The following is a 56970-nucleotide window of genomic DNA, read 5'->3' as shown; positions in this document are numbered from 1 at the left end:
GGCGCCTCGGGGCGGCCCTGGATGTAGTCGAAGGTCTTCTGGTCCGGCGCGATCATGCCGGCCTTGGCGCCCCACTCGATGCTCATGTTGCAGACCGTCATCCGGCCCTCGATCGAGAGCTCCTCGATGGCCTGGCCGCGGTACTCCACGATGTAGCCCTGGCCGCCACCGGTGCCGGTGTGCGCGATCAGGTTGAGGACGAGGTCCTTGGCGGTGACGCCGTCGGGCAGGCTGCCGTTGACGGTGACGGCCATGGTCTTGGGCTTGGCCTGCATCAGCGTCTGGGTCGCGAGCACGTGCTCGACCTCGGAGGTGCCGATGCCGAAGGCGATCGCGCCGAAGGCGCCGTGCGTGCTGGTGTGGCTGTCGCCGCACACGATGGTCATGCCCGGCTGGGTCAGGCCCAGCTGCGGGCCGACGACGTGGACGATGCCCTGGTCGAGGTCGCCGAGCGGGTGCAGGCGGACGCCGAACTCCTCGGCGTTGCGCCGCAGCGTCTCGACCTGGGTGCGCGAGACCGGGTCGGCGATCGGCTTGTCCCAGTCCAGCGTCGGGACGTTGTGGTCCTCGGTGGCGAGGGTCAGGTCGGGGCGGCGGACCTGGCGGTCGGCGAGCCGGAGGCCGTCGAAGGCCTGCGGCGAGGTCACCTCGTGGATGAGGTGGAGGTCGATGTAGAGCAGGTCCGGCTCTCCCGGCGTCGAGCGGACGACGTGCTCGTCCCAGACCTTCTCGGACAGCGTCCGACCCATGGTTGTCTCCCTCATGAACGTGCTCGTGACGTACTTCTCGGTGCGTGTCCCACTGTAGACCCTTGCATCCCATGATGCGAGACGGCAGTATTGCCATATGGACACCACCAGCGGCGTCGGCGTGCTCGACAAGGCCGCTCTCGTGCTCACCGCCCTTGAGTCGGGCCCCGCCACCCTGGCCGGCCTGGTCGCCGGCACCGGCCTGGCCCGACCGACGGCGCACCGCCTCGCCGTCGCCCTCGAGCACCACCGCCTGGTGGCCCGCGACATGCAGGGCCGCTTCGTGCTCGGACCGCGGCTGGCCGAGCTCTCCGCCGCCGCCGGCGAGGACCGGCTGCTCGCCACCGCCGGCCCCGTCCTGGCCCGGCTGCGTGACATCACCGGCGAGTCCGCCCAGCTGTGGCGCCGCCAGGGCGAGCACCGCGTCTGCGTCGCCGCCGCCGAGCGCCCCTCGGGCCTGCGCGACACCATCCCGGTCGGCTCGCAGCTCACCATGCGCGCCGGCTCCGCCGCCCAGGTGCTGCTCGCGTGGGAGGACCCCGAGCGCATGCACCGCGGCCTCCAGAACTCCGCCTTCTCCGCCGCCGCGCTCTCCGGCATCCGCCGCCGCGGCTGGGCCCAGTCGGTGGGCGAGCGCGAGCAGGGCGTCGCGTCCGTCTCCGCCCCGGTCCGCTCCCCCGGCGGCAAGGTCATCGCCGCCGTCTCGGTCTCCGGCCCGCTGGAGCGGCTCTCCCGCCAGCCCGGCCGGATGCACGCGCCCGCGGTCCTCGCCGCCGCCGAGCGGCTCTCGGAGTCGCTGCGCCGCGCCGCCGCGGAGTGACCCGCCGCCCCTCGTGCTGCCCAGCGTGCGCCAGGACGCACACCCCGCAGCACGAGGCGGTCAGAACAGCCCGTCGGACTCCAGCGCGAGGAGCAGCTGCTTGCGCGGGAGGCCGCCGGCGTACCCCGTGAGCGTGCCGTTCGCCCCGATCACCCGGTGGCACGGCACGACGATCGGCACCGGGTTGCGCCCGTTGGCCAGCCCGACCGCGCGCGAGGCCGCGGCGGTCATGCCGAGGCGCGCGGCGACCTGGCCGTACGACGCGGTCTCGCCGTAGCCGATCCGGCGCAGCTCGGCCCAGACCCGCTGCTGGAAGTCGCTGCCGACCGGCGCGAGCGGGAGGTCGAACTCCTTCAGGTCACGCGCGAAGTACGCCGCCAGCTGCCGCGCCGCCTCGACCAGCAGCGGGTGCGCGTCGTCGCGCTCGCCCCGCACGTGCTTCTCGCCGAACGGCGCGAACTCGATCGCGGTGATCGCGCCGTCGTCCTCGACGAGGCGCAGGTCCCCGACGGGACTCTCGATGACGGTCCACATGGTCAGCTCTCCTCGGGTCGGTCCGCCGGGACGGGTGGCATGAGCGTGCTCCACAGGTACATGAGGGCGTAGGACCGCCAGGGCCGCCACGCGTCGGCCCCGGCGATCGTGCGGGCGACCGCGGCGTCGTGGTCCGGTCCGTGCGCCAGGCCGCGCAACGCGTTGCGCACGCCGATGTCGGTGGGCAGGAACACATCGGGGTGGGCCAGGGCGCGCATCGCGACGTAGTCGGCCGTCCACGGGCCGATCCCCGGCAGCGCGAGCAGCCGGCGGCGTACGTCGTCGCGGTCGGCGCCGCGGTCGAGCACGACGTCGCCCGCGGCCAGCGCCGCGGCGAGCCCGACCAGCGCGCGACCGCGGGCGCGGGGCATCGGCAGCGTGGCCGGGTCGGCCTCGGCGAGCGTGGCCGCGTCGGGGAAGAGGTGGGTGAGCCCGGGGACGTCGGTGACGACGGGCCGCCCGTGCTCGGCGACGATCCGGCCGGTCACGGTCCGCGCGCCGACGACGCTGACCTGCTGCCCGACCACCGTGCGGAGGGCGGTCTCGTCGCCGTCGACCTGGCCGGGCACCCGGAGCCCCGGACGCAGCCGGACGAGCGGCCCGATCACCGGGTCGCCGGCGAGGTGGGCCGCGACGGCGGCCGGGTCGCAGTCTGCGTCCAGCAGCCGGCGGGCCCGCTCGACGGCGGCGGTGGTGTCGCGCAGGTCGTGCAGGGTGAAGGTCGCCGGGACGAAGGCCGTGCGCCCGGCGTCGTGCTGGTCGGCGAGGTCGAGGCGGACCGTGCCGGGCCCGTGCGGCAGGTCGAGGGTGCGGGCGTACCAGCCGTCGCCGGCCACCTCGACGCCCGGCACCAGGTGGAAGGCAAGGAACTCCAGCAGCGCCCGACCCGCGAGCGGCGTGCGCACCGCGAGCCGCATCGTCACGGTCCCGCCGCCCGTGCGGCCGCCGCGACGGCCGCGCAGCTGCGTCGGGGACGCGGCGTACACCTCGCGCACGGTGTCGTTGAACTGCCGCACGCTGGCGAAGCCGGCGGCGAACGCGACGTCGGCGTACCCCAGGTCGGTGGTCTCGATGAGCACGCGGGCGGTCTGCGCGCGGCGGGCGCGGGCCAGCGCGAGCGGGCCGGCGCCGAGCTCGGCGAGCAGCAGGCGGGACAGGTGCCGCGGGGTGTAGCCGAGGCGGCGCGCCAGCCCCTCGACGCCCTCGCGGTCGACCACGCCGTCGGCGATGAGCCGCATCGCGCGGCCGGCGACGGTGGCGGCGACGTCCCAGTCCGGGCTGCCGGGCGTGGCGTCGGGCAGGCAGCGCTTGCAGGCGCGGTAGCCGGCGGCCTGGGCGGCGGCCGCGCTCGGGTGGAAGGTGACGTTGCCGTACGCCGGGGTGCGGGCCGGGCAGGAGGGCCGGCAGTAGATGCCGGTCGTCCGCACGGCGGTCCAGAACACCCCGTCGAAGCGCCGGTCCCGGGACGCCACGGCGCGGTAGCAGGACTCGGGGTCGAGCCTCTCGCGCGTCGTGGTCACGAACCCCATACTCGCCCATGGCACCGAGCGGGGCTGGCGGGATTCGGACACCGCCGTCCTGCCTGGACGACGCGCGAACCGGCCCGCGGGCCGGCCCGCTCTGCGACGATGACGGACGTGGCCGACCGCACGCACCGCCGGACCGTCTGGCGGGTCGTCCTCGTCACCCAGCTCTGCCTGGCCCTCGTGACCGGGATCGCCGTCGTGCTCGTCTACCGCCACGTCGACCGGCGCATCGACGAGGGCGGGCCGATCGACCACGCCGGCGGGGTGGAGCGGCCGGGGCCGGACCTGCCCACCGGGGCCCTGAACATCCTCGTGCTCGGCACCGACGAGCGGGACTGCGAGGGCTGCGCCATCGACGGCGAGGACGGCGGGGGCGGGTCGGACGTCACCATGCTGCTGCACGTCGCGGACGGTCGCCGGTCGGCGTACGGCATCTCCGTGCCGCGCGACACGCTCGTCGACCGGCCCGAGTGCACGGCGGACGGAGAGGTCGTGCCCGGAGCGTCCGAGGCAACCTGGAACGAGGCGCTCGCCGTCGGCGGCGCGCCGTGCGCGGTGGCCCAGCTCGAGGCCGTGACGGGGATCTACGTCGACCACTACGTGGTCGTGGACTTCGGCGGCTTCAAGGAGATCGTCGACGCCGTCGGCGGCGTGGAGGTCTGCCTGCCGGAGGAGGTCGACGACCGCGAGCACGGCATCCACCTCGACGCCGGCACGCAGGTCGTCGGTGGCGAGGACGCGCTGGCCTACATGCGGCAGCGCGCGTCGACGCCCAACGCCGACCTGGGGCGCGTACGCCGCCAGCAGGCGTTCATCGCCTCGATGATCGCCAAGGTGCTCTCCGCCCGGACGCTGACCCGCCCCGACCGACTGGTGTCCTTCGCGAGCGCCCTGGCGGGGTCGATCCAGACCGACCCCGAGCTGGCCGGCGTCTCGGAGATCGTCGACCTCGCCGCCTCGCTGCGCCACGCGAGGCTCGGCAAGATCCGCTTCGTCACCGCACCGGTCGTCGAGCTGCCCCGCGACGACCCGAACTGGGGCCGCGTGGAGCTGACCCCCGAGGCCGACGAGCTGTGGCGCCGGGTCGTCGCCGACCAGCCCCTCGGCGAGCTCGGCCGCGGCGCCATCAGCGGTCGCCGTCCCGGCGGCCCCACGGCCGAGGCCGCCGCCAACGGGCTCTGCGGCTGACCTGCTCCCGGAAAGGCGAAAGGCCCAGGAGAGTGATCTCCTGGGCCTTCCTCATGTACCCCGTACGGGATTCGAACCCGTGCTTCCGGCGTGAGAGGCCAGCGTCCTGGGCCGCTAGACGAACGGGGCATGCGTTGTGCAGTTATCTTCGGCCGCTCTCCCGAGCGGCCTGCGGAACTCTAGCCGGGGCTGTCGTTCGCACAAAATCGCGGGCTCTTCACCGGGAAGGACCCGCGACTCGCTGGGATACTAGGACTCGAACCTAGACTAACTGGACCAGAACCAGTCGTGCTGCCAATTACACCATATCCCACTGACCAACAAGACTTATGTCGGCAGTTCTGTGCCCTCCGCCGTGGCGGTGGGCACGGTCGAGAACCTTACACGCGAGTGTTTCGGCGCTCCAAAACGGCCCCGTCGACCGTGCGCCGCACGCCCATCGCGCGGGCCGCGAGCAGCGTCAGGCCGAGGAACGCGAGCGACTGGGTGAGCGTCACCGGCAGGCTCCACCACGTGCCGCCGGACGGGTTGAGCGCCGAGGTCATGTCGCCGAACGCGAGCGCGATCCCGAAGGCCAGCCAGTTGTTCAGCACGTGCATCGCGATGCCCGCCTCGAGGCCCCCGGTGAGGATCACCAGGGTGCCTGCGACCAGGCCGAAGGCGAAGCGGTCGAAGAAGATCGGCAGGTCCTGTCCCGCGCCGTGGGCCAGCGCGAAGAGGAACGCCGGCACGACCACGGCCACCCAGCGCCACCGCACCAGGCCGCCGAACGCCTGGGTGAGGTAGCCGCGGAAGGCGTACTCCTCCCCCGCCGCCTGCAGCGGCGTGAGCAGCAGCACGACGAGAGCGAAGTCACGCGTCGTGCGGGTGAACTCGTTGAGGTCGGTCGACACCTCGGTGCCAGCCCCCTGCGACGGGAGCACCGCCGAGACGACCAGGGTGAGCAGCAGTGCGACGAACGCCACCCCGAAGCAGGCCGCGAACCAGCGCCACCGCAGCCGCAGCCCCACCGACGAGACCCACCCGGGGCGCAGCCGGTGCAGGGCGAACCCCACCAACCACACGGCCGGGATCGCGAGCGCCCAGCCGAGGTTGACCAGCGCCAGGAACGACGGCGTGACCGGGTCGCCCGAGAGCCGGTCCAGCGCCTCGTCGACGCCGACGCCCGTCCCGACGAGGTAGATCGCCAGGACCGCGGTGACGACCGTCTGGAGGACGAGCACGAGCACCACGAGGAGCAGCAGCCCCACGAGCGGTCGCCACCACCCGGTGCGGCCGAGCCGGTGCAGCCGCTCGTAGGTCAGATCCACCGGTCAGTCCAGCGCGGAGCGGAGCCGGGACAGGCTCCGGTCGCGGCCGAGGAGCTCCATCGACTCGAACAGCGGCGGGGAGACCCGGCGTCCGGTGATCGCCACGCGCACCGGCCCGAAGGCGTTGCGCGGCTTGAGGCCGAGCTCGTCGACGAGCTTCGCCTGGAGGGCGTCCTGGATCGACTGGGTCGTCCAGTCCGCGAGCGGCTCCACGGCGTCGTACGCCGCCTGGACGACCTCGACGCCCTTCTCGTCCAGCAGCTTCGCGGCGTCCGCCTCGTCGCGGGTGAAGTCAGCCTCGTCGACGAAGAGGAAGCCGAGCATGTCGACGGCCTCGGTGAGCTTGTTGATCCGCTCGGCGACCAGCGGCATCGCCTTCTCGAGCAGCGCGCGGTCGGCCTCGTCGTCCGCGTCGACCACGCCGGCGTCGACCAGGAACGGCAGCACCCGCTCGGTGACCTGCTCGATGCTGAGCAGCCGCATCTGCGCGGTGTTGATCGCCTCGGCCTTCTTCAGGTCGAAGCGCGCGGGGTTGGGGTTGACGTCCTTGATGTCGAACGCCTCGACCATCTCCTCGAGCGTGAACACGTCACGGTCGGCGGCGATCGCCCAGCCCAGCAGCGCGAGGTAGTTGAGCAAGCCCTCGGGCAGGAAGCCCTGCTCGCGGTAGAGCGCCATGTGCGCCTGCGGGTCGCGCTTGGAGAGCTTCTTGTTGCCCTCCCCCATGACGTAGGGCAGGTGGCCGAACGCCGGGGTCTCCGTCGCGACACCGATCGCCTTGAGCCCCTCGAACAGCGCGATCTGGCGGGGCGTGCTCGAGAGCAGGTCCTCGCCGCGCAGCACGTGGGTGATCTTCATCGTCGCGTCGTCGACCGGCGCGGTGAGCGTGTAGAGCGGGTCGCCGTTGGCGCGGGCCAGCGCGAAGTCCGGCACGTGCTCGGTCTGGAAGGTGATCTCGCCGCGCACGAGGTCGTCGAAGGTGATCTCGCCGTCGGGCATCCGGAACCGGACGACCGGCGTGCGCCCCTCGGCCTCGAAGGCCGTCCGCTGCTCCGCGGACAGGTCGCGGCAGAAGCCGTCGTACCCCATCACCTTGGAGCCGCTGACCTTGCGACGCTGCTCGACCTCCTCGGTGGTGCAGAAGCAGTCGTAGGTGTAGGACGACTCGCGCAGCCGGGCCAGCACGTCGGTGTAGATGTCGGTGCGCTCGGACTGGCGGTAGGGGCCGTAGGGGCCGCCGACGACGACGCCCTCGTCCCACCCCAGGCCCAGCCACTGCATCAGGTCCAGGAGCGAGTCGTAGGACTCCTGGGTGTTGCGCTCCTTGTCGGTGTCCTCGATGCGGAAGACGAAGGTGCCGCCGTGCTTGCGCGCGAACGCCCAGTTGTAGAGGGCCGTGCGGGCCAGGCCGACGTGCGGACTGCCGGTCGGGGACGGGGCCATCCGGACGCGGACGGGGGTGTTGCTCAACGCTGGGCCACCTTGTTCGTGAGAGTGCCGAGGCCGGCGATCGAGATCTCGACCTCGTCGCCCACCTCCATCGGACCGACACCCTCCGGGGTGCCGGTGAGGATGACGTCGCCGGGGAGCAGCGTCATCACGCTCGAGACGTAGGACACGAGCGTCGGGACGTCGAAGATCAGGTCGGCGGTGCTGCCGTCCTGCTTGAGGTCGCCGTTGAGGAAGGTCTGCACGCGGACGCCGTCCGCGAAGTGCTGCGGGTCCAGGTCGGTCTCGATCCAGGGCCCGAGCGGGCAGAAGGAGTCGAAGCCCTTCGCCCGGGTGAACTGCACGTCGCCCTTCTGCAGGTCGCGCGCGGTCACGTCGTTGGCGATCGTGTAGCCGTGGATGACGTCGGTCGCCTGCTCCGGCGGCACGTCACGGCAGATCCGGCCGATGACCACCGCGAGCTCGCCCTCGAAGTGCAGGTTGCTCGTCTGCGGGGGGTAGAAGATCGGGTCGCCGGGCCCCACCACGCTGGTGTTCGGCTTGAGGAACATCAGCGGCTCGGCGGGCACGTCGTTGCCCATCTCGGCGGCGTGGGCGGCGTAGTTGCGGCCGATGCCCACGACCTTGCTGCGCGGCAGGACCGGCGCGAGCAGCCGGACGTCGGAGAGCTGGTGCTCCTGGTCGAGCAGCTTCATGCCGACGTACAACGGGTCGCCGGCGAGCGCCACGACCACGGCGTCCTCGTCGGGCTGCCCGAACTCGTCCAGCTCGCCGGTCACGACGCCGTACTGGGGGTCCTCGCCGGTGGTGAATCTCGCGATGCGCACGACTCGACACTATCGACCTAGCATCGGGCGCCGTGGAGGTGCTGGAACCCGCCGAGTGGCAGGCGAGAGCCGCGGCACACGCGGCTCGCGTCGACGCCTTCGTCGCGCCGCACCTCGCCCGCCGGGAGTCGCGGGTCAAGCACCCGGTGCACGACTTCCTCTTCACCTACTACTCCCAGCGGCCCGCGCAGCTGCGGCGGTGGCACCCGGGGTTCGGCGTGGGCCTCGTCGACGCGGCTGACCACGCCTCGCTCAAGGGGTACGCCGCCGTGCCAGGTGTGGACGGCGTCGTCGCCGTCGACCCGGCGTACGTCGTCTCCCAGCGGCCGCTGCTGGCGTCGTTGCGGGCGCTGCTCACCGCCACCTCGGAGCGGTCGGCGAACTTCGGGTGCTTCGGGATGCACGAGTGGGCGATGGTCTACCGCCTCGCCGAGGACGAGACGCGGCACGCCGACTGGCCGCTGCGCCTGGGCGCGGAGGGCACCGACACGGTCGTCGAGTCCCACCGGATCGCCTGCTCGCACTTCGACGCCTACCGCTTCTTCACCGAGCCGGCCCGGCCGCTCAACACCCTGCGGCCCACCAGCGCCGACCGGCCGGCGTTCGAGCAGCCCGCCTGCCTGCACGCCGGCATGGACCTCTACAAGCACGCCTTCCGGCTCACGCCGATGATCTGCTCCGACCTGGTCGCCGACTGCTTCGAGCTGGCCCGCGACATCCGCGAGCTCGACATGCGGGCCGCGCCCTATGACCTGAGCGACCTGGGCTTCGAGCCGGTGCGCGTCGAGACGCCCGAGGGCAAGCAGGAGTACGTCGCCGCCCAGCGCGCCTTCGCCGAGCGCGGCGCTCCCCTGCGCCGCCGGCTCGTCGAGGAGTGCGAGCGGCTGCTCGCCGTCGCCGCCGCTGCTGCTGGTTGAGCAGGAGGCGCCTCCGCGCCGGCCGCTGACGAGACCCAGCGGGCCGGGCGGGCGGCGGCGATGGAGACAAGCGCGCCGGGCTTCACTAAGGTCCGGGGCATGGACATCCTCGCGCGCAACAACGTGACGGTCCAGGGTCCGGAGGGTGCGCAGCCGATGGTCTTCGCCCACGGGTTCGGGTGCGACCAGAGCATGTGGCGGCACGTGGCTCCGGACTTCGCGGACCGGTACCGGGTGGTGACCTTCGACTTCGTGGGCGGCGGCGGGAGCGACCCGGCGGCGTACGACGCCGACAAGTACGCCTCGCTCGACGGCTATCGGCAGGACGTGCTCGACGTCGTGCGCGCGCTGGACCTGCGCGACGTGGTGCTCGTCGGCCACTCGGTCGCGGCGATGGTCGGGGCGATGGCGACCATCGCGGAGCCGGAGCGCTTCGCGTCGCTGGTGATGGTGGGGCCGTCCGCGCGCTACATCGACGACGAGGGGTACGTCGGCGGGTTCGCCCGCGAGGACATCGACGAGCTGCTCGAGTCGCTGGCGAGCAACTACCTGGGCTGGTCGGCGGCGATGGCGCCGGCGATCGTCGGCAACCCGGACCGGCCCGAGCTGGGGCACGAGCTGACCGAGGCGTTCTGCCGGATGGACCCCGACGTGGCGCGCCGCTTCGCGGAGGCGACGTTCCTCTCCGACAACCGGGACGACCTGCCGCGGGTGCCGGTGCCGAGCCTGGTGCTGCAGTGCCGCGAGGACGTGATCGCGCCGATGGAGGTCGGGGAGTACGTCGCCGAGCAGGTGCCCGACAGCACGTTCGTCGTCCTGGAGGCGACCGGGCACTGCCCGCAGCTCAGCGCCCCGGAGCTCACCTCGGACGCCATCGGCGCCTGGCTCGAGGGACGGGTCGCGGCCTGACCACCAGCCCGAACGCCCGCGACGACGCCGAACGGCTGCTCGACCAGGCACCGTGCGGCTTCCTGACGACCGCTCCCGACGGGACGGTGCTGCGGGTCAACGCGACCTTCCTGACCTGGACCGGCCGGCCCCTCGAGGCGGTGGTGGGTCGCCGGCTGGTCGACCTGCTGACGCCGGGCGGCCGGATCTTCCACGAGACCCACTACGCCCCGATGCTGCGGATGCAGGGGGCGGTGCACGAGATCGCGGTCGACCTGCGCTGCGGTGACGGGTCCCGGCTCTCGGTGCTGCTCAACGCGACACTGACCCGCGACGAGCACGGCGCGGAGCGTGAGGTGCTGGTCGCTGTCTTCGACGCGACCGAGCGGCGCCGCTACGAGCAGCAGCTGCTGCGCGCCCACGACGAGGCGCGCGCGGCCGAGGCGCGGGCGATGAGACTGGCGCGGACGCTGCAGCAGACTCTGGTGCCGCCGGTGCCGCCGCGCGTGCGCGGGCTGACGCTCGCGGCGACGTACCGCCCGGCCGGCGACGGCTCGCAGGTCGGCGGCGACTTCTACGACGTCTTCCCGACCGGGCCCGACGAGCAGGTCGTGGTCCTCGGCGACGTCTCCGGCAAGGGCGTCGACGCGGCCGTGGTGACCTCGCTGGTCCGCAACACCGTCCGCGCGCTCGCCGTGCTGCACCACCGGCCGTCGTCGCTGCTGGCCGAGCTCAACGACATCGTCGGCTTCCACGAGACCGACCGCTTCTGCACGGTGGTCGTCCTGCGGATGCGCCGCGAGCCGGACGGTGCGTGGCGGGTCGTCGTCGCGGCCGGCGGCCACCCGCCGCCGCTGCTGCTGCGCCCGGGGTCCGAACCGGTCGAGGTCGACGTCAACGGCCCGCTGGTGGGCATCCTGACCGACCAGGAGTACACCGAGACCGAGCTCCGCCTCGCGCCGGGCGAGGTGCTCGTGCTCTACACCGACGGGGTGACCGAGGCCCGGCGGGAGGGCGAGCTGTTCGGCGAGGACCGCCTGTGCGCGACGGTCGGGCGGCTCGGCGCCGCGGACGTCCCGGGCCTGGTGGCGGGCCTGCGCGACGAGGTCGTGACCTACCAGGGCGGTGTCACGCACGACGACATCGCGATCGTCGCGGTGTCGCCCACGCCGGATGTCGAGCCGGCGTCGGATCGCGAGGCGGGGCCGGATCGCCAGGCGGGGCCGGATCCCGAGACGGGGTAGTTGCGCGCCGCGCGCACGTTACTAAGGTGAGCCTTACCTAACTCGGAAGGAAGGCTCGTGCTCCCTGCCCCAGCCGCCGGCGACACCCGGCACCTGTTCCACCCCGACCACCTCGACGACTTCCTCGCCACGATGCGGCTCGGGCTCGACCACCTCGCCGGCGCGCTGCGCACCCAGCGGACGCAGCCCGGCCCCGCCACCGGCGTGCTGCCCGAGCAGGCCGCGAAGGTCGTCGCCGACGTCGACCTCGACCGTCCGCTCGGGGACACCGGCGCCGCGCTGGCGGAGATGAGCCGGGTCTGGCTCGACGACGCGGTGTGGTTCCACGACCCGTCGTACGTCGCCCACCTCAACTGCCCGGTCGTCGTGCCCGCCCTGCTGGCGGAGCTGTTCGTCTCCGCGGTGAACTCCTCCCTCGACACCTTCGACCAGAGCGTCGGCGGCACGTTCGTCGAGCGGCACCTCATCGACTGGACGACCGGCCGGATCGGCTTCGGCCCCACCGCCGACGGCGTCTTCACCAGCGGCGGGACCCAGTCGAACCTCCAGGGGCTCCACCTCGCCCGCGACGCCGCGCTCGCGGCCGGTCACACGCTGACCGACCTGCGGGTGCTCGCCTCGGCGGATGGCCACTTCAGCGTCCAGAAGGCCGCGAAGCTGCTCGGCCTCGCCCCCGACGCCGTCGTCACCGTCGCCGTCGACGAGGACCACCGGGTGGACCCGGCGGCGCTGGGCCGCGCGCTCGCCGGCGTGCGCGCGGACGGCCTGGTCCCTATGGCGGTCGTCGCGACCGCCGGCACGACCGACTTCGGCGCGGTCGACCCGCTCCCGGCGGTCGCCGCGCTGGCGGAGACGCACGGCGCGTGGTTGCACGTCGACGCGGCTTACGGCGGCGGCCTGCTCGCCTCGGCCCGGCTGCGGCCCCGGCTGGCCGGCATCGAGCGGGCCGACTCGGTGACGGTGGACTACCACAAGACGTGGTTCCAGCCGGTCTCCTCCAGCGCGCTGCTCGTCCGGGACAGCCGGCACCTGGGGCACGTCACGTGGCACGCGGACTACCTCAACCCGAAGGACCCCGAGGGCACGGGGCACCCCAACCAGGTCGACAAGAGCCTGCAGACCACCCGCCGGTTCGACGCGCTCAAGCTGTGGCTGACCCTGCGGGTGATGGGCCCGGACGCGATCGGCGGCTACGTCGAGGACGTCGTCGACCTCGCGACCGCGGTCGGTGAGCGGCTCGCCGAGCACCCCGAGCTCGAGCTGGCCGCGGCGCCGCAGCTCTCGACGGTGGTCTTCCGCTACCGGCCCGCCGGCCTGGCCGAGGACACCGCCGACCTGCTCGCCGGGCGGATCCGCTCGACGCTCTACGAGCGCGGCACCGCGATGGTCGCCGCCACGAAGGTCGCCGGACGCTGCTGGCTGAAGCTCACCCTGCTCAACCCGATGGCCACCCTCGACGACGTCCTCGCCGTCACCGACGCCGTCGCCGCGCTCGGCCGCGAGCTCACCGCGGAGGTGGCGGCATGAGCGCACCGCGAGAGCACGTCCACAACAGCCACGTCCACGACGTCGTCGGCATCGGCCTCGGCCCGTTCAACCTCGGCCTCGCCTGCCTCGCGGAGCCGGTCGAGGACCTCGACTGCGTCTTCCTCGAGGCCCGCGAGACGCTCGCCTGGCACCCCGGGATGATGCTCGACGACGCGACGCTGCAGGTGCCGTTCCTCGCCGACCTGGTGACGATGGCCGACCCGACCTCGCGTTGGTCGTTCCTGAACTACCTCAAGGAGACCGGCAACCTCTACCCGTTCTACATCCGCGAGTCCTTCTACCCGCTGCGCCGGGAGTACGACGACTACTGCCGGTGGGCCGCTGAGCGGCTCGGCTCGGTGCGGTTCGGCCAGGCGGTCACGGCCGTCGAGCACGACGGGTTCGCGTACGTGGTGACCACCGCGCGCGGCGAGGTCTTCCGCGGCCGCAAGGTGGTGCTCGGCACCGGCACGCAGCCGCGCGTGCTCCCCTGCGTCCGCGACGCGGGCGGGCCGGCGGTCCACACGGCCGACTACCTCGCGCACAAGGCCGAGCTCCAGCGGCTGCCGCGGATCACGATCGTCGGCAGCGGCCAGAGCGCCGCGGAGGTCTACCACGACCTGCTGTCGGAGAGCCCGGACCACGACTACGAGCTGGTGTGGCTGACGCGCAGCCCGCGGTTCTTCCCGATGGAGTACACCAAGCTCACCCTCGAGCTGACCTCGCCGGAGTACACGTCGTACTTCCAGGGCCTGCCCGGTGCGACCCGCGAGCGGTTGCTGCGCGAGCAGCGCTCGCTCTACAAGGGGATCAGCGGCGACCTGGTCGACGCGATCTTCGACCTGCACTACCGGCTGCGGGTCCAGGGCGCCGGCCCCCGCACGACCCTGCTGACCAACACGAGCGCGGTCGACGCGACCTGGGACGGCACGGCGTACGACCTCGGCCTGCACCACGACGAGACCGGCGAGGACTTCTCGGTGCGCACCGAGGGCCTGGTGCTGGCGACGGGGTACGCCGCTCAGGTGCCGCCGTTCCTCGACCCCGTCCGCGACCGGCTGCGCCTCGACGGCCGCGGTCGGTTCCTCGCGTCGGCGACGTACGCCGTCGACAAGGCGGGCACGGAGGTCTACGTCCAGAACGCGGAGGAGCACACGCACGGCTTCGTGGCGCCCGACCTGGGGATGGGCGCCTACCGCAGCTCGGTGATCATCGCGGCGCTGACCGGCCGCGAGGTCTACCCGGTCGAGAAGCGGATCGCCGTGCAGTCCTTCGGCGTGCCCGACCACCTGCGGAGGGTGCCGTCGTGACCGTCTCCCACCTGCTTCGCGTGACCCTCGAGCCGCTCGACCTCGACCGCGACCTCGGCCTGCTGCACGCCTGGGTCACCCACCCCCGCTCGGCGTTCTGGCTGATGCAGGGGGCGAGCGTGGCCGACGTCGCGAGCGAGTACGCCGCCATCGCCGAGGACCCCCACCACCACGCCTGGCTGGGGCGGGTCGACGGCGAGCCCGCGTTCCTCGTCGAGACCTACGACCCGACGCTGTCCGCGCACTCGCCGATCCGCGACCTGCCCGACCTGCGGCCCGGTGACCTCGGGATGCACGTGCTCGTCGCGCCGCCGGCCGGCGACCCGGTTCCCGGCTTCACCCGCCGGGTCTTCGGCGCGGTGCTCGACCACTGCTTCGCCGACCCAGCCGTGCGACGGGTCGTCGTCGAGCCCGACGCCCGCAACGGCGCGATCCGCGCGATGAACACCGCCTTCGGGTTCCGCGAGGTCCGCACCGTCTCACTGACCACCCCCGTCGAGAAGGAGGCCGTCCTGTCCGTGCTCGACCGCCCTGCTGACCTGACTGTTGACCTGCCCGCTGACATCCCGGCCGCGGAGCATCTGAGGCCGGACCACCTCGCTCGCGCGCAGCGCCACCTGGTGACCAAGGCGCTGTCCGAGCTCTCGCACGAGCGGCTGCTCGCGCCGACCTCTGTCGGGTCCGGGGGCGACCGCTGGGAGCTGGTCTCCCCCGACGCGCGGACGCGCTACACGTTCCGCGCGCAGCGGCTCGCCCTCGAGCACTGGGCCGTCGATCCGACCAGCGTGGAGCGGACCCTCGACGGCGAGCCCGCACCGCTCGACGTGCAGGAGCTGGTCGTCGAGCTCGCCCCGCTGCTGGGCATCCCCGACGAGTTGCTGCCGACGTACCTCGAGGAGCTCGCGGCCACGCTCGCCTCGGCCGCGTGGAAGCTCGAGCACTCAACGCTCGGCGTGGACGACCTGCTGGCCGCGCTCGAGGGGCCACCCGCGGCGGGCTACCAGGTGCTCGAGTCCGCGATGACCGAGGGCCACCCGGGGTTCCTGGCCAACAACGGGCGGATCGGCTTCGGTGTCGACGACCACGCGGCATACTCCCCCGAGGCCGGCGCGCCCGTCCGCCTCGTCTGGGTGGCCGCCCGGCGCGATCACACCCGGCTCTCGCTGGCCGCGGACCTCACCGAGCAGCAGCTGTGGAAGACCGAGCTCGACGAGGAGACGCGGGTCGGCTTCGAGAAGCGGCTGCGCGACCTCGGGCTCGACCCGGGCGACTATCTCTACCTGCCGGTGCACCCGTGGCAGTGGCGGCGGAAGGTCGCGGTGACGTTCGCGCCGGACGTCGCGCGGCGCGACCTGGTGCTGCTCGACCAGGGGCCGGACGACCACCAGGCGCAGCAGTCGATCCGGACGTTCTTCAACACCAGCCGGCCCGAGCGGCACTACGTGAAGACGGCGCTGGCGGTGCAGAACATGGGGTTCCTGCGCGGGCTGTCGCCGGCGTACATGGGTCCGACGCCGGCGATCAACGACTGGGTCGCCGGGCTCGTCGAGGCCGACCCCGAGCTGCGCGCATCCGGCTTCTCGGTGCTCCGCGAGCGCGCCGCGATCGGCTACACCGGCGACGCCTACCACCGGCTCGCCCAGCGGGCCGGCGTGCGGTCGCCGTACCAGAAGATGCTCGCCGCGCTGTGGCGCGAGAGCCCGCTGCCGCGGCTCGCCGAGGGCGAGCGGCTGGTCACGATGGCCGCGCTGCTGCACCGCGACGGCGACGGCCGGTCGTTCGTCTCCTCGCTCGTCGAGCGGTCCGGGCTGCCCGCCCGGGAGTGGGTGCGCCGCTGGCTCGACGCCTACGTCCGGCCTGTCGCGCACTGCCTGGTCGCGCACGAGCTGGCGTTCATGCCGCACGGGGAGAACCTCGTGCTCGTGCTGCGCGACGCCGCCGTCGACCGCGTGCTGATGAAGGACGTCGGCGAGGAGGTCGCGGTCATGGACGACCAGCCGCTGCCGCCCGACGTCGAACGGATCCGCGCCGACGTGCCGCCGGACGTGCGGGCGCTGGCGCTGCACACCGACGTGTTCGACGGGGTGCTGCGGCACGTCGCGGCGATCCTGCACCTCGACGGGGTGCTCGACGAGTCGGCGTTCTGGGCGGAGGTGCGCGACTGCCTCGTGCGCCACCGCGACGACCACCCCGAGCTGGCCGAGCGGCACGCGGCGTACGACCTGCTGCGCGCCGAGTTCCGCCACAGCTGCCTCAACCGGCTCCAGCTGCGCAACACCCTGCAGATGGTCGACATCACCGACCAGGCGGAGTCGCTGATGTACGCCGGCACGTTGGCCAACCCCGTCGCGCCGGCCGGTCCCGCGGGGGTGGTTGACTCCCCGGCGTGACGTGGCCGGGGCACAGCGTGCTGCAGGTGCCGGTCCCGCCGCTCGAGCCGTTCGTGCGGGTCCGGCACGCGCACTACGACCCGGCCTGGGTCTCGGCCGACCCGGCGTTCGTGCACGCGCACGTGACCGCGCTTGGCCCGTGGCTCGCCGAGCCGTCGCCGGCTGACCTGGCCGTGGTCGCAGAGGTCGCGGCGTCCGTCGAGCCGTTCGACTTCGTGCTCGAGCGGGTGGCGACGTTCGCGAGCGGGATCGTGCACCTGGTGCCCGAGCCGGACGCGGCGTTCCAGGCGCTGACCGAGCGGCTGACGGCGGCGTTCCCGCAGTGCCCGCCGTACGCCGGGGAGTTCGCGCCGGTCCCCCACCTCACCCTCGACCTGCGCTCACCTGAGGTCTCGGAGGAGTCGACACGGGCGCTGCTCGGCGACGTGGTGCCGGCTCGGTGCCGGGCGGACTCGCTGGACCTGGCGTGGTACGAGGCGGACGGCTGCCGGCTCGTCCACCGGTGGCCGCTCGGCCGTCGGCGCCCTGTGCTTGGCTCGGCCCCATGAGCAGCCCCGAGGAAGTGGAGGACCAGCACCTGCGCGAGCTCGACCTGTACGGCGAGGACCTCGGCGCCGTGCGGTACGTCGACTGCACCTTCACCGACGTCGACCTCACCGACGCTCGGACGGCCGGGGCGGTCTTCGAGCGGTGCACCTTCCACGGCGGCCGGTTCAACGCCTCCACGCACGTCTCGACCGCCTTCGTGGCGTGCGACTTCCGGCGGGTGTCGTTCTTCGACGCGACCCTCGAGGGTTGCAAGCTGACCGCGTCGGTGTTCAGCGAGTGCACGCTGCGGCCGCTGCGCGTGGTCGGCGGGGTGTGGCGCGGCGTGACCCTCCGGGGCACCCGCCTGGCCGGGCTCGACCTCACCGGCCTCGACCTGCGGGAGGCCGACCTGTCGCTGTCGGACCTGACCGGCACGGTGCTCCGCGACTGCCGGCTCGACGACGCGCTCCTGCGCGAGACGGTGCTCGACGGCGCGGACCTGCGGGGGGCGACCCTCGACGGGGTCGACCTCACGACGGCGCGCCTGCGGCGTACGAAGCTGGACCTGGCGGGCGCCGTCCACCTCGCCGAGCTGCACGGGGCGCTCGTCGACTAGTGCTGCGCCGCGGTCCGGGCCTTGATCCCGTCGACGACCAGGCCGACGCCGACCTCGAGGTCGGAGCGCTCGCGCGGCTCGTCGTCGATGGCGCCCGCGCTGCCGGCCTGGAGGTGGGTCTGCTCGTCGGTCGTGTGGCCGAAGACGAGGTGCAGCAGGGTGCGGGTGGCGGCGCGGACGAGGTCCGCCGGCGCCTCCGATCCAGCGACGGCCTCCGCGAGCGCCCGCTCCGGCGCCTCGGCACCGAGACCGAAGGCGTGGACGGTCGCGACGACCTCGGCCCCGTCACGGTAGGCCAGCATCGCGTCGCGCAGCTCGAGGCAGCGCGCCAGCACCCGGTCCTCCCACCGACCGGTCGGCGCGGACCGGGCGCCGCGGGCGAGCAGCTCGTCCGCGACGGCGGCCAGGAGCAGCTGCTTGCTCGGGAAGTGGTGGTAGAGCGCGCTGGGCTGGACACCGAGCTCCTTGCCCAGCCGGCGCATGGTCAGGTCGCCGAGCCCATAGGTGTCGAGCACCCGCAGGGCCTGGTCGACGACGTCGGCGCGGTGGTTGCGCACGTCACAGTCTCCTCCCCGTTGACCTCCGGACGCCCCGACCCTAACCTGAACGCCGTTCACCTGACCAGCGTTCAGGTCGCTCGATCTCCGAAGGACGTCCGATGACCATGACCGACCCGACCGCACCCGTCGCCGCTCCGCGACGCCGGCTCACGACGACCGACCTCGCGCTCGTCGCCGCCTTCGCCGCGCTGATCGCCGCGTGCGCGCTGGTCGGCGGCGTGCCCGTCGGCGGCGCCGGCGTGGAGATCACCCTGCAGACCTTCGGCATCCTGCTCGCCGGGTGCGTGCTCGGCCCGACCCGCGGGTTCCTCGCGGTGCTGCTGTACCTCGGCCTCGGCGCGATCGGCCTCCCCGTCTTCTCCGGCCGCGAGGGCGGGCTCGGGACGTTCACCGGGCCGACGCTCGGCTACCTGTGGTCCTTCCCGCTCGTCGCCGGGCTCGCCGGGCTGTTGGTCAGCCGGGTGGCAGGCCGGACGCGGAAGTCCCGGGCGTTCTGGGTGTTCTGGTGCGCCGTCCCGGGCGTCGTGGTCAACCACCTGCTCGGGATCGTCGGCATGAAGTACTGGTACGACGTCCCGTGGACGGTCGCCTGGGGCTACGACGCGCCCTTCTGGGCCGGCGACGTCCTCAAGGCGGCCCTGGTCGCGCTGGTCGCCGCCGAGGTGCACCGGGCGTTCCCGCAGCTGTTGCACCGCCGATGAGTCGGGGGTGAGTCGTGGCTGAGTCGCCGGTGCGGATCGAGCTCGACGGCGCCTCGGTCGTCGTCCCCACCCCCGAGGGCGAGCGGGTCGTGCTCGCCCCGACCACGCTGGCGCTCACCGAGCAGCGGATCGGCGTCGTCGGCGCGAACGGCTCCGGCAAGTCCACGCTCGCGCGGCTGCTCAACGGCCTGGTCACGCCGACGTCCGGGCGGGTGCTGGTGGACGGGCTCGACGTGGCGCGTGCCGGGGGCGCCGTACGTCGCCGGGTGGGGTTCTGCTTCACCGACCCGTCCGCGCAGCTGGTGATGCCGACCTGCGTGGAGGACGTCGAGCTGTCGCTGCGCCGGTCCGTGCGCGACGCCCGGTCGCGGCGCTCGCGGGCGTTGGAGGTGCTCGCCCAGCACGGGCTGGCCGACCACGCCGACACCTCGGTGCACGCGCTCTCGGGCGGGCAGAAGCAGCTGCTCGCGCTCGCCGGCGTGCTTGCCACCGCGCCGGACGTGCTGGTCGCCGACGAGCCGACCACGCTGCTCGACCTCGCCAACGCGCGGCGCGTCGGCGACCTGCTGCTCTCGCTCCCCCAGCAGCTCGTGCTCGTCACCCACGACCTCGACCTGGCGCGGCGGTGCGACCGCGTGCTCGTCGTGCTCGACGGTGCCGTGGCGTACGACGGCGCGCCCGACGCCGCCGTCGACCACTACGTAGCCGCGGTGACGGGCCCGTGAGCGTCTCGTGAGCCAGCTGCTCCTCGTCGGCACCTACCGTCCCGGGCAGACGGTCCTGCACCGGCTGCCGGTCGGGCCGAAGGTCGCGCTTCTCGCGGTGTTCAGCCTCGTCGTCGTGCTCGTTCGCTCGCTCCCCGCCTCCGGTGTGTGCCTCGCGCTGGTCCTCGTCACCGCTCTCGTCGGTCGGGTGCCGCTCGGTGCCGTGCTCCGGGCGTTGCGCGGCCTCGCGGTGCTGCTGGTCGTCGTCTCGGCCGTGCAGTGGTGGGTCAACGGCCTGGCCCGCGCCGCCGAGACCACCCTCGACCTGGTCGCCCTCGCCGTCGCCGCGCTCGTCCTCACCACCACGACCCCGGTCAACGCCCTGCTCGACGCCCTCATCCGCTGGCTCCGCCCGCTGCGCCGGCTCGGCGTCGACCCCGAACGGGTCGCCCTGGCCTTCTCCCTCGCCATCGCCGCCCTCCCCGCCACCCTCGCCCTCGCTCTCGAGACCCGCGATGCCGCCCGCGCCCGCGGCCTCGGCCGCCACCCCCGCGCGTACCTCACCCCCTTCGTCGTCCGCGTCGTCGCCCGCGCCCACGACACCGGCGACGCCCTCCACGCCCGCGGCCTCGGCGACTGACCTTCCTCGTTGGTCGAGCAGCGGGCCCCTGGCGAGCCCTGGGCAGCCGACCTCCGGCCTGCGGGCCGTGGGTGGTTGCGGTGGAGCAGCTATGAGGAGGTGCCCGCCGTCGCTCGCGGTTGCTTACCGGCTCACGGCGGGCCTTATCTCATCAGATTGCTGTCCAAATGGAGGTCTGACCTGAGGGAACCAGCGCCGTCACTGTCGGTGGTCGCTGCTTGAGTAGACCCATGGCCAGGGACTCCCGACACAGCGCGCACCCGGTGTGCCGCGCGGTCGCGAAGTCCCGCAAGAAGGCTCGGTCGGCGTGCGGCTCCCAGCTGTGGCAGATGTCCGACGACGAGGTCTCGACTGCCCTGCTCGAGGCCACTCGTCTCCGCGCGCAGGTCGAGGCCCTCGAGCTCAAGCTGGCTGCCGAGGCCGACCGCCGGGCGGTGGGCGACAAGGTCGGCGCGACGGACACCGCGTCGTGGTGGGGCCACGAGACGAAGCAGGACCGTCCCGCTGCCAAGCGACGGATGCGCCTCGCCGAATCCCTCGACCGCCACACCCCCACCGCAGCCGCACTCGCAGAAGGTGCGATCAGCACCGACCACGCGAAGGTGATCACCGAGTGCGTCGACCGGCTCCCGGACGACCTCGACGACCCATCGATCCCGGAGCGCGCCGAGAAGCACCTGCTGACCGAGGCCCTCGACCTCGACCCGCGAACGCTGGCGATCCTCGCCAAGCACGTCCTCACCGTCGTCGCACCCGAGATCGGCGAGGAACGAGACGCCCGGGCACTCGAGCGGGAGGAGCGGGAAGCACGGGCCAACGCGTGGCTGACGATGGCGCCGGACGGGAAGGGCAGCTATCGCGGGAAGTTCTCCATCCCGACGATGCAGGGCGCGATGCTGAAGAAGGTGCTGCTGGCGTTCACAGCTCCGAAGCACCAAGCCGCCACCAAGGACGGCGACGCGGAGCAGGATCAGGTCGAGCGGCGGCCCTCACCGGAACGCATGGGTGATGCGTTCTGCGAGCTCATCGAGCGCCTCCCCGCCCACAAGCTGCCGACGCTCGGCGGCCTCAACGCCTCCATCATCGTCCTGCTCGACTTCACCGGACTGAAGAGCGACATCGGCCGCGCGGTCCTCGAGACCGGCGAACCCATCTCCGCCTCCCTCGCCCGCCGAATGGCGTGCGAAGCAGGACTCATCCCCGCCGTCCTGGGCAGCCGCTCGGAGCTGCTGGACCTGGGCCGCACCGCCCGCCTGTTCAACGGCGCACAACGCCTCGGCCTCGTCGTCACCCAGCGGGTCTGCACCGCCCTCGGCTGCGACTGGCCGGCACACCTGTGCCACGCCCACCACGACGACAGCTGGTTCACCAGCGGCGAGACCGACATGAAGAACGCCCGGCTGCTCTGCCCGAGGCACCACGCCCGCATCCACGACCCACGGTTCGAGACCACGATCCACCCCGACAACCAGGTCACCTTCCACATGCGGACATAGCCCGACCTCCCGCTGGTCGAGCATGAATCGCCGCAGCGCCGACCGATGACGAGACCCCTGCACCCGCCCGCCGACCGCCACCACCCGCCGACCCCCAAGGCCACCGCAACCACAGCGGTCGACCCCAGCGCGCCGCGAGCCGGAAAGCAGCCGCGACCAAGCGCCTCGACCACGGCGGCGCGCCACCACCCCTTCCCATAACTCCCCTAGTGCGCACCACCCGTCGGCCGGACGAGCGCCCCAGTGCCCTGCCTCCTCTTACGGGGTCTCGTCGACGTTTGGCTTCGAGACGTGCGCCAGCGCGCGCGGTCTTCAACCAGCCGGTCGGCGCCCCAGCGCGTCCCCGCTGGTCGAGCATAAATCGCCGCAGCGCCGACCGATGACGAGACCCCTGCACCCGCCCGCCGACCGCCACCACCCGCCGACCCCCAAGGCCACCGCAACCACAGCGGTCGACCCCAGCGCGCCGCGAGCCGGAAAGCAGCCGCGACCAAGCGCCTCGACCACGGCGGCGCGCCACCACCCCTTCCCATAACTCCCCTAGTGCGCACCACCCGTCGGCCGGACGAGCGCCCCAGTGCCCTGCCTTCTCTCACCGGGTCTCGTCGACGCTCGCCAGGGCTCGATGCTCGACCAGCGGGGACCGGGTGCATGGGACCCGGGGGTGGGCGGGCACCGGGCGGAGGACCTGGACGGTGCGAGAGAGGAACGACGTGCGAGCAGCGGTGTACGACCGGTTCGGTGGGGCTGACGTGATCGAGGTGCGGGAGGTTGACGACCCGCCGGTGGGGCCGGACACGGTGCTGGTCCGGGCGCGCGCGACGAGCGTGAACCCGGTGGACTGGAAGGTCCGCGAGGGCTACCTGCAAGGCGCCTACCCGCACCACCTGCCGATCATCCCCGGCTGGGACGTCGCCGGCGTGGTCGAGGCGGTCGGGCCGTCGGTGCGGACGGGACTCCGGCCCGGCGACGAGGTGTACGGCTACGTCCGCCGCGACGACCTGTGCTTCGGCACGTCCGCGGAGCTGGTCCCGGCACCGGAGCGCACGGTGACCCGCAAGCCCGCGAACCTGTCGTTCGAGGAGGCTGCGGCGATCCCGCTGGCCGGCCTGACGGCGTACCAGGTGGTCGTCGAGGCGCTGCAGGTCGGCGAGGGCGAGCGGGTGCTGGTGCACGCGGCCGCCGGCGGTGTCGGCCAGTTCGCGGTGCAGATCGCCAAGGCGCGCGGCGCGGTGGTCGTCGGCACGGCGCGGGCCGACAAGCACGACTTCCTCCGTGACCTCGGCGTCGACGAGCCAGTCGACTACACGCAGGGGCCGGTCAGCGAGCAGCTCAGCGCCAAGGTGGACGCCGTCGTCGACCTCATCGGCGGCGCCGCGCTCGAGGACGCGCCGAACCAGGTCCACGACACCGCGCGGGTCGCGTCGGTCGTCGACGCGGACACGGTGCTGGGGCTGGGCGGGCGGTACGTGTTCGTCCGACCCGAGCGCGACCACCTCGACGAGCTCCGCGCGCTCGCCGAGGACGGCAGGCTGAAGGTCGACCTCGCGGCGACGTACCCGCTCGACCAGCTCGGCGACGCCCACCGCGCCAACGAGGACGGCCGCACCCGCGGCAAGATCGCCGTCACCATCTGAGGCAGACACCCGAAGGCGGGGTCACCACACGTCGCCGTCCCTCCAGTCGCACGCCAGCGCGGCGTCGACGTCGAGCGCCAGCTCCCCGAGCAGCACGTGGACGGAGCCGTCGTCATCGACGGTCCGCTCAGGTCCCGTCGGGCCCAGCACCGAGGTCGGCCCGCTCCACGGGACCCAGCCGCGGGCGGCGTACAGCGGGACACCCTCGTCGGAGGCCCCCAGCGCGAGGACGTCGTACGCCGGCGCGAACGCCTCCAGCGCAGCCATGACCGCGGCCGCGTGCCCCCGACGTCGGTGGCCGGGGTGGGTGGCGACGGCCTCGACGTACCCGCAGCGCAGCGAGCGGGCGTCCGCCCCCGACCCGACGAGCAGCCGCCGCTGGACCAGCGACCCGTGCGCGACCAGCACCCCGTCGACCCGGACCAGCGCGTGCATGCCGCCCAGCGCGTGCGTCCAGTCGGCGTCCTCGAAGCCGCCGTCGTCCGAGCCGGAGCCGTCCGGGACGGGTTCGCCGAAGGCGACGTCCATCAGCGCCCGGGCGTCGACCAGGTCGGCCGGGTCGAGCTGCGCCGTGTGCGCGACCCTCACCACCCGGGCGGCCTGCGGTGCGCCCACGGCGCCGCCTCCTCGACCTGGGCAGCGACGGACAGCAGCAGCTCCTCCTCCGCCGGCCGCGCCGCGAGCATCACGCCGACCGGCAACCCGTCGGGCGTCCAGTGCAGTGGGAGGGAGACCGCCGGCATCCCGCTGACGTTCCAGGCCGACGTCCACGGCGTGAACCGCTTCTGCGCCTCGAAGTCCGCCGCCGGGTCGGCGTCGTCGCGGATCGCCCCGACCGGCAGCGGCGGTGCGGCCACGGTCGGTGTCAGCACCAGGTCGTACGCCGCGAGCGACTCCAGCGCCTGCGCGGCGAACCGCCGCATCGCACCGATCGCGAGGCCCAGCTCGGGCCCGGTGACGGCGTGCCCGCGCTCGGACAGCCAGCGGGTCAGCGGGCGCAGCTGGTGCTCGCGCCCTTCCGGTGCCGCCGACATCGCGGTCAGCACCGCCCAGCAGGTCTCGAAGACCGGCACCGCCTCGCGCGGCAGCGGCACCGCGACGTCCTCGACCTCGTGCCCGAGCGACGCGAGCAGCCGCGAAGCGTCCTCCCACGCGCGCACCACCTCCGGGTGGACCGACGTGTCGGCGATGACCGGCTCGACGAACCGCGCCACCCGCAGCCGCCCCGGCGGCCGGTCGCACGCGGCGAGGAACGCCCCGGCCGGCTCGGGCGCCCAGGACGGGTCTCCCGGCCGGCGGCCGGCCAGCACGTCGAGCATCGCCGCGGCGTCGCGGACCGTCCGCGCGATCGGCCCGGCGGTGGCGAGGCCGATGGGGTCGCCGTACATCGGCGCGCCCGAGATCCGCCCCCGCGTCGGCTTGAGCCCCACCAGCCCGCAGCAGGACGCCGGGATCCGGATCGACCCTCCACCGTCGGAGCCCTGCGCGAGCGGCACCAGCCCGGCGGCGACCGCCGCGGCCGCTCCGCCGGAGGACCCGCCCGCCATGCGCGACCGGTCCCACGGGGTCACGGTGGCGGGCCGGCCCTCGGGCTCGGTGTAGCAGGGCGACCCGAACTCCGGCGTGCTCGTCTTGCCCAGGCTCACCAGCCCCGCCGCCTCCAGCGACTGCACGACGCCGTCGGAGACGTCCGGCACGAAGTCGTCGTACGCAGCCGACCCGAACGTCGTCCGCACGCCTGCGGTGAGGTTCAGGTCCTTGACCGCGGTCGGCACGCCGGCCAACGGCCCGTCCGCCGAGCCGGCCGAGCCCGCCCGCGACCGCGCCTGCTCCGGGGTGAGCGTGACGAACGCGCCGACGTCGTCCAGACGGTCGGCGCGTTCGAGGTAGTGGTCGACGAGCTCGCGGCTCGACACCTCCCCGCGACGGACGAGCGCTCCCTGCTCGAGGGCGGTCAGGTTGTGCAGGTCGTGCAGGTCGGCCATGGGACCGACGCTAGTACGCCGGTCGCACCGGCCTCAGGCAGCGGTCGAGGGCGCGGCCTCGTAGGCCACGAGCGCCTCGAGCGCGCCGCGCAGCTTGCCGAGCACCTCGTCGTCGTGGAGGACGTCGACCTCGATGCCCGGCTGGGAGACGGTGAGGTCCTCGAGGACGACCGCGCCGGCGACGTTCGCGGAGCGGTTGGCGTCGGCGTGGGCCCAGCGGCCGCCGTACGGCGTGGGCGTGGTGCCGACGACGGCGAACGGCTTGGCGACCAGCGCGCCGGCGCCGTACGGGCGGGAGAGCCAGTCGATGGCGTTGTTGAGGACGGCCGGCATCGTGCCGTTGTACTCCGGCGTCACGACGAGCACGCGGTCGGCGGCGGCGACCTGGCGACGGACGTGGGTGGCGGCCTCGGGAGCGGTCTCGCCGTCGAGGTCCTCGTTGTAGAACGGCAGGTGCTCCAGGCCGTCGACGATGTCGAGGACGACGCCCTCAGGGGCGTCGGCCGCGAGCAGCTCGGCGATCTTGCGGTTGAGCGAGTCGGCGCGGAGGCTGCCGACGAGGACGGCGACGCGGGTCTGGGACATGGGGCACTCCTGAGGTCGAGTTCGGACGAACACGAGCCCAAACGGACCACGGTCCGGTTCTATTCCCGGCGCCGCCGTGCCGGTCCGGTCCCTACAGTGGCGGGCACCATGACCGACCCCCTGTCCGGCCCGCTCCCCGGCCCCGTGCTGCTCCCCCTCCTCGGCGGCCCGCCGACCGAGCGGCGCGACGCCGCGCGCAACCGCGAGGCGCTGCTCGTCGCCGCCGAGGAGCTGGTCGACGCCTGCGGGGTGGACCACGTGACGATGGACGCGGTCGCCGTCCGGGCGGGAGTCGGCAAGGGCACGGTCTTCCGCCGGTTCGAGTCCCGCGAGGGGCTGATGGCCGCGCTGCTGGACCGCTCGGAGACGGTCTGGCAGGCCGCGGTCATCTCCGGCCCTCCCCCGCTCGGGCCCGGCGCCGACCCGATGGAGCGGCTGCTGGCCTTCGGCCGCTCGCGGCTGGAGACCACGCTGCGGCACGCCGAGCTCATCCGGGCCGCGGGCCGCGCCGGCTCGAGGTCGTACGCCGCGTGGTCGTTCACCGCGATGCACGTGCGGTACCTGCTCGGCGAGCTCGACGTGCGCGGCGACCTGCCCGTGCTCGCCACCGCGCTGCTGGCCCCGCTCGAGGTGCCGGTGCTCGAGCAGCAGGTGCGGGTCGAGGGCTTCCCGGTCGACCGGGTGTTGGCCGGCTGGGAGGACCTGGCCCGCCGGGTGGTCAGACCCCCTGACGCCTGAGGCCGAAGGTCAGCCCGTCGACCAGCGCGCCCCACGACGCCTCGATCACGTTCGCGCCGACGCCGACCGTCACCCACGACGACTCGCCGTCGGAGGTCTCGATGAGCACCCGGGTGATCGCGTCGGTGCCGTGGCCCTGGTCGAGGATGCGCACCTTGTAGTCGATCAGCTCGAACTTCGCGACCTCCGGGAACGCCTGCCCGATCGCGGCGCGCAGCGCCTGGTCCAGCGCGTTGACCGGACCGTTGCCCTCGCCGGTGACGACGTACCGCACGCCCTCGGCACGCAGCTTGACCGTCGCCTCCGACAGCGCCTCCTCGGTCGGCTTGGAGTCGGTGATGACCCGCCACGACTCCACCTCGAAGTACGACGGGCGCGCGCCCTCGACCTCCTCGAGCAGCAGCAGCTCGAAGGACGCGTCGGCCGCCTCGAAGGTGTAGCCGCGCGACTCCAGCACCTTCACCCGCTCGGTGATCCGCGTGACGAGGCCCTTGCCCTCGGGCGTGCCGGCGTCGAGGTCGAACCCCAGCTCGCGGCCCTTGAGCTCGATGGACGCGCGGCCGGCCATGTCGGAGACCAGCAGCCGCATGTCGTTGCCGACCCCGACGGGGTCCATGTGCTGGTAGAGGTTCGGGTCGACCTTGATCGCGCTGGCGTGGAGGCCGGCCTTGTGCGCGAACGCCGACGTGCCGACGTACGGCTGGCGCGACGCCGGCGGCACGTTGGTGACCTCGGCGATCGCGTGCGCGATCCGGGTCGCGTCCCGCAGCAGCCCGGGCGGCAGCACCTGGCGGTCGAGCTTGAGCTCGAGGTTGGCGACGACGGTGACCAGGTCAGCGTTGCCGGTGCGCTCGCCGTAGCCGTTGATGCAGCCCTGCACGTGGGTCGCGCCGGCCTCGACCGCCGCGATCGTGTTGGCGACCGCGCAGCCGGTGTCGTTGTGGCAGTGGATGCCGACCCGCACGCCGGTCGTCTCGACGACGTCGTGGACCACGTCGGAGACCCAGGTCGGCAGCATCCCGCCGTTGGTGTCGCACAGCGCGACGACCTCGGCGCCCGCGTCGTACGCCGTCCGCAGCACCTCCAGCGCGTAGTCGCGGTTCGCGCGGTAGCCGTCGAAGAAGTGCTCCGCGTCGAGGAACACCTGCTGCCCCTCGGCGCGCAGGTGGCTCACGGTGTCGCGGACCATCGCGAGGTTCTCCTCCAGCGTGGTCCGCAGCGCGAGCTCGACGTGCCGGTCGTGGGACTTGGCCACCAGCGTCACCACGCCCGCGCCGCTGTCGCGGAGCGCGGCGACCAGCGGGTCGTCGGCCGCCGTGACCCCCGCCCGCCGGGTCGCGCCGAACGCCGCCAGCCGCGCGTGCTTGAGGTCGAGCTCCTGGGCCGCGCGGCGGAAGAACTCGGTGTCCTTGGGGTTCGCCCCCGGCCAGCCGCCCTCGATGTAGCCCACTCCGAGCTCGTCGAGCTGGTGCGCGATCGTCAGCTTGTCGGCGACGGAGAGGTTGAGCCCCTCCTGCTGGGCGCCGTCGCGCAGCGTGGTGTCGTAGACGTGGAACGAGCCGTGGAGGTCCATCGGTCTGTCTCTTCCTGCGGGGCTGGCTTGCTACGGGCTGCTGGTGTGCGGGCACAAAAAAACCTCTCGGGGTGCGAGAGGTCGGCGCGTCGAGGGCTCGACGCGCTAGGGAATGATGATCCGGTGGTGCTGCACGGGGTCATCGTGCCACGCCCGTCCGGTCCTCGGGACGGCCATCTCAGCACCCGGGCCACGAAGACCCCGATCAGCGGCTGCCGAGCATGCCGCCGTCGGGGAACGAGACGCCCTCGAACGGCCGACCGTCGTCGGGCGTCCACGAGGTGCCGGAGGCCTGGACGAGGGCGCCAAGGCCGCAGCCGACGACGGCGACGAGCACCAGGCCGCCCAGCCAGCCACGGACGTCGCGGGCGGCGGGGTCGACGACCCGCGACACCGGGCCGCGGACGCGGGAGCCGCCGGGACCGAGCCAGAGCGCGGCGGCCAGCAGCGTGCCGCAGACGAACAGCGTGGCCGGCACGGAGGCGGCGACGGCGTAGCAGAGCAGGGCCCCCGCGACGGCCAGCCCGAGGCTCCACAGCAGGAGCACGACGGTGCCCGGGATCGAGCGGACGAGGTCCCACGGGGCGCCGAGGAGCACCTGCACGCCGTCGTACCACCTGCGCCCGCGCAGGCGCCGCCGGTCGCCGGCCCGGCTGGCGGCGAGCGAGCCGCTGCGCAGCAGCCAGACGAGGAGCAGGGTGAGGACCGTCGCCACCCAGGGGTACGCCGCGAAGCCGGCGCCGACGGCCAGAGCGCCGCCGACGAGCAGCGTGCCGCGACGCAGCCGCTCCCCGAAGGAGGGTCGCGGGACGACGTACTCCGCGACGTCCCAGTCGTGCACGGTCGGCTCGTCGCCGGCGGCGCGGGCGTCGTGGTCGACGAGGGTCTCGAACGGGCGCGTGTGGGTGCTGTCGGCGTCGGGCCGGTCGAGCATCACCGGGAGCGTCTCGACCACCGGGTCCAGGAACGGCTCGAGCGCCGGCTCCGGCTCGGGCAGCGGCGGCGGCACGCGCCGGCCGCGGCCGACCTGCGGGCGCAGCCACGCGAGCAGCTGGTCGAGCGTGGGCCGCCGCTCGGGCTCGGGGTCCAGTGCGGCCTCGACGACCGCGGCGAGGTCGCCCGGCAGCCCGGAGACGTCGTGCTCACCGCGGCGCACGCGGTCCATCACGGCCATCGACGGGCCGCGGCCGAACGGCGGACGGCCGGTGCCGGCGTACGCGACCGTCGCCGCCCAGGAGTGGACGTCGGAGGCGGTCGTGGCGTCGTCGCCGTAGAGGATCTCGGGCGCGAGGTAGCCGGGCGTGCCGAGCAGCCAGCCGGTGTGGGTGAGCTTGGGGTCGTCGGCGACACGGGCGAGGCCGAAGTCGATGAGGATCGGCGTGCGGCCCTCCATCAGCACGTTCGAGGGCTTGACGTCGCGGTGCAGCACGCCGGCGGCGTGCACCGAGGCCAGCCCCTCGGCCAGCGAGGCGGCGAACCACACCAGGTCGGCGCCGGTGATCGGACCCTCCTCGACGACGTGGTCGTGGAGCGAGAGGCCGGGGACGTAGCGGGTGGCGACGAACGGCACGACCGCCCACGGGTCGGCGTCGACGACCTCGGCGACCCAGCGCGACCGCACCCGCGACAGCGAGCTGACCTCGCGCGCCAGCCGCTGCCGGGCCTCGTCGTCGCCGACGATGTGCGGGCGCAGCACCTTGAGCGCCACGCGGTCGCCCTGCGGGCCGCGCGCGAGGTGGACGACGCCCATGCCGCCCTCACCGATCTTGGCGAGGAGGGTGTAGTCACCCACCACGGCCTGCTGCGTCGTCACGCTCGCAATCTACTTCGCAGCGGCCCCGGGAACGCATCGACCGCGCCCGGAGCACCGGACGCGGTCGACGAGGCGGAGCAAGCGGTGGAGCCGGAGGCGGGTCAGCCCTGGGCGTCGGCCTTCTCGACGGCCGGGACGAGCGCCGCGACGAAGTCCTCGAGCCCCCAGGTCAACGACAGCGCCGTCGGCGGGCCGACGGCGGCGACGAGCGACGCGCCGGTCACCTCGGCGACGGTGCCGTCCTGGAACTGCGACATCGCCTTCGCGCCCGCGCTCTCGGCCACCGCGGCGGCGGCGTCCTCGTCGGCCGCGTAGGAGACCAGCACGTCAGAGGTCAGCTTGTCGGCCTCCTCGGTGGAGATCGTGAAGTAGAACGACGTCTCCTCGGTGTCGAGCTCACCGACGCTCGGGGCGAGGGTGAAGCCGAGGTCCTCGAGGAACTCCACGCGCGGGTCCGCGCCGCGGTAGACGTAGAACGCCTGCGGGTCGATCCCGACGGCCGCGATGGTCTTGCCCTCGAACTCCGGGTGCTCCTCGGCAGCGGCGGCGACCTCGGCGTCGATGTCCTCGAGCACCTGCTCGGCCTCCTCGGCCTGGCCCAGCGCCTCGCCGACGGTGGTGATCACGTCGCGCCACGGGGTGGCCCACGGCTCCTCGGGGTAGGCGACGGTCGGGGCGATCTTCGAGAGCTTCTCGTAGTCGGCCTCGGTGATGCCGGAGTAGTTCGCCAGGATCAGGTCGGGCGTCGCGGCGGCGATCTCCTCGATCGGCGGCTCGGCGGTCTCGCTGAGCAGGGTCGGCTCCTCGCCGCCGAGCTCCGCGAGCGCCTCGGACTGCCACGGCATCCGCTGGTCCTCGTCGGCGCCGTAGGAGTACGCCGGCATCGCGACCGGCACCACGCCGAGCGCGAGGACGGCGTCGCCGCTGCCCCAGCCCCAGGTCGCGACCCGCTCGGGCTGCTCGCTGATCTCGGTCTCGCCGAAGGCGTGGGTGATCGTGACCGGCTCGAACGACTCCGCGGCGGGGCTGCCGCCGTCGGTCGCCTCGTCGTCGGAGTCGGACTCCGAGCCGCAGGCCGCCAGCGGCAGCGCGAGCAGGAGGGCGCCGAGCGGGAGCGCCAGGCGGGCCCGGCGGCGCCGGGTCAAGGGACGAAGGGACGTCACGTCCACTCCTCGTGGTGCGGGACCGGCCGAGTCCGGTCGAACGAATTTAGGTGAGCCTCACCTTACACGGAATGACGGAGGGTTCGTCCGCGCCTGCCCACCGGTACGACGAGCGGCGAGCCGGTCACCGGGTCCGGCACGACCTGGGCCTCCAGGCCGAAGGCCTCCCGGACGCAGTCGGCGTCGAGCACGTCGGCCGGGGCGCCCTCCCGCAGCACCCGTCCCTCGCACATGACGACCAGCCGGTCGGCGTACCGCGCCGCGAGGTTGAGCTCGTGCAGCACCATCACGACCGTCGTGCCGCGCTCCTCGTTGAGCTCGGCGAGGAGGTCGAGGACGTCGACCTGGTGGGCGATGTCGAGGTACGTCGTCGGCTCGTCGAGCAGCATGATGCTGGGGTCCTGCGCGAGCATCATCGCGACCCAGACCCGTTGCCGCTGGCCGCCGGAGAGCTCCTCGACGCGGCGCCCGGCCAGCTCGTGGGTGTCGGTGAGGGCGAGCGCCGTGGCGACCGCGTCCGCGTCGGCCGCGCTCCAGCGGCGGAACGCGCCCTGGTGCGGGTGCCGGCCACGGCCGACCAGGTCGGCGACGGTGATCCCCTCGGGCGCGACCGGCTGCTGCGGCAACAGGCCGAGCAGGGCCGCGACCTCGCGCGGGCGCATCCGATGCACGTCGCGGCCGCCGAGCTCGACCGAGCCGCCCGTCGGCTTGAGGATCCGGCCGAGGCCGCGGAGCAGCGTGGACTTGCCGCAGCCGTTCGCGCCCACGATGACCGTCACCGCGCCGGCCGGGATCGCGACGTCGACGCCGTGGACGACCGTGCGCTGGTCGTAGGCGAGCGTGACGCCGCGCGCGACCAGGCTGACCGGGTCGTGGTGCTGCAGCGCGTCCGCCGGGAGGTGCGCGGACGGGTCGACCGGGTCGGCGCCGGTCGGGCTCGGACGGTCGACGACGATGCTCACGGGTTCTCCTCGGGTCGGTGCCATCAGGCGGTCCGGGTGCGTCCGCTGGCCATCAGCCAGATCAGGTAGGGGCCACCGACGGCGCCGGTGACGACGCCGACGGGGACGGTGAGGTCGGCCGGCAGCAGGTGCTGGGCCACGATGTCGGCACCGACGACGAGCACGACACCCACCAGCGCCGCCTGCACGAGCGCGAGGGTGCCGTCGCCGAGCAAGCGGCGGGCCACGGGGGCCGCGGTGAAGGCGACGAAGGCGACGGGTCCGGCCGAGGCCGTCGCCGCGCAGGCCAGCGCGACGCCGAGGGCGACCACGGCGGCGCGGGTCACCTCCGGGCGCAGGCCGAGGCTGCCGGCCTGCTCGTCGCCGAGCAGCAGCAGCGAGAGCCCCCGGGCGACCACCGCCACCAGCGGCACGAGCACGACCATCGCGACCGCCAGCGTGCGCACCAGCGACCAGTCGGCCTGCCCGAGGCTGCCGGTCATCCACAGGAGGGCGAGCTGCGCCTCCTTCACGTCGCTGCGCGTCAGCAGGTAGCCGATGATGCTCGTGCAGACGTAGGCGACGCCGATCCCGGCCAGCACGAAGCGGTGACCGGTCATCCCGCCCCGCCACGCCACGGCGTACAGCAGCAGGCCGACGGCGCTGCCCCCGGCGAGGGCGGAGAGCGGTACGACGAGGCCGCTGGTGGCGCCGACGGCCAGCAGCGCCACGACGGCGCCGGCGCTGGCCCCCTGCGAGATGCCGATGACGTCCGGGCTGGCCAGCGGGTTGCGCAGCACCGACTGGAACAGCGCGCCGGCCAGCCCGAAGGCCGTGCCGACGAGGACGCCGAGCACCAGCCGCGGCAGCCGCAGCTCCATGACGATGAAGTGGGCCGCGCCCTCGTCCTGTCCGGCCAGCGTGCGCAGCACCTCGGCCGCCGACAGCTTGAAGTCGCCGAGCATCAGCGCCGTCACCGACAGCACCACCGCGAGGGCGGCGAGCACGACGGTGACGACGGACCGGCGCCGCAGCCGCCGCCGACGGGTCGTGCGCAGCCCGCGGCTGGCGACCTCGTGGCGCTCCTCGCGCTCTGCGCGATCGGCGGCCGCCGGGGCCAGCACCGGCGCGTTCACGCGGCGACCGCCCGCGACCGGCGGACCAGGCCGATGAGCACCGGCGCGCCGATCACCGCCACGACCAGCCCCGCCTCGAGCTCCGAGGGCCGCACGACCAGCCGCCCGACGACGTCGGCGGCCAGCAGCAGCACCGGGCCGAGCAAGATCGAGAGCAGCACGATCCAGCGGTAGTCCGGGCCCACGATCGCGCGAGCGACGTGCGGGACGACCAGGCCGACGAAGGCGATCGGGCCGACCAGGGAGACCGCCGAGCCGCACAGCAGCACGACCGCGGTCACGACGAGCAGGCGGCCGCGCACGACGTCCTGGCCCAGCCCGCGCGCCACGTCGTCGCCGAGCGCCAGCGCGTTGAGCACGCGGCCGGCGGCCAGCGCCAGCACCAGGCCGACCAGGACGAAGGGCAGGACCGCGGTGAGCACGTCGAGCGGGCGGTTGGCCAGCGAGCCGACCTGCCAGAAGCGGTACTCCCCCAGCGTCCGGGTGTCGGTGAGGAGCACGACGGTGATGACCGACGTGCAGGTGGCGGTCAGGGCCGCGCCGACCAGCGCGAGCTTGACCGGCGTGACGCCCTCCCACCCGAGCGACGCCGCGCCGTACACGACGACGGCGGCGACGGCTGCGCCTGCGAAGGCGAACCAGAGGTAGCCGGAGGTCGAGCTCACGCCGAGGCCCGCAATGGCGACGATGACGGCGAGCGAGGCGCCGGAGTTGATACCGAGCAGGCCGGGGTCGGCGATCGGGTTGCGGGTCACGCCCTGCATGAGCGCGCCGGCCGCGCCGAGCGCCGCACCGCCGACCAGGCCGATGAGCGTGCGCGGCACGCGCAGGTCGCGGACGACGAGGTGGTCGTTGTCGCCGGGCACGGGAGCGAGCAGCGCGTCCCAGACCGCCGACGGCGCGACGTCGCGGGCGCCCCAGGCCAGGCTGGCCAGCGAGACGAGCGCGAGACCGACGAGCAGGAGCGCGACCGCGAGCAACCCGCGGGTCGCGCCGGTCGTCCGGGGCCCGGCCGAGGCCGAACCGGACGGAGCCGGGGCCGCGGACGGCGTCGCAGGGTCGAGCACGGCGCTCACGCGCGGCCTCCCTCACCCGTCCCGGTCGCGCCCGGCGCGCGACTACTTAGGCAAGGGTAACCTGACCGGCGGTCCGGCAACAGCGGCCCGGGGAGGACCGCTCAGGACCCGGTCAGACGATGCGGTGCAGCCAGCCGAACGTGTCCTCGGCCCGGCCGAACTGGACGTCGACCAGCGCCTGGCGCACCTTCATCGTCAGCTCGGTCTCCGCGGGCGCGGGCACCTCGCCGCCCTCCCACTTCAGGCCGCCGACCGGCGTCACGACCGCGGCCGTCCCGCAGGCGAAGATCTCGCGGATCGCGCCGCTGGTGACGCCCTCGCGCCACTCGTCGATCGAGAAGCGGCGCTCCTCGACCTGGTGCCCGAGCTTGCCGGCCAGCTCGATGATGCTGGCCCGGGTGATGCCCTCGAGGATCGTGCCGGTCGCGGGAGTGACGATGCGGCCGTCGTCGTAGACGAAGTACATGTTCATGCCGCCCAGCTCCTCGACGTACCGCCCCTCCTGGCTGTCGAGGAAGACGACCTGGTCGCAGCCCTGGGCAATCGCCTGCTGCTGGGCGACCAGCGAGCTCGCGTAGTTGCCACCCGTCTTGGCCGCGCCCATGCCGCCGCGACCGGCGCGGGTGTACTCCTCGGTCAGCCACAGCGTGACCGGCTTGACGCCGCCCTTGAAGTAGGAGCCGGCCGGGCTGGCGATCACCATGAACGTGACGTGCTGGGAGGGCCGAACGCCGAGGAACTTCTCCGAGGCGAACATGAACGGCCGCACGTAGAGGCTCTTCTCCCCCGTGCCCGGCTCGGTCGTCGTCGGCACCCAGCGCTGGTCGACGCGGACCAGCTCGTCGACGGCGGCGATGAAGTCGTCGACCTCGAGCACCGGCAGCGCCAGGCGGTGGCTCGAGCGCACCATCCGCTTGGCGTTCTCCTCCGGCCGGAAGGACCAGACGGAGCCGTCGGCGTGGCGGTAGGCCTTCATCCCCTCGAAGGTCTCCTGCGCGTAGTGCAGGACCGCCGTGGCGGGGTCGAGGCTGAGCGGGCCGTAGGGCTCGATCCGCGCGTCGTGCCATCCCGCCTCGGGGGTCCACTCCACCGTGAACATGTGGTCGGTGAAGTGGTTGCCGAAACCGGGGTCGGCGAGGATCTCGGCGAGGCGGTCCTCGGCGACGGGGTTCTCGTTGCGGGTCGTGCGGATCTGCATGGGGGTCACGGTAGTCCTCGGGGAGCTCGGGCCGGCGGGGCCGGGTCGGGTACGTCGCGTCCGCCGGCTCGAGCTCGTCGCGCTCGTGGCCGGACGGTCAGCCGGCTACTCGCGCGGCGACCGCGTCGCCGACCTGCGCGGTGGTGCGCGGGGCGCCGGCGTCGCGCTCGGCGAGGTCGGCGACGACAGCGTCCTCGATGACCTTCGCGGCGTCGGGGTGGCCGAGGTGGTCCAGGAGCAGCGACGCGGACAGGATCGCCGCCGTCGGGTCGGCCTTCTGCTGGCCGGCGATGTCGGGGGCCGAGCCGTGGACGGGCTCGAACATGCTGGGCGCGGTCCGGTCGGGGTTGACGTTGCCGGACGCGGCGAGCCCGATGCCGCCGGTGATGGCGGCGGCGAGGTCGGTGACGATGTCGCCGAAGAGGTTGTCGGTGACGATCACGTCGAAGCGCTGCGGGTCGGTGGTCAGGTGGATCATCGCCGCGTCGATGTGCATGTAGTCGGTGGTCACGTCCGGGTGCTCGGCCGCCACCTGCTCGAACAGCCGCCACCAGACCGAGCCGGCGTTGACGAGCACGTTGGTCTTGTGGACCAGGGTGAGCTTCTTGCGGGGCCGGCGCTCGGCGCGCGCGAACGCGTCGCGGACGACCCGCTCCACGCCGTACGCCGTGTTGACCGAGACCTCCGTGGCCACCTCGTGCGGCGTGCCGACGCGCAGCGCGCCGCCGTTGCCGGTGTAGGGACCCTCGGTGCCCTCGCGCACGACCACGAAGTCCACCTCACCGCGACCGGTCACGGCCTCCGAGAGCGGCGAGACGCTGCCGGGGAAGATCCGCGAGGGGCGCAGGTTGACGTAGTGGTCGAGCTCGAAGCGCAGGCGCAGCAGCAGGCCGCGCTCGAGGATGCCCGGGGGCAGGTTCGGGTCGTTCGGCTTGCCACCCACCGCGCCGAGCAGGATCGCGTCGTGGTCGCGGACCTCCGCCAGCACCGAGTCGGGCAGCACCTCGCCGGTCGCGAGGTACCGCTCGGCGCCGAGGTCGTAGCTGGTCTGCTCGAACTTCACGCCGTCGGGCGAGGCGACCTCGAGGACCTTGAGGGCCTCGGCGGTCACCTCCGGGCCGATGCCGTCGCCGGGGATGACGGCGAGCCGGACCGTGCCGCTGGTGGGGCTGGTGGTGTGGGTGGTCATGGGGCCGGACGTTAGTTGTCGTCGGGGCGCTGGCCACCGTTGTCCCGCAGGTCGAGAGAGTGCTGGACCGCCTCGTGGCTGCGGGGGTTCTCCGGGTCGTGGCTCGCGGGGCCCCACTCGGGATACATGTCGTACATCGCTGGATCTCCTGTCGTCTCAGGTGTGGCTACGTCTCGGGGTGCCTGGGAGTGGCTGGGGTGCCTGGGATGTCTGGGGTGACTGCCCGGGAGACGCCGCCGCGGAGGAGCGGTCGGCCCGCGGGTCGCGCGGGCCGAGGAGACCGGCAGGGATGCGGATCGCGCACGTGCTGTGGCTGGTCCGCCGCGGTGGCGTCTTCGGGTCGTGCTGCTCTCCGGGAAGCGCTCCGCCGAGGGAGCTGCTCCGGAGGAGCGAGGGGTGAGGCCCGGGAGCAAACGCCGACCACCGCGGCGAGAGGGGCCTCACGGTGCAGTGGTTACTGCTGGGCCTCGCCGCGGCGCTCGATGAGTACGAAGACGCTCCGCATGATGGGGCGAGGCTATGCCCGCCCCGGTCCCGCGCACCACCCGTTTCCGCGAACCGTCCGCGATCCGAGACAACCGTCCCGGGATGGGAGACTCCCCGGCATGAGCGCGCCGCCCGACCTGCCCGACGTGGTCTCCCGTGCGTTCGCGGTCTCGCGGCGCTCGGGCTACGTCTCCTTCTGCCGCAACGAGACCGGCCGGCTGCTCGCCACCCTCGCCGCGACCCGCGGCGGCACCATGGCCGAGTTCGGCACCGGCTGCGGCGTCGGCACCGCGTGGCTGCGCTCCGGCGTGCGCGACGACGACACCCGGATCGTCACCGCCGAGCTGGACGCCCGGCTGGCCGGCGCAGCCGCCGAGATCTTCGCCGACGACCCGCAGGTTGAGGTGCTCTCCGCCGACTGGTCGACCCTGCTCGACAAGGGTCCCTTCTCGCTGCTCTTCCTCGACTCCGGCGAGCCCACCGAGGTCGGTGTCGACGCCGTCGCCGACCTCGTCGAGGAGGGCGGCATCGTCGTCCTCGACGACTTCACCCCCTGCGAGCTGTGGCCGCCCGTCGCCGACGGCCGGGTCGACACCCTGCGCGAGCAGTGGCTCACCGACGAGCGGTTCACCGCCGTCGAGGTGATGGTCGCCTCCGACGCCTCGACGCTGATCGCGACCAAGCGGTAGCCGGCGACGGCCGCCCGCCTGTGGACGACGGTTGCGGGGAGGAGCCGAGCGCGACCGTCCAGCCCGGCAGCCAGGCCTGGGTGAGCGGGCCGATCGCGAGCGCGTAGAGGACCGTGCCGAGGCCGAGGACGCCGCCGAGGGCGAGGCCGACGAGCACGACGGTCACCTCGATGCCGGTGCGGACCAGGCGGATCGACCGGCCGGTGCGGCGGGACAGGCCGGTCATCAGCCCGTCGCGGGGGCCGCGGCCGAGCTGGGAGCCGATGTACATCGCGCCGGCGTACCCGCACAGGGCTACCCCGCCGACGACCAGGAGGATCCGCAGGACGAGCCCGTCGGGGCGGTCGAGGGCCCAGAGCGTGGCGTCGGCGGCGAGGCCGACCACGATCGCGTTGCTGATCGTGCCGAGGCCGGGCATCTCCCGCAGCGGGATCCACAGCAGGAGCACCACGAAGCTCATCAGCACGACCGCCTGCCCGAGCGTGATCGGCAGGTAGCGGATCAGGCCGGAGTGGAGCACGTCCCACGGCGCCAGCCCGAGGTCGGAGCGGACCATCATCCCGAGCGAGACGCCGTACAGCACCAGCCCCACGTACAGCTGCACCAGCCGCCGCGGCAGCCGCCCGGCACGGAGCTGGGCGACCGGGCCGAGGTCGGCGAGCACGGGGCGGGTGGCGAGATCGGTCACGAGACCACGATGCGCCCGAATTGGACTGCTCACCAATAGCCAATCGTGCGACAGTGGTCTGCATGCAGCAGTCCGTCAGCGCCGCCCGGGTCGCCTCGCTCGTCGACGGCTTCAGCCGCTCCCCCGCCTACGCCGGTCTGGCCGAGGCCCTCACCCTCCTCATCGGCGACGGCCGGGTGCCGCTGGGCACCCGGTTGCCGAGCGAGCGCGAGCTCACCGAGGTGCTCGGCGTCTCCCGCACCACGGTGACCAGGGCGTACGCCGCGTTGTGCGAGAGCGGGTACGCCGAGGCACGCCAGGGCGCGGGCACCTTCACCCGCGTCCCGGGCGGGCGCGCCCGGTCCCACGACCGGGCGCTGCTCCCCCGCCCCGGCGACGACACCGCGATCGACCTGAACTGCGCGGCGGCGACCGCGCCGGCCGGCCTCGCCGCGGCGTACGCGGACGCGGCGGCCGACCTGCCGGCGTACCTCGGCGGGCACGGCTACTTCCCCGCCGGCCTGCCGGGGCTCCAGGCGGCGATCGCGGCGACCTACGAGGCGCGCGGGCTGCCGACCGACCCGGCGCAGGTCATGGTCACGCCGGGTGCGCTGAGCGCGGCGGGCATCGTGGCGGCGGCGTTCGCGGGCCGCGGGCAGCGGGTGCTGGTCGAGTCGCCGGTCTACCCCAACGCCACCCAGGCGCTGCGGCGCACCGGCGCTCGGCTGGTGGAGGCCCCGGTCGACCCCGACGGCTGGGACCTCGACGCGGTCGGCGCCGTCCTGCGGCAGACCCGGCCGGGGCTGGCCTACCTCGTCCCGGACTTCCAGAACCCGACGGGGCACCTGATGAGCGACGCCCAGCGCGAGCAGTACGCCGCGCACCTGCGCCGGGCGGGCACGGTCGCGGTGGTCGACGAGGCGCACCAGGCGCTCGCGCTCGACGGGCAGGAGATGCCGCGGCCGTTCGCGGCGCACGCGCCGGGGACGATCACCATCGGCAGCGCAAGCAAGAGCTTCTGGGGCGGCCTGCGGCTGGGCTGGATCCGCGCGCCGCACGAGCGGATGGCCGACCTGACCGACGCCCGGGTGGCGATGGACCTCGGCGCACCGGTGCTCGAGCAGCTGGTGCTGGCCCGGCTGCTGGCCGACGGCCCGGTGCTGCCCGACCACGTGAGCCGGCTGCGCGAGCAGCGCGACGCGCTGGCCGGGGCGCTGGCCGAGCACCTGCCGGACTGGCGCTTCCGGCTGCCCGGCGGCGGGCTGGCGGTGTGGTGCGAGCTGCCGCGGCCGCTGGCCACCGCCGTCACCGCCGAGGCCGAGCAGCAGGGCGTGATCGTCGCGCCGGGACCGGTCTTCGCGGTCTCCGGCGGCCTCGACCGGTTCGTGCGGGTCCCGTGGACGCGGCCGGCCGAGGAGCTGGAGGAGGCGGTCCGGCGACTGGCATCCGCGTGGGCGGTCGTGCGCGAGCGACCGGCGGGGGCCGCCCGGCGACGTACCGGTCGGGTGATGGTGGCCTGAGCGAGCGCCGGCGAAAACCGCTCGCGGCGAGGCCGGCCGGCGACGTACCGTCCTCCACGTCCCACCCCCGACGACAGGACCGCCGTTGTTCCTCTGAGGTGACCCCGCGCCGCAGCCGAGCCGCTCGGCCGCTGCGACGCACCCTCCTCACCTCCCGGGAGCAACCGTGCCCTCGTCCGTCGTCACCCTCTCCTCCGTCGATCTCACCTGGCCTGACGGCACCACCGCGCTGCGCGGCCTCGACCTGCTCGTCCCGCCGGGCCGCTCCGGCCTGGTCGGAGCCAACGGCTCGGGCAAGTCCACGCTGCTCAAGGTCGTCGCCGGCCTGCTGCGGCCCACCGCCGGCCACGTGGTGGTCGTCGGGGAGGTCGGCCACCTGCCGCAGGACCTCACCACCGATCCCGGGCGCCCGGTCGACGACCTGCTCGGCCTCGCCGACCTGCGCCGCGCGCTCCGGGCGATCGAGGCCGGCTCGGTCGACCAGGCGCACTACGACGTCGTCGGCGACGACTGGGACGCCGAGGACCGTGCCGTCGCCGAGCTGGCCCGGCTGGGCCTGCCTCCCGACGTGCTCGACCGCCGGCTCGGCGAGCTGTCCGGCGGTGAGGTGACCCGGCTCGGGCTGGCCCGGGTGCTGCTGGGCCGGCCCGACGTCCTCCTGCTCGACGAGCCGACGAACAACCTCGACGCCGAGGCCCGAGCCGCCCTGCACGACCTGGTCGCCGGCTGGTCCCGCACGCTGCTGGTGGTCAGCCACGACCGCGACCTGCTCGAGCGGGTCGACCGGATCGGCGAGCTCCGCGACGGCGCGGTGCGGTGGTACGGCGGCGGCTGGACCTCGTACGCCGCGCAGGTCGCTGCCGAGCAGGACGCCGCCGAGCGGGCCGTCACCGCGGCCCGGTCCGACCTCCGGCGGCAGAAGGCGGACCGGGTCGAGGCGGAGCGGGTCCTGGCGCAGCGCCGGCGGCAGGGCCGGGCCGTCCAGCTGTCCGGCAGCTTGCCGCCGGTCGTCGCGGGGAAGAAGCGCAACGCTGCGGAGCGGTCGGCGGCGGCGTACCGCAAGGTGCACGAGGAGCGGCTCGACGCCGCGCGCGGACGCCTCGACGAGGCGGAGTCACGCCTGCGGGAGGACCGCGAGATCCGCATCGACCTGCCCGGGACCGAGGTGCCGCGGGGCAGGGTGGTGCTCGACGGCGTGCTGCCCGTCAGCGGGCCGGACCGGATCGGGGTGGTCGGGCCGAACGGGTCGGGCAAGACCACGCTGCTGCGCCGGCTGGTCGAGGAGGCCCGGGTGCCGGTCGCCTTCCTCCCCCAGCGCCTCGACCTGCTCGACGACGCCGTCAGCGTGGCGGACAACGTCGCGGCCCGCGCGCCCGGGCACGAGCCGGGCGAGGTCCGGGCCCGGCTCGCGCGGTTCCTCTTCCGCGGCCGGGCGGCCGACCGCGTCGTCGGCACGCTGTCGGGCGGCGAGCGGTTCCGCGCGACGCTGGCCGCGCTGCTGCTGGCCGACCCGCCCCCGCAGCTGTTGCTGCTCGACGAGCCCACGAACAACCTCGACCTTGCGTCGTACGACGCGCTGGTCTCGGCGCTGGCGTCCTACCGCGGGGCCCTGGTCGTGGTCAGCCACGACCACCGGTTCCTCGAGGACGTCGGGGTCGACCGGGTGCTGGACCTCGGTCAGGCCGCGGCGGTCGGGTCGCCCGGCCAGACGTAGGGCAGGTCACCGGGCACGCCGGGGAACCGTGGGCCGTAGAGCTCCGGGTCCTTGCGCACCAGGTTCGACTGGTGGCTGCGGTGCAGCGCCTCGTCCCCGAGCCACGGCGGCAGCGCGCCCGCCTCCGCGAGCTCGGCCTGGGTGCGCACGTCGCGGACCCCGGCCGCGGCCAGGTCGGTGCCGATGGTGGCGGCGCAGGTGTCGCCGTACCCCAGCTCCACCCACGCCTCGCAGCACGCGAAGGAGTAGCGGCCGAGCGCCTCGAGGTGACCGCGCCACATCTTCACCGCCGGGTGGTTCTTCCAGCCGTACGTCGGGTAGGTCAGCCCGCGCACGACCTGGATGCACTCGACCCGCTGCTTGCCGAGCCGCTTCTGGTCCAGCACCCGCGCGGAGCGGTCGAAGTCGGCGTACGGGAGGAAGGTCTGCACGCCGTCCCGGTGCCCCGCAAGGGGGCGCGAGAACCCGACGGTCAGATGGCGCAGCCGTCGGGGCCGCAGGCGTCGGCGTCGCCGCCGACGGGCGTGAGGACCGGGTGGGCGTCGGCCCAGGCCTGGGTGAGCACCTGCTCGAAGACCTCGGTGGGTTGGGCGCCTGAGACGCCGTAGCGCTGGTCGACGACGAAGAACGGCACGCCGGTCGCGCCGTAGGCCCGCGCCTGGGCGACGTCGGCGGCGACCGCGTCGGCGTACTCCTGGCTCGCGAGGACCGCGTCGACCCGCTCCTCCCCTGCCGCCTCGACGAGGCCGGCGGTTCGGGCGGCGGCGCGGAGCACGTCGTGGTCGCCGACGTCCTCGGCGCGCAGGAAGTACGCCGCCAGCAGCTGCTCCTTGAGCTCGCGCTGCAGGGCGGGACCGCCGGTCTCGAGGGCGAGGTGCAGCAGGCGGTGGGCGTCGACGGTGTTGGTGTGGACGTTGTCGAAGAGCTTCATGTCCAGGCCCTCGCCGGCGGCCGTCTCGATGAGCGACTGCATGCCGGCGCGCATCTGCTCCTCGGACTGACCGTACTTCTTGGCCAGCTGGCTCAGCGTCGACTCGTGGCCGTGCTGCGGGGCGGTGGGGTCCAGCTCGAAGGAGCGGTAGACGACCTCGACGGCGTCGCGGTGCTCGAAGCCGGCGAGGGCCTTCTCCAGACGGCGCTTGCCCACGTAGCACCACGGGCAGACGACGTCGCTCCAGATCTCGATGCGCATGAGATCGGAACGCGTCGCCTGCCCGCGTTTGTTCCTGGTGCTGCCGTGCGTCAGCGCGTGGCGGTGCCCTCGGTGTAGTCCGAGTCGTGGCTCTTGACCCACGCCATGAGCTTGCGCAGCTCGCGGCCGGTCTTCTCGATCGGGTGCTGCTCGCCCTGCTCGCGGAACTTCTTGAACTCCGGCGAGCCGTTCTCCTGGTCGGTGATGAAGCGCTCGGCGAACGAGCCGTTCTTCACGTCCTCGAGGACCGCGACCATGTTCTGCTTGACGCGCTCGTCGATGACGCGCGGACCGGAGACGTAGTCACCGAACTCGGCGGTGTCGGAGACCGACCAGCGCTGCTTGGCGATGCCGCCCTCGTACATGAGGTCGACGATCAGCTTCAGCTCGTGAAGGCACTCGAAGTAGGCGACCTCGGGCTGGTAGCCGGCCTCGGTGAGGACCTCGAAGCCGTACTGCACCAGCTGCGAGGCGCCACCGCACAGGACGGCCTGCTCGCCGAACAGGTCGGTCTCGGTCTCCTCGGTGAAGGTGGTCTTGATGCCACCGGCACGCAGGCCGCCGATGCCCTTGGCGTAGGACAGCGCGAGGTCCCAGGCCGTGCCCGAGGCGTCCTTCTCGACGGCGACGAGCACGGGGACGCCGCGGCCGTCGACGTACTCACGACGCACCAGGTGGCCCGGGCCCTTCGGCGCGACCATGAAGACGTCGACGCCTTCGGGCGGGGTGATGTAGCCGAAGCGGATGTTGAAGCCGTGGCCGAAGACCAGGGTGTCGCCCTCGGCGAGGTGGGGGGCGATCTCCTCGGCGTAGATCTTCCGCTGGTGCTGGTCGGGGGCGAGGATGACGATGACGTCGGCCTCCTCCGCGGCCTCGGCCGGCGTGACGACGCGCAGGCCCTCGGCCTCGGCCTTCTCGCGGCTCTTCGAGCCGGGCTGCAGGCCGACGCGCACGTCGACACCGGAGTCACGCAGCGACAGCGCGTGGGCGTGGCCCTGGCTGCCGTAGCCGATGACGGCCACGTTCTTGCCCTGGATCAGGGACAGGTCGGCGTCGTCGTCGTAGAACATCTCAGCCACGAGGGCTTCTCCTTCTGGTTGGGTCCTGCCGGTTGGCGGCAGTGGGCGTCGGTGGTGCTGGTCCGTGCGGTGCGAGTGCGGTGCGGGAGTGCGGTGCCGGGGTACGCCGTGGCGTACGGCGGTCAGCCGACGGCGGGCCGCGCGGGGACGGTGACCGGGCGCAGGCTGCGCTCGGAGATCGACCGCGAGCCGCGGCCGATGGCGACCATCCCGGACTGCACGAGCTCGCGGATGCCGAAAGGCTCCAGCACGCGCAGGAAGTCCGCGATCTTGCCGGCGTTGCCGGTGATCTGGATGGTGACCGCGTCGGGGGCCACGTCGATGACCTTGGCGCGGAAGAGCTGGACGGTGTCGAGCACCTGGCCCCGGGTCTCCGCGGTGGCGGCGACCTTGACCAGGACGAGCTCGCGGTCGACCGATGCGGTCGGGTCGAGCTCGACGATCTTGATGACCTCGACGAGCTTGTTGAGCTGCTTGGTCACCTGCTCCAGCGGGGACGACTCGACGTTGACGACGATGGTCATCCGCGAGACGTCGGCGTGCTCGGTCGGTCCGACCGCGAGCGAGTCGATGTTGAAGCCGCGGCGGCTGAAGAGGCCGGCGATCCGGGCGAGGACACCGGGCTTGTCCTCCACCAGGACCGAGAGGGTGTGCTTGCTCATGCGGGGCGGACCTCCCAGTCGTCCTCGACCCGGTCGAAGTCGGGTGCGAGGTCACGTGCGTACTTGATCTCGTCGTTGCTCTTGCCGGCGGCGACCATCGGCCAGACCATCGCGTCGCGGTTGACGCGGAAGTCGACGACGACCGGGACGTCGTTGATCGACATGGCCTTCTCGATGGTCGAGTCGACGTCGGCCGGGCTCTCGCAGGCCAGGCCCACGCAGCCGTAGGCCTCGGCGAGCTTGACGAAGTCGGGGATCCGCTTGGAGTGCAGGTCGGTGTTGGAGTAGCGCTCGTTGTAGAAGAGCGTCTGCCACTGCCGGACCATGCCGAGCGACTCGTTGTTGACGATCGCGACCTTGATCGGGATGTCGTTGATCGCGCAGGTGGCCAGCTCCTGGTTGGTCATCTGGAAGCAGCCGTCGCCGTCGATCGCCCACACGGTCGTGTCGGGGGCACCCACCTTGGCGCCCATCGCGGCCGGGACCGAGTAGCCCATCGTGCCGAGGCCGCCGGAGTTGAGCCAGGTCATCGGCTTCTCGTAGCCGATGAACTGCGCGGCCCACATCTGGTGCTGGCCGACGCCGGAGGTGTAGATCGCGTCCGGGCCGGCGATCTCGCCGAGGCGCTGGATGACGTACTGCGGCGCGAGGCTGCCGTCGGCCGGGGTCTCGTAGCCCAGCGGGTAGCGGCGCTTGATGCCGGAGAGGAACTCCGCCCACGCCTCGAAGTCACCGGTGTGGCCGGCGTCCGCCTCCGCCTTGAGCACCGTGACCAGGTCGGCGATGACCTCGCGGCAGTCGCCGACGATCGGGACGTCGGCGTGGCGGTTCTTGCCGATCTCGGCCGGGTCGATGTCGGCGTGGATGACCTTCGCGCCGGGCGCGAAGGAGTCCAGCCGGCCGGTGACCCGGTCGTCGAAGCGCGCGCCGAGGCTGATGATCAGGTCGGACTTCTGCAGGCCGGCGACCGCGGAGACCGAGCCGTGCATGCCCGGCATGCCAAGGTGCTGCGGGTGGCTGTCGGGGAACGCGCCGCGCGCCATCAGCGTGGTGACGACCGGCATGCCGGTCAGCTCCGCGAGCGCCCGCAGCTCGGCCGACGCGCCGGAGCGGATCGTGCCGCCGCCGACGTACAGCACCGGGCGGCGCGACTCGAGGATCAGCTTCGCGGCCTCGCGGATCTGCTTGGCGTGCGGCTTGGTCACGGGGCGGTAGCCGGGCAGCTGGAGCTCGGTGGGCCACCGGAACGTCGTCATCGCCTCGAGCGCCGACTTGGCCACGTCGACGAGGACCGGGCCGGGGCGGCCGGTGGCGGCGATGTGGAACGCCTCGGCCACCCGCTGGGGGATCTCGGCGGGGTCGGTGACCAGGAAGTTGTGCTTGGTGATCGGCATCGTGATGCCGCGGATGTCCGCCTCCTGGAAGGCGTCCGTGCCGATCATGGACGCGCCGACCTGGCCGGTCACGGCCACCATCGGCACCGAGTCCATGTGGGCGTCCGCGATCGGCGTGACCAGGTTGGTCGCGCCCGGCCCCGAGGTCGCCATGCACACGCCCACCCGGCCCGTCGCCGCGGCGTACCCCTGGGCGGCGTGGCCGGCGCCCTGCTCGTGGCGGACGAGGACGTGGCGGATCGAGGAGTCCATCAGCGGGTCGTACGCCGGGAGGATCGCGCCGCCCGGGATGCCGAAGATGTCGGTGACCCCGGCGGCCTCCAGCGACCTGACCAGGCTCTGGGCGCCCGTGATCTGCTCGGTCATTCCTGCTTCCCCGTTCCGGTGGTGGTGCTCGGTCCTGCGGTGTTCCGTGCGTGTGTTCCTGCGTGTGCCTGGCCAACAAAAAACCCCTCGGCCGCAGGCGGCGAGGGGTGACGCGCTGGCGGGAGCCGGTCTGGCTCAGCCCACGCGTCGCGTGCGTACAAGGAGGTCCTGGCGCATGCGACCACGGTAGCCGCCCGGCCCCGCGCCCGTCACCCGGTCACGGCTGCCGTCCCAGCATACGGGACGCATGTCCCACATGCTGGGCCGGGTCGGGGCGGGCCGGCGGCAGCTTCATCGGGTAGCCGATGAAGCTGACGGTCCCCCGATGAAATTTCATCGGGTAGCCGTGAGGTTCATCGGGGCCCCGATGAACCTCACGGCTTCTCGGGTGGGGTCAGGCGCCCCGGCCGAGCCAGGTGGTGATGCAGGCGCGGTTGCCCTGGGCGTCGGCCAGGACCCAGAAGCTGGGGGCGCGGCCCTCGTCGACGAGGGTGCCGCCGGCCTCGACCGCGGCCCGGACCCGGCGCTCGGCGACCTCGGGCGGGACGCGGAGGTCGAGGTGGAAGCGCTGCTCGACGTCGTCGGGCGAGCGCGGGTCGGACTCCTGGAACCACAGGGTCGGACCGTGGCCGGTGGGGTCGCGGAGCTCGTCGGGGGTCTCGTCGTCACCTTCGTAGCCGAGCAGCGCCGCCCAGAACGGGCGGACCGCCTCGAGGTCGTCGGTGTCGAGGGCGAGCTCGAGCACCGAGAGGCGCTCCGGCTCCGGGGTCGCCCCGACCCGGGCAGCCGCGTCGCTGATCTCCCGGGCGAGCCGGACGTCGCGCATCGTGGTGCCGCCGACGTCGTGGCTCCAGAGACGGACGACCACGGCGGCGTAGGTCAGCTCGACGTCGGGGTGGTGGTCTGCCTCCTCGGCGGCCTCGCCGATCGCCGCCACGAGCCGCAGCCCGGTCGCGAAGTCACCGGTCGCGAACCGCGCGTGCAGCTGGTCGAACATCACCCGCCAGTCCGCGAGCAGCTCGGCCTCGACGTCGTGACCGCTGAGCACCGTGCGGTCGTCGGCGCCGGCGGTGGCGTTCATGGCGACGGTGGAGGGATCGGTCGTGACGCCCGGGTCGCCGCCGCGGTCGGGCGTCGCGCGCGGGCCGCCCTGCACGCCGGGCTCCGGAGGGTCGGACGCGTCGGTGTCGTCGGTCTGGCCGGGGTCGCCTTGCTGGTTCTGCTCGGTCACGGGAGCACCTTCGATCCGATGGGTCCGGGGTTGTACGCGACCTCCCACCGATACCCGTCGGGGTCGGCGAAGTAACCGGTGAAGCCGCCCCACACCCGCTCCTGCGCGGGGCTCACCGGGTCGGCGCCGGCGGACCGCGCGGTCGCCAGCGCCGCGTCGACCTCCTCACGGGTGGCCACGTTGTGCGCGAGCGTGAACGGTGCGACGCCCGGCCCGCTCGCGATCGGGCCGACCTCGGCCTCGAACGCCTCCCGCACCCACAGCGAGAGCACGAGCCGCTCCCCCACCTCGATCATCAGCACGTCGTCCGGCACCTCCAGCGCCGGCTCCCACCCGAGCCCGTCGCAGTAGAAGGCGCGGCTGGCCGCCAGGTCGGCCACCGCGAGCGTCACGAAGCTGAGTCGCTGGTCCATGGGCCGACCCTGCCACGGCCCGCCGACACGGGTCACGGCCATGAGACAGCCCACGGCCATCGAGACGGCCGGGAGCCCACGGAGTCGGGACGCGCGGCCCTGCCGGCCGGGACGGCGGGCGCAGCACGCTCGGACCCGTCAAACACCGAACCCGTCCGCCCCAGGAGCACGCCATGACCGCGATCGACGCCCTCGCCACCCCCGCCCCGGACCCCGCAACGACCAGCACGAGCACGACGCGACGTACGCCGCGGGGCGGCCGGCTCTGGGGCGCAAGCGGCGCGGTGGCCGGCCTGGCCGGCGTCGTGGCGGTCCAGTCCTCGATGCATGTCGACGCGGCGTACTCCGAGGACGCGCGCGGAGCCGAGGCGATCGCCGACCGGCTGGCCGACCAGGTGCCGCAGCTGGTCGCGCTGCACGTGTCGTCGATGGTGGCCTGCGTGCTGCTGCTCGTCCTCGCCGCGGGCCTGCGCCGCCGGCTCCAGGACCAGGCCCCGGCGGGGAGCCTGCTGCCGGACGTCGCGGCCGGCGGGCTGCTGCTGACCGCCGTGGTCGCGCTGATGGGCAGCGCGTTCACGACCGAGACGATCTTCGCGATCGGCGACGAGGAGTGGCCGCTGACCACCGAGTTCGCGGCCGTGGTCGCCCACTGGGTCGGCACCGTGCCGTGGCTGTGGGTGGGCGCCGGGGTCACCGGCGTCGCCGTCGCGGTGGCGTCGCTGCGCCACGCGGCGGCCCCGCGCTGGCTCGGCTGGGTCTGCGCGGTCCTGGGCGGCCTGACGTTGGTCGCCGGCATGTCGCCGCTGCAGTACCTCGCCGGCATGCCGGGCCCGGTCCTCGTCCTGCTGCTGGGCCTCGGGTTCGCCCTCGGTGACCGGCGCGACCGGCGCGACCGGCGCGACCGGCCCCATCACGGCTGAGCCGCGATCGTGCCAATCGCCCCCGGGACGGCGCGGCCGCGGCCTACGCTGCGCGCCATGTCGACCGTCGACACCGGCGTCCGAGCCCCCGCTGCGGTCCCGCTGCCTGCACCGTCCACGCGGCCGGTGGGCCGCCCGCTGGCGGCGGGCGCCGTCGCCATCACGTCCTGGATGCTCGTCGCAGCCGCCCTCGTGCTCCTCGCCCTGGCCCGGCCGACCGTCGACCAGAACATGTGGTTCCTGCTCGTCGACCTCACCGTCGGCGCGGTCTACGGCACGGTCGCGGCCGTCACGCTGAGCCGCCGCTCCCACCCGGTGCCGTGGCTGCTCGCCGTGGCCGCGGTGGGCGGTGGGCTGGCCGGCTTCGGCGCGACGTACACCATGCTCGACATGCGCCGCGGCGACCTGCCGTGGGTCGAGCACATCTCGGCGCTCCAGGGCACCGCGTGGATGCCGGGCACGTTCGCGCTCTTCCTCGTCGTGCCGTGGCTGGTGCGGGAGCAGGCGCTGCGGCCGCTGGAGTGGGCCGCGGTCGCGGCCGGCGGTGCGCTGTCGGTGTGGATGCCGATCGCGTCGTACCGCATGGACGCGCACTTCTTCGACTGGTGCCGCGTCGCGATCGCGCTCGGCCTGGTCACCGCGCTGGCGGTGGAGGTACGCCGCCGGCGCGGGCCGGTCGAGGAGCGCACCGGCCTGGGCTGGCTGGTCCTCGGCACGCTCGTCCTCGCGGTCTCGTTCGTCCCGCTGGTGGTCACCGCCGTCACCCTGCCGTTCTGGCTGACGCCGGCGCTGCACCTGGTCTCGCAGGCGGTCTTCCCGGCCGCGGTGCTGGTCGTGGTGCTGCGCAACCGGCTGTGGGGCCTGGGGCTGGTCGTGAGCCGCACCGTGCTCGCCGGCCTGCTCGCGACCGGCCTCGTCGTGCTCTACCTCGTGGTGGTCGTGCTGCTCACCCGGGTGCTGCCCGGCGACGGCACCCCGCAGCTGCTCGCGGCCGCCTCCGTCGCCGTGGCGGTCCAGCCGGCGCGGATCGTGCTGGCCCGCCGCGTGCACCGGCTGGTGTACGGCGACGCGGCCGACCCGGGCCGCGTCGTGCGCCGCCTCGGCTCGCAGCTGGTCGGCGACGCCCCGGTCGCCGACCTGCTCGCGTCGCTCGCCGAGGACGTCGGCCGCTCGGTCCGGCTCGAGTCGGTGGCCGTGCTGGCCGACGGCCTCGAACCGGTCCGCTGGGGCGAGCCGACGCAGCAGCCGCAGGAGCTCGCACTGCGTCACCGCGGCGAGCGCGTCGGCACCCTCGAGGTCACCCCGCGCGCGGGCGAGTCCCTCTCCCCCCGCGACCTGGCGACCCTGGCCGACCTCGGGTCCGTGCTCGCGGCGTCCGTCGCGGTCGCCCGGGCCGCGGCCGACGTCGACGCGCTGCGGGTGCGGCTCGCGTCGGTGCGCCTCGAGGAGCGCCGGGTCATCCGCCGCGAGATCCACGACGGCCTCGGCCCCTCCCTCGCCGGCATCCGGCTGGGCCTCCAGGGCGCCCGCAACCTGCTCGCCACCGACCCTGGTGCCGCCACCGAGCTGCTCGGGCACCTCCAGGGCGAGGTCGACGCCGCCGTCGCCGGCGTCCGCAGCCTCTCTCACCACCTGCTCCCGCCGGTGCTCGACGAGCTCGGGCTCGGCGCGGCGCTCACCGAGCTGGGCGCCCGCCACTCCGGGACCGAGCTCCGCGTGGACGTCGAGACCGACCGGTTCGACGGGCTGCACCCGCTGGTCGCGGCCGCGGCGTACGGCATCGCCTCCGAGGCCGTCACCAACGTCGTGCGGCACGCCGGCGCCACCCGCTGCCGCATCACCGCCCTGCGCGCCGAGCGCGAGCTCGTCGTCGAGGTCGCCGACGACGGCCGCGGCGTCCCGCCCGACGCCGTGCCGGGTGTCGGGTCACGCTCCATGCGCGAGCGCGCCGCCGAGCAGGGCGGCACGCTCACCGTCTCCCCCTCGCCCGGCGGCGGGACCGTCGTCCGCGCCGTCCTGCCCGTCGACCCCGTCCCCTGCGAGGAGCGTCATGGATGAGCCGGCCACCGATCGCACCACCCGTCCGATCCGCGTCGCCGTCGTCGACGACCACCCGGTCTTCCGGCTCGGCATGGCCGGCCTGCTCGGCTCGCTCGCCGGCATCGAGGTCGTCGCCCTCGCCGAGGACGCCGCGCAGGCGGTCGAGCGGGTCACCGAGGAGGTCGACGTCGTCCTCATGGACCTCCACCTCGGCGAGGACTCCGGCATCGAGACGACCCGCACCCTCATCCGCGCCCTGCCCCACCTCGCGGTCCTCGTCATCACCATGGACGAGGACGACGAGTCGGTGGTCGCCGCGGTCCGGGCCGGCGCCCGGGGCTACCTGCTGAAGTCGGCGTCCCCCGAGGAGGTCGAGCGCGGGATCCGCGCCGTCGCCAACGGCGAGGCGATCATGGGTCCGCAGGTCGCGGCCCGGGCGATGGCGAGCCTGACCGGCAGCCGGACGTCGGTGCAGGTGCCGTTCCCGGAGCTCTCCGACCGCGAGCGGGAGGTGCTGGACCTGGTGGCGCGGGGCTTCGACAACGCCACCATCGCGCGCCGCCTGGTGCTGAGCCCGAAGACCGTGCGCAACCACGTCTCCAACGTGCTGGCCAAGCTCGGCGTCCCGGACCGGGCCCAGGCGATGATCACCGCGCGTCGGGCGGGCCTGGGCGGGGAGTGACCGCCAGCCGGGTGCGCTGGCGCCCGGCCTCGTCGAAGTTGGCCGGGTCGAGCCAGCGCTCGTGCTCGGCGCGGGCGGCCGGCCAGTCGGCGTCGACGACCGCGAACCAGTCGGTGTCGCGCGTGCGCCCCTTGGTCACCATGTGTCGCCGGAACCGGCCCTCGTAGGTGAAGCCCAGCCGCGCCGCCGCCCGCCTGCTCGGCTCGTTGAGGGCGTCGCACTTCCACTCGACGCGGCGGTAGCCCCACTCCTCGAACGCGGCGCCGATCATCAGGCTCATCGCCTCGGTGGCCGCGCGGGTGCGTTGCAGGTGGCGGGCGAAGAGGACGCTGGAGATCTCGACGACGCCGTGGGCCGGCTCGACGCGCCAGTACGTCGCCAGGCCGGCCGGCTCGCCTGCCAGCGGCCCCTCGGTCGGGACGATCACGGACGTCCGCGCCTGCGGGTGCTCGACCAGCGGCCGGAGCAGGTCGACCATGCCGGCGACGTCCGCGGGCGGGTCGGTCGCGCGGTAGGTCCACAGCGCGGCGTCCTCCGGTCCGCAGAGGGCCGCGTGCAGCGGTGCGGCGTGCTCGAGCGCGACCGGCTCGAGGCGGACGTAGCGACCGGCCAGCGTGACCGGCTGCGGCAGCGGCCGCGGCTCCCAGCCGGGCACGACCTCGCCGACCTGCTGGCCGTGCCGGTTGCGCTCGCTCACCACTCCTGGACGATCTCGTGGCGGTCGCCGACGACGACCCGGGCGCGGGCGCCGTTGACCAGCGGGGCCTGCGGCTGGACGTGGCCGAGGTCGACGTCCAGCACGACCGGCACGTCGAGCCCGCCGAGCGCGTCGACGACGGCCTCGCGCTGGCTCATCTCCGGGTGGTCGGGCGCGGCGGTGCGCCCGACGAGCACCGCGTTCGCGTGGTCGAACCAGCCGGCGAGCCGCAGCCCGTGGAGCGTCCGTGCGATGGTGAACGGGCCGTCCTCGCACGTCTCGAGGTAGACGAGCAGCCCCTCGTCGGCGTGCTCGCGGCCGAACGCCGCGACGTCGCCGTACGGCGTCCCGGCGATCGGGCCCATGATCTCGACGCAGCCGCCGACCAGTCGGCCGGTCACGTCCGCGCCGCCCCCGCCGAGCACGGACCAGGTGCCGGTGCCGTCGAGGCTCATGGTCCGCACGCCGGGATCGGCCTCGTAGTCGTCCCAGCCGGTCGTGCGATACCGCCCGGGGCTGCGCTGGGCGACCGGTCCGGTCGCGGAGGCGACGTCGACCCAGTGCGCGAGCCCCGCGGGCGGGTCGTAGGGGGTGTCCATGAGGTTCGAGCCGTGCAGGGTGCCCCACCCGAGGCGGGTGGTGAGCGCGACGAGCAGCAGCGAGGTGTCGCTGAAGCCGACCAGCCAGGTCGGCTCCGCCCGCTCGAGCGCGGCCCAGTCGAGCAGGTCGAGCAGGTCGATGCCGAGCTCGCCGCCCCACGGCGGCACGACCGCGGCGATCGTCGGGTCGCACAGCATCGCGGTCAGCTCGGCCGCCCGCTCCTCCTTGGGCGCCGAGGTGACCCCGGGCGTGCCCAGGCACGTCCCCAGCACCACCTCGAACCCGCGCTCACCCAGGCCGGCCACCGCCGCGTCGAGGCGGCCGCGCATCGACGGCTGGACGCCCGCCGACGGCGCCGTCACGCCGATCCGGTCGCCGGGGCGCAGGGGTCGTGGGAAGCGCAGGCTCATGCCGCCATCCTGCCGCGCCCCACCGACCTCGTGCCGACCCGGCGGGCGGCCCGGCCGACCAGCAGCCCGACGACCACGCCGAGGAGCGTCTCGACGCCGCGGTCGAGCAGCAGGGTGCCGGTCGGGGTCGGCGCGACGAGGTGGACCATCAGCAGCGCGAGCGGGGTGATGACCACGAGCGCCGCGGCGTAGTTGCGGCCGACCAGCAGCTCGGCCAGCACCTGGAGCACGACCACGACGAGCACCACGCCCAGCGGGTTGGGGTCCCAGGCGAGCAGCAGCGCGGCGAGGCCGAGCCCGAGCGTCGTCCCGACGATGCGGTGCAACCCGCGGACCACCTGTCGCAGCGGGTCGGCGGCGGCGAGCGGCACGACGGCGGAGACCATCGCCCAGTACGGGTGGCCGATGCCGAGCCCGGTCGCCAGCGCCCCGGCGACCAGGACCGCGAGCGCGCTGGGCGCGACGTGGCGCCACAGACCAGTGGTCCGCCCGATTGGCGGCTCGGCGGGCGGCCGCGTCGCGGCGTACCCCCACTGACGCCGCAGCGCGGCGCCGGCGTTGCCGACGAGGAGCGCGAACGCCGCGGTGGTGCCGGCGACGAGCAGCGCGACCGGGGCGTCGGCCGGCTCGCCGGGGATCGAGGCGCAGGCGGTGAACGCGAAGACCGGGAACAGCGCGCCCGGCGGGTGCCACCGCTGCCGGTCCGAGAGCACGGCGGCGCCAGCGGCGAGCAGGGCGGCCAGGGGCACGGCGAGCCAGGCCCGGTGCTCCGAGGCGCCCACGAGCACCCCGGCCACGACCACGCCGGTGAGCAGCACGCCCACCTCGGTCTGCAGCCGCAGGCGCAGCGGGCCGACGCGCTCGCGTCCGTAGAGCGAGGTGAACGCGCCGAACGCCGCGTAGATCGACCACTCGACGCGGTCGGCCGCCAGCAGCACGAGCAGCGGCACGAGGACCGTCAGTCCGGCGCGGGCGGCGACCCGGTGCGCGCCGGCGTGCGGCCCGAAGCCGAGCAGCTCGTCGAGGAGCTGCCCGGCCCGGGACCGATGAGCCTCGGCGGTCAGCTGGTGACCGCGCCGTGCGCGGCGGAGCGGACGGTGGCGGCGTACTTGCCCAGGACGCCGCGGGTGTACTTCGGCGGGTTGGGGGTCCAGCCGACCTTCCGGCTCTCGATGTCGTCGATCTCGACCTCGAGGCTGCGGTTGAGCACGTCCAGCGTGATGGGGTCGCCGTCGCGGACGAAAGCGATCGGACCGCCGTCGACGGCCTCCGGGGCGACGTGGCCGACGCAGAGGCCGGTGGTGCCGCCGGAGAAGCGACCGTCGGTGAGGAGCAGGACGTCCTTGCCGAGGCCGGCGCCCTTGATCGCACCGGTGATCGCGAGCATCTCGCGCATGCCCGGGCCGCCCTTGGGGCCCTCGTAGCGGATGACCACGACGTCGCCGGCGACGATGCGGCCCTCGGCAAGCGCGTCCATCGCGGCGCGCTCGCCGTCGAAGACCCGGGCGGTGCCGGTGAAGACCGACTCGTCGAAGCCGGCCGACTTCACGACCGCGCCCTCGGGGGCCAGCGAGCCCTTGAGGATGGTCAGGCCGCCGGTGGCGTGGATCGGACGGTCGAGGCTGCGGATGACGTCGTCGTCGAGGTCCGGCGGGGCCAGGTCGGCGAGGTTCTCGGCCAGGGTCTTGCCGGTGACGGTGAGGCAGTCGCCATGCATGAGACCCGCGTCAAGGAGCGCCTTCATGACGACCGGGATGCCGCCGACCTTGTCGACGTCGTACATGACGTACTTGCCGAACGGCTTGAGGTCGCCGAGGTGCGGCACCTTGTCGCCGATCCGGTTGAAGTCGTCGATGGTCAGGTCGACCTCTGCCTCGCGGGCCATGGCGAGCAGGTGGAGCACGGCGTTGGTGGAGCCGCCGAGGGCCATGACGACGGTGATGGCGTTCTCGAACGCCTCCTTGGTCATGATCTGGCGCGCGGTGATGCCCTTGCGGAGCAGGTTGACCACGGCCTCGCCCGACTTGTGGGCAAAGCCGTCGCGGCGGCGGTCGACCGCCGGCGGGGCGGCCGAGCCGGGCAGCGACATGCCGATCGCCTCGGCGACGGCGGCCATCGTGTTGGCGGTGTACATGCCGCCGCACGCACCCTCGCCCGGGCAGATCGCGCGCTCGACCTTGTCGACCTCCTCGCGGGAGATCTTGCCGGCCAGGCAGGCGCCGACGGCCTCGAAGGCGTCGATGATCGTGACGTCCTTGCCGTCCACGTTGCCCGGCATGATCGAGCCCGCGTAGAGGAAGACGCTGGCGAGGTCGAGGCGGGCCGCGGCCATCATCATGCCCGGCAGCGACTTGTCGCAGCCGGCCAGCAGCACCGAGCCGTCGAGGCGCTCGGCGCTCATGACGACCTCGACGGAGTCGGCGATGACCTCGCGGGAGACCAGCGAGTAGTGCATGCCCTCGTGGCCCATCGAGATGCCGTCGGAGACCGAGATCGTCCCGAACTCCATCGGGAAGCCGCCCGCCGCGTGCACGCCGTTCTTGGCGGCCTTCGCGAGGCGGTCCAGCGAGAGGTTGCAGGGGGTGATCTCGTTCCAGCTGGACGCGACGCCGATCTGCGGCTTCTCCCAGTCGTCGTCGCCCATGCCGACCGCCCGCAGCATGCCGCGGGCCGCGGCCCGCTCGAGACCGTCGGTGACGTCGCGCGAGCGGGGCTTGATGTCGGGCGTGCTGGGGGTCTGGGCCTGCTGCGGGTCCTGCTCGGTCATGAGATTCAGCCTAGTCCCGGTCGCCGCCCGCCCCCGGCCGGTCTCAGCGGGTGTGACGTGTCAGACGGCCGGCGCGGCGGTCGACGATCGTTCAATTGCGCCTACTAGACGATTTCCATAGGGCCGGCGTCTGGCCAGGCTCGGCTCAGGTGATCGGCGGGCAGCTCTCTATGCGGCTGCCCACCGGCTGTTCTGGTGTGGCTCACTTTCGGTCTGCGGCCCGCCGGTCACCGTGACGAGGCGTGGCTCAAGAAGGGACTGCCCTGCTCGTAGTAGCAATGCCCACCTCGCCGTCCACATCGGATCGAGCACAGGCGGGAGCAGCACATGGAGCAGGTCATCATCGGGGTGGATCCCCACAAGTTGTCGGCGACGATCGAGGTCGTTGACCGGCGTGAGCAGATGCTCGGATCAGGCCGGTTCACCACCGACCGCGCCGGCTACGGCGCGATGCGCAAGTACGCCAAGGCGTGGCCGGAGCGG

The 56970-nt window shown here is 73.7% G+C and carries 53 protein-coding genes and 2 tRNA genes (1 of these 55 only partly in view); 22 read left to right on the top strand and 33 right to left on the bottom strand.

Annotated features, from left to right (window positions below; all coding sequences use genetic code 11):
• Positions 1-749: the 5' portion of a 3-isopropylmalate dehydratase large subunit gene (leuC, locus tag H7344_RS18370; RefSeq protein WP_186347451.1), read on the bottom strand. It extends 676 nt beyond the left edge of the window; the window shows 749 of its 1425 coding nt (coding positions 1-749); the start codon lies at positions 747-749; its stop codon lies off the left edge, out of view.
• A gap of 97 nt (positions 750-846) precedes the next feature.
• On the opposite strand from leuC, the gene H7344_RS18365 reads away from it, so the two are divergent.
• Positions 847-1569, top strand: coding sequence for an IclR family transcriptional regulator (locus H7344_RS18365; protein ID WP_154615004.1), 723 nt, complete (start codon positions 847-849; stop codon positions 1567-1569).
• Positions 1570-1629: 60 nt separating this feature from the next.
• Here H7344_RS18365 and H7344_RS18360 read toward each other — a convergent pair whose 3' ends face one another.
• The gene (locus tag H7344_RS18360) at positions 1630-2103 is read right to left on the bottom strand and encodes a methylated-DNA--[protein]-cysteine S-methyltransferase (protein WP_186347431.1); all 474 of its coding nucleotides are present in this window, start codon (positions 2101-2103) and stop codon (positions 1630-1632) included.
• 2 nt (positions 2104-2105) lie between these two features.
• Positions 2106-3623, bottom strand: coding sequence for an AlkA N-terminal domain-containing protein (locus H7344_RS18355; protein ID WP_444544108.1), 1518 nt, complete (start codon positions 3621-3623; stop codon positions 2106-2108).
• A gap of 117 nt (positions 3624-3740) precedes the next feature.
• Here H7344_RS18355 and H7344_RS18350 point away from each other — a divergent pair, with 117 nt between their 5' ends.
• Positions 3741-4817 carry an LCP family protein gene (locus tag H7344_RS18350; protein WP_186347429.1) on the top strand — a complete coding sequence of 359 codons (1077 nt, stop codon included), beginning with the start codon at positions 3741-3743 and terminating at the stop codon, positions 4815-4817.
• Positions 4818-4873: 56 nt separating this feature from the next.
• Here the strand turns inward: H7344_RS18350 and H7344_RS18345 are convergent.
• From H7344_RS18345 to H7344_RS18325, 5 genes are all read right to left on the bottom strand, one after another.
• Positions 4874-4946: transfer RNA gene (locus H7344_RS18345), tRNA-Glu, on the bottom strand.
• A gap of 112 nt (positions 4947-5058) precedes the next feature.
• Positions 5059-5130 (bottom strand) — tRNA-Gln (locus H7344_RS18340).
• 67 nt (positions 5131-5197) lie between these two features.
• Complete coding sequence (locus tag H7344_RS18335) at positions 5198-6127, bottom strand: CPBP family intramembrane glutamic endopeptidase (RefSeq protein WP_186347428.1); 930 nt, start codon at positions 6125-6127, stop codon at positions 5198-5200.
• A gap of 3 nt (positions 6128-6130) precedes the next feature.
• Positions 6131-7570: a glutamate--tRNA ligase gene (gltX, locus tag H7344_RS18330; RefSeq protein ID WP_222130865.1), complete on the bottom strand. Its 1440-nt coding sequence runs from the start codon at positions 7568-7570 to the stop codon at positions 6131-6133.
• 23 nt (positions 7571-7593) lie between these two features.
• Positions 7594-8403 carry a fumarylacetoacetate hydrolase family protein gene (locus tag H7344_RS18325; RefSeq protein ID WP_186347426.1) on the bottom strand — a complete coding sequence of 270 codons (810 nt, stop codon included), beginning with the start codon at positions 8401-8403 and terminating at the stop codon, positions 7594-7596.
• Between the two features lie 32 nt (positions 8404-8435).
• Between H7344_RS18325 and H7344_RS18320 the strand changes: the two genes are divergently transcribed.
• The 8 genes from H7344_RS18320 to H7344_RS18290 all read left to right on the top strand — a co-directional run bounded on the left by H7344_RS18320 (position 8436) and on the right by H7344_RS18290 (position 17823).
• The gene (locus H7344_RS18320; protein ID WP_186347425.1) at positions 8436-9320 is read left to right on the top strand and encodes a 3-methyladenine DNA glycosylase; all 885 of its coding nucleotides are present in this window, start codon (positions 8436-8438) and stop codon (positions 9318-9320) included.
• A 99-nt stretch (positions 9321-9419) separates the two neighbouring features.
• Positions 9420-10229: an alpha/beta fold hydrolase gene (locus H7344_RS20925; protein ID WP_229706864.1), complete on the top strand. Its 810-nt coding sequence runs from the start codon at positions 9420-9422 to the stop codon at positions 10227-10229.
• Positions 10154-11452, top strand: a complete 1299-nt coding sequence (locus tag H7344_RS18315; protein ID WP_313960341.1) for a PP2C family protein-serine/threonine phosphatase — start codon at positions 10154-10156, stop codon at positions 11450-11452. Before H7344_RS20925 ends, H7344_RS18315 begins: the two co-directional genes overlap by 76 nt.
• 57 nt (positions 11453-11509) lie before the next feature.
• Positions 11510-12979, top strand: a complete 1470-nt coding sequence (locus H7344_RS18310) for a pyridoxal phosphate-dependent decarboxylase family protein (RefSeq protein ID WP_308423311.1) — start codon at positions 11510-11512, stop codon at positions 12977-12979.
• On the top strand, positions 12976-14289 hold the full coding sequence (locus tag H7344_RS18305) for a lysine N(6)-hydroxylase/L-ornithine N(5)-oxygenase family protein (protein ID WP_186347423.1): 1314 nt from the start codon (positions 12976-12978) through the stop codon (positions 14287-14289). The genes H7344_RS18310 and H7344_RS18305 overlap by 4 nt, the downstream gene beginning before the upstream one ends.
• Entirely contained in the window at positions 14286-16679 is a 2394-nt protein-coding gene (locus H7344_RS18300) for a GNAT family N-acetyltransferase (protein ID WP_222130855.1), read from the top strand. Before H7344_RS18305 ends, H7344_RS18300 begins: the two co-directional genes overlap by 4 nt.
• Positions 16676-17227, top strand: a complete 552-nt coding sequence (locus H7344_RS18295) for a 2'-5' RNA ligase family protein (protein ID WP_186347422.1) — start codon at positions 16676-16678, stop codon at positions 17225-17227. Before H7344_RS18300 ends, H7344_RS18295 begins: the two co-directional genes overlap by 4 nt.
• A complete protein-coding gene (locus H7344_RS18290; RefSeq protein ID WP_186347421.1) occupies positions 17224-17823 on the top strand; it encodes a pentapeptide repeat-containing protein in 600 nt (199 codons plus the stop codon). Before H7344_RS18295 ends, H7344_RS18290 begins: the two co-directional genes overlap by 4 nt.
• On the opposite strand, the gene H7344_RS18285 is transcribed toward H7344_RS18290, so the two are convergent.
• Entirely contained in the window at positions 17820-18380 is a 561-nt protein-coding gene (locus H7344_RS18285; RefSeq protein WP_186347420.1) for a TetR family transcriptional regulator, read from the bottom strand. The two genes, H7344_RS18290 and H7344_RS18285, sit on opposite strands and share 4 nt — an antisense overlap.
• A gap of 107 nt (positions 18381-18487) precedes the next feature.
• On the opposite strand from H7344_RS18285, the gene H7344_RS18280 reads away from it, so the two are divergent.
• The 5 genes from H7344_RS18280 to H7344_RS18260 all read left to right on the top strand — a co-directional run bounded on the left by H7344_RS18280 (position 18488) and on the right by H7344_RS18260 (position 23561).
• Positions 18488-19084, top strand: a complete 597-nt coding sequence (locus H7344_RS18280) for a biotin transporter BioY (protein WP_186347419.1) — start codon at positions 18488-18490, stop codon at positions 19082-19084.
• 14 nt (positions 19085-19098) lie between these two features.
• Complete coding sequence (locus H7344_RS18275) at positions 19099-19809, top strand: energy-coupling factor ABC transporter ATP-binding protein (RefSeq protein WP_229706866.1); 711 nt, start codon at positions 19099-19101, stop codon at positions 19807-19809.
• A gap of 7 nt (positions 19810-19816) precedes the next feature.
• Positions 19817-20428, top strand: a complete 612-nt coding sequence (locus tag H7344_RS18270; protein WP_186347418.1) for a CbiQ family ECF transporter T component — start codon at positions 19817-19819, stop codon at positions 20426-20428.
• 230 nt (positions 20429-20658) lie between these two features.
• Positions 20659-21924, top strand: a complete 1266-nt coding sequence (locus H7344_RS18265; RefSeq protein WP_186347417.1) for an HNH endonuclease signature motif containing protein — start codon at positions 20659-20661, stop codon at positions 21922-21924.
• A 695-nt stretch (positions 21925-22619) separates the two neighbouring features.
• Positions 22620-23561, top strand: coding sequence for an NADP-dependent oxidoreductase (locus tag H7344_RS18260; RefSeq protein ID WP_229706867.1), 942 nt, complete (start codon positions 22620-22622; stop codon positions 23559-23561).
• Positions 23562-23582: 21 nt separating this feature from the next.
• On the opposite strand, the gene H7344_RS18255 is transcribed toward H7344_RS18260, so the two are convergent.
• Genes H7344_RS18255 through H7344_RS18245 form a run of 3 tightly spaced genes read right to left on the bottom strand, consistent with a single transcriptional unit; the run spans position 23583 to position 26131 of the window.
• Positions 23583-24176, bottom strand: a complete 594-nt coding sequence (locus H7344_RS18255; protein ID WP_229706868.1) for a GNAT family N-acetyltransferase — start codon at positions 24174-24176, stop codon at positions 23583-23585.
• Positions 24146-25546 (bottom strand): amidase, encoded by a 1401-nt coding sequence (locus tag H7344_RS18250; protein ID WP_186347416.1) that lies wholly within the window; start codon positions 25544-25546, stop codon positions 24146-24148. The genes H7344_RS18255 and H7344_RS18250 overlap by 31 nt, the downstream gene beginning before the upstream one ends.
• Before the next feature lie 33 nt (positions 25547-25579).
• Positions 25580-26131, bottom strand: a complete 552-nt coding sequence (locus H7344_RS18245) for an NAD(P)H-dependent oxidoreductase (RefSeq protein WP_186347415.1) — start codon at positions 26129-26131, stop codon at positions 25580-25582.
• A gap of 108 nt (positions 26132-26239) precedes the next feature.
• Here H7344_RS18245 and H7344_RS18240 point away from each other — a divergent pair, with 108 nt between their 5' ends.
• Positions 26240-26869 carry a TetR/AcrR family transcriptional regulator gene (locus H7344_RS18240; protein WP_186347414.1) on the top strand — a complete coding sequence of 210 codons (630 nt, stop codon included), beginning with the start codon at positions 26240-26242 and terminating at the stop codon, positions 26867-26869.
• Here the strand turns inward: H7344_RS18240 and cimA are convergent.
• From cimA to H7344_RS20920, 9 genes are all read right to left on the bottom strand, one after another.
• Entirely contained in the window at positions 26850-28442 is a 1593-nt protein-coding gene (cimA, locus tag H7344_RS18235) for a citramalate synthase (RefSeq protein WP_186347413.1), read from the bottom strand. The two genes, H7344_RS18240 and cimA, sit on opposite strands and share 20 nt — an antisense overlap.
• A gap of 205 nt (positions 28443-28647) precedes the next feature.
• Positions 28648-30255, bottom strand: a complete 1608-nt coding sequence (locus tag H7344_RS18230) for a serine/threonine-protein kinase (RefSeq protein ID WP_186347412.1) — start codon at positions 30253-30255, stop codon at positions 28648-28650.
• Positions 30256-30356: 101 nt separating this feature from the next.
• Positions 30357-31418 carry an iron-siderophore ABC transporter substrate-binding protein gene (locus H7344_RS18225; protein ID WP_222130853.1) on the bottom strand — a complete coding sequence of 354 codons (1062 nt, stop codon included), beginning with the start codon at positions 31416-31418 and terminating at the stop codon, positions 30357-30359.
• A 62-nt stretch (positions 31419-31480) separates the two neighbouring features.
• Positions 31481-32380 carry an ABC transporter ATP-binding protein gene (locus H7344_RS18220; RefSeq protein ID WP_308423312.1) on the bottom strand — a complete coding sequence of 300 codons (900 nt, stop codon included), beginning with the start codon at positions 32378-32380 and terminating at the stop codon, positions 31481-31483.
• A 23-nt stretch (positions 32381-32403) separates the two neighbouring features.
• On the bottom strand, positions 32404-33495 hold the full coding sequence (locus H7344_RS18215; protein WP_222130852.1) for a FecCD family ABC transporter permease: 1092 nt from the start codon (positions 33493-33495) through the stop codon (positions 32404-32406).
• On the bottom strand, positions 33492-34571 hold the full coding sequence (locus H7344_RS18210; RefSeq protein WP_186347410.1) for a FecCD family ABC transporter permease: 1080 nt from the start codon (positions 34569-34571) through the stop codon (positions 33492-33494). Before H7344_RS18210 ends, H7344_RS18215 begins: the two co-directional genes overlap by 4 nt.
• A 112-nt stretch (positions 34572-34683) precedes the next feature.
• Positions 34684-35769 (bottom strand): branched-chain amino acid aminotransferase, encoded by a 1086-nt coding sequence (locus tag H7344_RS18205; protein WP_186347409.1) that lies wholly within the window; start codon positions 35767-35769, stop codon positions 34684-34686.
• Between the two features lie 97 nt (positions 35770-35866).
• Positions 35867-36958, bottom strand: coding sequence for a 3-isopropylmalate dehydrogenase (locus H7344_RS18200; RefSeq protein WP_186347408.1), 1092 nt, complete (start codon positions 36956-36958; stop codon positions 35867-35869).
• Between the two features lie 11 nt (positions 36959-36969).
• Positions 36970-37095 carry a hypothetical protein gene (locus H7344_RS20920; RefSeq protein ID WP_260989687.1) on the bottom strand — a complete coding sequence of 42 codons (126 nt, stop codon included), beginning with the start codon at positions 37093-37095 and terminating at the stop codon, positions 36970-36972.
• A gap of 468 nt (positions 37096-37563) precedes the next feature.
• Between H7344_RS20920 and H7344_RS18195 the strand changes: the two genes are divergently transcribed.
• Positions 37564-38133, top strand: a complete 570-nt coding sequence (locus H7344_RS18195) for an O-methyltransferase (RefSeq protein ID WP_186347407.1) — start codon at positions 37564-37566, stop codon at positions 38131-38133.
• Here H7344_RS18195 and yczE read toward each other — a convergent pair.
• On the bottom strand, positions 38072-38821 hold the full coding sequence (gene yczE, locus H7344_RS18190) for a membrane protein YczE (RefSeq protein ID WP_229706869.1): 750 nt from the start codon (positions 38819-38821) through the stop codon (positions 38072-38074). The two genes, H7344_RS18195 and yczE, sit on opposite strands and share 62 nt — an antisense overlap.
• 62 nt (positions 38822-38883) lie before the next feature.
• On the opposite strand from yczE, the gene yczR reads away from it, so the two are divergent.
• Complete coding sequence (yczR, locus tag H7344_RS18185) at positions 38884-40320, top strand: MocR-like transcription factor YczR (RefSeq protein WP_186347406.1); 1437 nt, start codon at positions 38884-38886, stop codon at positions 40318-40320.
• A gap of 166 nt (positions 40321-40486) precedes the next feature.
• Entirely contained in the window at positions 40487-42034 is a 1548-nt protein-coding gene (locus H7344_RS18180) for an ABC-F family ATP-binding cassette domain-containing protein (RefSeq protein ID WP_186347405.1), read from the top strand.
• On the opposite strand, the gene H7344_RS18175 is transcribed toward H7344_RS18180, so the two are convergent.
• From H7344_RS18175 to H7344_RS18145, 7 genes are all read right to left on the bottom strand, one after another.
• Complete coding sequence (locus H7344_RS18175; RefSeq protein ID WP_186347404.1) at positions 41998-42465, bottom strand: MSMEG_6728 family protein; 468 nt, start codon at positions 42463-42465, stop codon at positions 41998-42000. The genes H7344_RS18180 and H7344_RS18175 overlap by 37 nt on opposite strands.
• Positions 42466-42506: 41 nt before the next feature.
• Positions 42507-43226, bottom strand: coding sequence for a DsbA family oxidoreductase (locus H7344_RS18170; RefSeq protein ID WP_186347403.1), 720 nt, complete (start codon positions 43224-43226; stop codon positions 42507-42509).
• Between the two features lie 50 nt (positions 43227-43276).
• On the bottom strand, positions 43277-44305 hold the full coding sequence (ilvC, locus tag H7344_RS18165; protein WP_300959386.1) for a ketol-acid reductoisomerase: 1029 nt from the start codon (positions 44303-44305) through the stop codon (positions 43277-43279).
• A 122-nt stretch (positions 44306-44427) separates the two neighbouring features.
• On the bottom strand, positions 44428-44967 hold the full coding sequence (ilvN, locus tag H7344_RS18160; RefSeq protein WP_166189349.1) for an acetolactate synthase small subunit: 540 nt from the start codon (positions 44965-44967) through the stop codon (positions 44428-44430).
• Positions 44964-46727, bottom strand: a complete 1764-nt coding sequence (locus H7344_RS18155) for an acetolactate synthase large subunit (RefSeq protein WP_222130851.1) — start codon at positions 46725-46727, stop codon at positions 44964-44966. The genes ilvN and H7344_RS18155 overlap by 4 nt, the downstream gene beginning before the upstream one ends.
• A gap of 394 nt (positions 46728-47121) precedes the next feature.
• The gene (locus H7344_RS18150) at positions 47122-47958 is read right to left on the bottom strand and encodes a VOC family protein (RefSeq protein WP_229706870.1); all 837 of its coding nucleotides are present in this window, start codon (positions 47956-47958) and stop codon (positions 47122-47124) included.
• Positions 47955-48371, bottom strand: a complete 417-nt coding sequence (locus tag H7344_RS18145; RefSeq protein WP_186347402.1) for a VOC family protein — start codon at positions 48369-48371, stop codon at positions 47955-47957. Before H7344_RS18145 ends, H7344_RS18150 begins: the two co-directional genes overlap by 4 nt.
• 173 nt (positions 48372-48544) lie before the next feature.
• Here H7344_RS18145 and H7344_RS18140 point away from each other — a divergent pair, with 173 nt between their 5' ends.
• The 3 genes from H7344_RS18140 to H7344_RS18130 are packed head-to-tail and all read left to right on the top strand — an operon-like array spanning position 48545 to position 52013.
• Entirely contained in the window at positions 48545-49291 is a 747-nt protein-coding gene (locus H7344_RS18140; RefSeq protein ID WP_222130850.1) for a hypothetical protein, read from the top strand.
• Between the two features lie 57 nt (positions 49292-49348).
• On the top strand, positions 49349-51349 hold the full coding sequence (locus H7344_RS18135) for an ATP-binding protein (protein WP_186347401.1): 2001 nt from the start codon (positions 49349-49351) through the stop codon (positions 51347-51349).
• On the top strand, positions 51342-52013 hold the full coding sequence (locus tag H7344_RS18130; protein ID WP_186347400.1) for a response regulator: 672 nt from the start codon (positions 51342-51344) through the stop codon (positions 52011-52013). The genes H7344_RS18135 and H7344_RS18130 overlap by 8 nt, the downstream gene beginning before the upstream one ends.
• Here the strand turns inward: H7344_RS18130 and H7344_RS18125 are convergent.
• The 4 genes from H7344_RS18125 to ilvD form a co-directional block, all read right to left on the bottom strand.
• Entirely contained in the window at positions 51979-52710 is a 732-nt protein-coding gene (locus H7344_RS18125; RefSeq protein WP_186347399.1) for a GNAT family N-acetyltransferase, read from the bottom strand. The two genes, H7344_RS18130 and H7344_RS18125, sit on opposite strands and share 35 nt — an antisense overlap.
• Positions 52707-53720 carry a S66 family peptidase gene (locus H7344_RS18120; RefSeq protein ID WP_186347398.1) on the bottom strand — a complete coding sequence of 338 codons (1014 nt, stop codon included), beginning with the start codon at positions 53718-53720 and terminating at the stop codon, positions 52707-52709. Before H7344_RS18120 ends, H7344_RS18125 begins: the two co-directional genes overlap by 4 nt.
• A complete protein-coding gene (locus tag H7344_RS18115; protein WP_229706871.1) occupies positions 53717-54670 on the bottom strand; it encodes an FUSC family protein in 954 nt (317 codons plus the stop codon). The genes H7344_RS18120 and H7344_RS18115 overlap by 4 nt, the downstream gene beginning before the upstream one ends.
• Positions 54671-54780: 110 nt before the next feature.
• Positions 54781-56487: a dihydroxy-acid dehydratase gene (ilvD, locus tag H7344_RS18110; protein ID WP_186347397.1), complete on the bottom strand. Its 1707-nt coding sequence runs from the start codon at positions 56485-56487 to the stop codon at positions 54781-54783.
• Positions 56488-56970: the final 483 nt, after the last annotated feature.

It is taken from the genome of Nocardioides deserti (genome assembly GCF_014266025.1).
Taxonomy (GTDB): domain Bacteria; phylum Actinomycetota; class Actinomycetes; order Propionibacteriales; family Nocardioidaceae; genus Nocardioides; species Nocardioides deserti.
The sequence above is the reverse complement of the archived record's forward strand: the minus strand, read 5'-3'. Positions and strand labels throughout refer to the sequence as shown.

Excerpts from the sequence above, each read along its gene's own strand:
- H7344_RS18365 (WP_154615004.1), top strand. The coding sequence starts at position 847 with ATGGACACCACCAGCGGCGTCGGCGTGCTCGACAAGGCCGCTCTCGTG.
- H7344_RS18360 (WP_186347431.1), bottom strand. The coding sequence starts at position 2,103 with ATGTGGACCGTCATCGAGAGTCCCGTCGGGGACCTGCGCCTCGTCGAG.
- gltX (WP_222130865.1), bottom strand. The coding sequence starts at position 7,570 with ATGGCCCCGTCCCCGACCGGCAGTCCGCACGTCGGCCTGGCCCGCACG.
- H7344_RS20925 (WP_229706864.1), top strand. The coding sequence starts at position 9,420 with ATGGACATCCTCGCGCGCAACAACGTGACGGTCCAGGGTCCGGAGGGT.
- H7344_RS18305 (WP_186347423.1), top strand. The coding sequence starts at position 12,976 with ATGAGCGCACCGCGAGAGCACGTCCACAACAGCCACGTCCACGACGTC.
- H7344_RS18290 (WP_186347421.1), top strand. The coding sequence starts at position 17,224 with ATGAGCAGCCCCGAGGAAGTGGAGGACCAGCACCTGCGCGAGCTCGAC.
- H7344_RS18280 (WP_186347419.1), top strand. The coding sequence starts at position 18,488 with ATGACCGACCCGACCGCACCCGTCGCCGCTCCGCGACGCCGGCTCACG.
- H7344_RS18265 (WP_186347417.1), top strand. The coding sequence starts at position 20,659 with ATGGCCAGGGACTCCCGACACAGCGCGCACCCGGTGTGCCGCGCGGTC.
- H7344_RS18250 (WP_186347416.1), bottom strand. The coding sequence starts at position 25,546 with ATGGCCGACCTGCACGACCTGCACAACCTGACCGCCCTCGAGCAGGGA.
- H7344_RS18245 (WP_186347415.1), bottom strand. The coding sequence starts at position 26,131 with ATGTCCCAGACCCGCGTCGCCGTCCTCGTCGGCAGCCTCCGCGCCGAC.
- H7344_RS18240 (WP_186347414.1), top strand. The coding sequence starts at position 26,240 with ATGACCGACCCCCTGTCCGGCCCGCTCCCCGGCCCCGTGCTGCTCCCC.
- cimA (WP_186347413.1), bottom strand. The coding sequence starts at position 28,442 with ATGGACCTCCACGGCTCGTTCCACGTCTACGACACCACGCTGCGCGAC.
- H7344_RS18205 (WP_186347409.1), bottom strand. The coding sequence starts at position 35,769 with ATGCAGATCCGCACGACCCGCAACGAGAACCCCGTCGCCGAGGACCGC.
- H7344_RS18200 (WP_186347408.1), bottom strand. The coding sequence starts at position 36,958 with ATGACCACCCACACCACCAGCCCCACCAGCGGCACGGTCCGGCTCGCC.
- H7344_RS20920 (WP_260989687.1), bottom strand. The coding sequence starts at position 37,095 with ATGTACGACATGTATCCCGAGTGGGGCCCCGCGAGCCACGACCCGGAG.
- H7344_RS18195 (WP_186347407.1), top strand. The coding sequence starts at position 37,564 with ATGAGCGCGCCGCCCGACCTGCCCGACGTGGTCTCCCGTGCGTTCGCG.
- yczR (WP_186347406.1), top strand. The coding sequence starts at position 38,884 with ATGCAGCAGTCCGTCAGCGCCGCCCGGGTCGCCTCGCTCGTCGACGGC.
- H7344_RS18170 (WP_186347403.1), bottom strand. The coding sequence starts at position 43,226 with ATGCGCATCGAGATCTGGAGCGACGTCGTCTGCCCGTGGTGCTACGTG.
- ilvN (WP_166189349.1), bottom strand. The coding sequence starts at position 44,967 with ATGAGCAAGCACACCCTCTCGGTCCTGGTGGAGGACAAGCCCGGTGTC.
- H7344_RS18155 (WP_222130851.1), bottom strand. The coding sequence starts at position 46,727 with ATGACCGAGCAGATCACGGGCGCCCAGAGCCTGGTCAGGTCGCTGGAG.
- H7344_RS18145 (WP_186347402.1), bottom strand. The coding sequence starts at position 48,371 with ATGGACCAGCGACTCAGCTTCGTGACGCTCGCGGTGGCCGACCTGGCG.
- H7344_RS18140 (WP_222130850.1), top strand. The coding sequence starts at position 48,545 with ATGACCGCGATCGACGCCCTCGCCACCCCCGCCCCGGACCCCGCAACG.
- H7344_RS18135 (WP_186347401.1), top strand. The coding sequence starts at position 49,349 with ATGTCGACCGTCGACACCGGCGTCCGAGCCCCCGCTGCGGTCCCGCTG.
- H7344_RS18130 (WP_186347400.1), top strand. The coding sequence starts at position 51,342 with ATGGATGAGCCGGCCACCGATCGCACCACCCGTCCGATCCGCGTCGCC.
- H7344_RS18120 (WP_186347398.1), bottom strand. The coding sequence starts at position 53,720 with ATGAGCCTGCGCTTCCCACGACCCCTGCGCCCCGGCGACCGGATCGGC.
- ilvD (WP_186347397.1), bottom strand. The coding sequence starts at position 56,487 with ATGACCGAGCAGGACCCGCAGCAGGCCCAGACCCCCAGCACGCCCGAC.